Below are 57352 nucleotides of genomic sequence, written 5' to 3'. Positions count from 1 at the left end.
TACGGTGCAAAATTACCTGCAGCGGTAAGACAAATTTTGGTCGACTACAACGACCATATGGACAAGGGCCGCAGTAAGCGTGAAACCGCTAAACTGATAGTACAAGCGCTAATTGGTGTTTGGTTAATCATTGGCCTTGCTACGCATATGGCGTCAGTGGGTCTTATCGGTCTGTCAGTTATTGTACTTGCTACTTCAATGAGCGGTGTTATCGAAGAGCACGCACTTGGTAAAGCATTCGAGGAAGCACTGCCATTTACCGCACTACTTTGCGTATTCTTCGGTGTAGTAGCCGTTATCATTGACCAAGGCCTTTTCCAGCCGGTAATCCATTGGGTACTGTCGTTTGAAGGCGAAACGCAAATGGTTATGTTCTATCTTGCTAACGGTGTGCTTTCGATGGTGAGTGACAACGTGTTTGTGGGCTCTGTTTATATCACTGAAGTCACAGCGGCTCTACAGGCCGGTCAAATCACACGCGACCAGTACGATATGCTTGCTGTAGCAATCAATACGGGAACCAACTTACCCAGTGTGGCAACACCAAACGGTCAAGCTGCTTTCCTATTCTTGCTGACCTCAGCCATCGCGCCACTGCTTCGTTTGTCGTACGGCCGTATGGTTATGATGGCATTGCCATATACCATCGTGCTGACCATCGTTGGTTTGTTAGCAACTTACATTGGACTTGCTGATGCTACTCAGGTGCTTTACGACATGCACCTCATTGAACACCACACCGCTGCTGAAGCGGGTGCTCAAGCGGTAGGTCACTAGTCTATGCGCGGAATCATTCACAGCATTAGCCAATGGGCAGAGCACAAGTCTTCATGGCTTGTGCTTTTCGCCACGTCATTGGCATTAGAAATTGCTGCGCTTTACTTTCAGTATGGCATGGGTTTAAAGCCGTGCATTATGTGCATTTATCAACGAACCGCCATGTACGGTATTGTGTTGTCAGCACTTATTGTCGTTATTAAAAACAATGGCTTTACACGCATGCTTGGTTTCGCTGGTTGGGCTGTATCTGCAGGATGGGGCTTCTTAATTGCCAAAGAACACGTTGGCATTCTCAATGCTGCGAACCCATTTTTTGCCAGCTGCGAAATTGTGCCAAACTTCCCTTCGTGGTTACAACTTCACGAGTGGCTACCCGCTGTATTTGCTGCTGAAGGTGACTGTTTAGAAGATTCGTGGCAGTTTTTGTCTATGGGAATGGCTGAGTGGATGCAGATTATTTTTGCTGCCTACTTTGCTGTATTCGCTATTGTGTTTGCATGTCGATTATTGGATAAGAAACCCTTTTGATCGACTTATCCATTCTACCGTCACGCCTACCTCCAATACATACGGAGCAAGGCCCCATTTCCATTCAGCGCATTGCGGAGAAACACTGCTATGCGCTTTGTGAGGCTGGGCAACAGTCTATCCATCACGTAAAACCTTGGTTTGGTTCAGCGGTTTGCCCTGTTACGCCTGCACTCTCCAAGCAGTGCATCGCCAACATGGAAAAGGCCCGAGATACAGGCTATGGACTTACCTACTTGCTAATGCACGACGAAAAGTGCTTAGGTATGGGCATTATCAATCATATTCACCACACGCACCTTACCGCTAATCTTGGCTACTGGCTCAAACCAGATGCGTGCGGAAAAGGTTTAGCTACCGCGATTTGTGAAGCCTTGAAGAAGCTTGCGTTCTCTCAAATGAATTTGCATAGATTGGAATGCTTTATAGAGCCTAACAACAAGGCAAGTATACGTGTAGCAGAGCGAATTGGTGGTACAAAAGAAGGGCTTTGTCGCAAACGCGTATTCGGGCGCGATGCGTTGCTTTATGCGATTGTTAATGGCAATTAACGCGCGTTCTGCGCGTTAATCTAAGTCTTCTAAAGGCCAAATGGCTATATAGTCTTCAAAGTTATTTAAATCCACATCGGTTTCAAAAACGGTCTTATTGCGTACCGACATTCCCTTTGCGTGCATCACGTGTTTCTTCCCCTTGTTTAACAATGGGTGCCACGATGGTATGCCCCTTCCCTCATAAAGGCGGCGATAGGTGCAGCTATTAGGCATAAAAAAGATATCCTTCAGATTCTCTTTTGTCAGCTTCACGCAATCAGGCACCAGCTCTGTTCGCCTTTCATATTGGGTACATTCACATTTTTTTGTGTTCAAATACGTACACACAATATTGGTATAGTGAATCTTCTCATTATCGTTAATATGATCGGTGACTTCGTATTCTTCTACCGCGTCATCATCGATAAATTTTTGCAGACAACATTTACCACATCCATCACAAAGTGATTCCCATTCCTTTTGGGTCATCTCTTCTAAAGATTTGTTTTCCCAAAACGCGGCTGTCATTCTGCTATTACCTCGGTTTCCACGGTTAAATGATTGTCTAGCGTTGCAACAATCGTATCTTGCGAGCAAAGCTTACCTACCCCTTTGGGCGTGCCTGTAAGAATCACGTCGCCGCTGTCTAACGTAAATATAGATGACATATGAGCGATAAGTGGGATGATTTTGTGCAGCATCAGCTCGGTATGTCCCTGCTGTCTAACCACCCCGTTTATGGTTAAGGTAAAACGCAGGTCTTCCAAGTTTTCTATTTCACTTAACGGCACAAAGCCTGACAGCGGTGCACTGTTGTCGAAAGACTTCGCTCTTTCCCAAGGCTGGCCTTGCTTCTTAAGCTCGGCTTGAACCTCGCGAAGGGTTAAATCGAGACCAAGTCCAATACCCCATATCGCGGCTTTTACGTCATCTACACTCGCATTCTTCAATGATGATTTTAGCAGCACAGCGACTTCAAGCTCGTTGTGACACTCGCCTTTGTCGGTAGGAATGGCAATAGGCTTCTGCATATAACATAAGGCAGCCTTTGGCTTCATAAACAGCAAGGGTGCTTCAGATACGGTAGAATTCATTTCTTGAATGTGGTCGAGGTAATTTCTACCTATACACACTACTTTACTAACGGGTAGTGATATTTCATTGCCTTGAGAATCGATGTGACGATAAGCCATTAGTAACCTCGTTTTATCCGCTCTGATAAATACCCAACCGAAACGCCAAAGTAAGACGAGCGGTTCCACTTCATCAGTGTGTGAAAATTGTTATACACCAAGTAAATTCGGCCTTGCTCACCATCTGGCATAATAAGCGATGCACTGATTTCTGCATTGGGGAGTTCATTTCCGTTGTAGCGCTTGACGCCATTCTGCTGCCAAAAGGCCAACGGCTTCATGTTAGATTTCGCTAACCCTGAAAAAGGTACTGGTTTGGTTAGTATTACTTGGCGTCCCCACGTCCCTTCACTATCCCAACCTTCAGATGATAGATAGTTGGCGATTGACGCAAATACGTCTGCCTTGGTTCCCCAAATATCCTTTCTGCCGTCGCCGTCGTAGTCCACTGCGTAATTTAGAAAGGATATGGGCATAAACTGTGTTTGTCCCATCGCACCGGCCCAAGAGCCTTTAAGCGCATCTACAGAGATATGCCCTTCATCTAGGATCTGAAGTGCCGCAAAAAAATTGTCTTTAAACAGCTTTTCTCGTCGCCCTTCATATGCCAAAGATGCCAGTGCAGACAGCACACCAAAGTTGCCCTGAATTTTACCAAAGTTAGACTCGTTACCCCACAGCGCAACAATAAAGCGTGCCTGAACCCCGTATTTTTGAGCAATTTCGTCAAGCAGTACTTTGTGTTCAGTGTACTGCTCAACCGCCTGCTTTACTTTCCAGTCGGGTACTCGCGTTGCTAGATAGTCATCTAACGTTATTTTTTTCTCTGGCTGGCTTTTGTCAGACTTGACCACCGTGGGCCTGAAAGTAATGTCAGCAAACGCTAAATCTAATTTAGTCTTATCTATGCCCTTTTCGGCCGCTTCTTTTTTCAGTTGAGCAACGTAGCTTTTGAAGCCCGTCTCACTAAGCCCACTGTCATTACTTGGCTGATTTTCGGCATGAGCTGCCAGTGAAAAGCTTAAGGTTATACTCGATAAAACTAGGGCAATATTGCGCGGTTGAGGAAATAAACTACGATTTTTGTGCTTATCTATAAAGGTAATTCGGCTAACTAAGCGGTTTAGAGTCTTTAATAACATGGATATTTAAAACTTCTTATCAGGCGTTTTTGAAAGCCCAAGAGATTCACGGTGTTGCTCTAGCAAATCATCTTCTTTTGGCGGCATTTGAAGGTAAAAGCCTTTTTCATTAAGTTCGTTAATAAGCTTTTGCTTATCAACTAGGCCAAGTTTCTCGCGCTTTTCTAAGGCGATGATAGTCACTAGCTCTGGACGACCAAACTTTGCCATAAGCGGCTCTGGCACGTCTTCAAAATGGTCTTTTTTTGGCACGTACAAATACATGCCGTCTTTTTTTCGCGTTTTATAAACTGCGCATAACATAGACTTTTTACTCTTTCTTAATTCGTTTGTTTAGTTCTTTTGGGGTCACTAAGCAGATTTAATTAGCCCGAGGACATAAACCTCTCATCAATACTGCTCACCCATATTGCTTTTAAGGAACTATTGGGCCGGAGCGTCGCCAAGTAGACGAGTTACGTGAGAGCGAAACAATGGCTCTCTCCACGTCGACAGTACATCGGGCATTAGTCCCTGCACGCGGGTCTCATCAACCGAAAACCAGTACCATTTTAACAGTTGATTCAGCTGTTTTTTAGAGGCAATAACATCACTATTTACAGCATTGTCTTTCGCTATCTGGTCGCTGATAACTTTAAGCTCGGCCAGCGTTTTTTTGTACTTGGCGATATCAATTAACCGCAGCACAACCGGAAGTCTGAGCTTTTCTGGTGTTTGCGCGTACTTTGCTCTCGCCTCTTCAATTAGCGTGATGATGGTGTCGCCGTAGCGGCGTACCGATTGATGATTCACGCCGTTAATACGCGAAAGGCCAGATTTACTATCGACAAGACGCTGCGCCGCTTCAAACAAATGCCCTTCTTTGAACACAAAGTTTAGGGCCAGATCTTTTTTTCGTGCGGTATTCAAACGCCATGCCGCTAGTGCCTGTAATACAGTGAGCTGTTCGCTGTTCAATCGCCAGTTATTCTTAATGCTTAAGTACGCAAAATCTTCAGGCATTTGAGCGCGCTTTTTATCAACTAACAAAGCGATCTCTTGGTAAATCCAGTGCACTTTCCCCGCCTCTTGTACTTTACTGGCTAACTGTTGGTAGCAAGGCAGTAAATACAGCACATCATTCGCTGCGTAGCTAAGCTGCGCTTCACGTAGTGGTCTGGCTAACCAATCGGTTCGCGACTCCCCTTTGTCCAAACTGATATCACACAGCAACTCTACAAGCTTTGCATAGCCAAGTGACGGCCCCATGTCCAAAATACTTCCCGCAAGCTGCGTGTCGAACACAGGCGTTGGTACGGTATCAAAAGCGGTAAGGAACGCCTCAATGTCTTCAGAACACGAGTGCAGTACTTTTACGACTTCGGTATTCTCCATGAGATCGATAAATGGCTGCATATTGTCTATGGCGAGCGGATCAATGAGTACCAGCTGATGGCCATCATAGAGCTGGACAAGGCCTAAATGAGGAGTGAGGGTTTTCGTTCTTACGAATTCGGTGTCTAAGGCTACCGCCTCTTGACGCTGTGCGGCAGTGCACACTTTTTCGAGTTGTTCAGATGTTGTAATTAATTGATATTGCATATTTTTGCACAGTAATAAAAAAGCCGGCTTACGCCGGCTTTCACAAAACTATTTCAACGAAATTAGTCTCGAAGCTCCCGACGCAGTATTTTACCTACATTGGTTTTTGGTAAGTCGTCTTTGAAAACAACTTGCTTAGGCACTTTGTAACCCGTTAAGTGATTACGGCAATGCGCGATAACGTCTTTTTCAGTAAGTGAGTCGCTGTTTCGAACTACGAATAATTTCACAACTTCACCACTGACTTCATGAGGAACCCCAACCGCAGCTGCTTCAACAATGTTTTCATGCATTGCAGCCACTTCTTCAATCTCGTTAGGAAACACGTTAAAGCCTGAAACTAGGATCATATCCTTTTTACGGTCAACAATATAGAAGTAACCTTCATCATCTACCGTTGCGATGTCACCTGTGGCTAACCAACCGTCTTTTAGAATTTCTTCTGTTGCTTCTGGTCGGTTCAAATATCCTTTCATTACCTGAGGGCCTTTCACCCACATTTCACCAGGCTCGCCCTTTTCGACAGGGTTACCGTCGTCGTCAAGGAGCTTGATGTCTGTAGAAGGGACCGGCATACCGATTGCACCTTTATAAGCTTCAATCTGTGGCGGGTTAACCGCTACCACAGGCGAACACTCTGTTAGCCCATAGCCTTCAAGAAGCACAGTACCGGTGACCTTTTCCCACTTTTCTGCAACAGGGCGCTGAACAGCCATACCGCCACCTAAACCAAACTTAAATTTGCTGAAATCAAGTTCACTGAATCCAGGCGTATTTAACAGGCCATTAAACAATGTATTTACGCCAGGTAAAATGGTAAACGGATATTTGCTAAGTTCGTTTACAAAAGCCGGCATGTCACGTGGGTTGGTAATAAGCAAGTTACGGCACCCGTATTTAACGAACATCAAGCAGTTCGCCAGTAGCGCAAAGATATGGTAAAGCGGAAGCGCGGTAACAACAAAGTCTTCGCCTTCTTCAATCACTGTTTCTAAAATTCCCGAGACCTGCTCAAGATTAGCCACCATATTGCGATGAGTAAGCATGGCACCTTTAGAAACACCCGTTGTGCCACCTGTGTATTGAAGAAACGCTAAATCGCCGCTATCGATATCTGGGCGTTTATATTCAAGAGATTGCCCTTTTTTAACCGCAGACATAAACGATGTCGTTTCAGGTAGATTAAACGAAGGCACCATCTTTTTAACGTACTTCACTACTGCGTTCACGATCCAGCGCTTAGGTGCCGGAAGCATATCGCCTAAAGCGGTCAGAAAGACTTCTTGTAGATTTGTATCTGCGATGACTTCTTCTAGAGTACACGCAAAGTTTTCAACAATAACGATGGCTTTTGCATTAGCATCATTTAGTTGGTGCTTTAACTCACGAGCTGTATAGAGAGGATTTACATTAACCACAACCATCCCTGCGCGCAGAATACCAAACATGGCAACAGGGTATTGAAGAAGGTTGGGCATCATAATTGCCACAGCATCACCGCGTTTTAGTCCGCTTGCTTGCAAATAAGCGGCAAACTGAGCTGATAAAGTATCTAACTCTTCAAACGTGATTGAATGCCCCATATTAATGAAGGCTTCTTTGTTTTTAAACTTCTTTACCGACTGCTCGAAAATGTCTACTACAGATGCGTAACGATCGGCATCAATTTCTGCGGAAACGCGAGGGTCGTAATGCTTAAGCCAGGTTTTTTCCACCAAAACCTCCTCTACTTTATTCTTATACTATTTTATAAGCGCATGGGGAGCTGCACTTATATAACTGGTCTGATAACTTGCGAATAGTATAGGATGTGTAAAAAAAAATAAACGGCACAATTTACAATTGCTCAACAAAATGACGAATTAATACCCCTACATCGTCAGTATTTTCCATGTGAATATGGTGGCCGCCTACTAATTGTTCGTATTGCGCATTTAAAAACCACCCCTTGCGATTGGGGAAAACAGTCTCAAGGTTTTTAAAACTGTTAGATGCACCAATAAAAAGAATTGGGCATACAATAGCACGCATTAGCGATTCTGCCTGCTTTTCTGTGAGTCTTAGTGTAGATTTTGTACGAAGCTTCGGGTCGCTCGACCAGAAGCAATGTCCCCCTGCATCTTGGGTCAAATTTCTCGATAAAATAGAACGCGCGTGTTCGGCAGGAATATCTGATACCTTGCACCTGGCTTTAACTGCGTCGTCTAAATCAACGATTCGCAGTTTATTTCGCGACTTCGCGTGACGACTCATTATTGCGTCACGCATTTGTGCTGCGGTTGTTTCTTCAGTTTCGGTAAGCGGCCCACAAGCATCAATACTTATTACAGCAGTGACTTTTTCCGGAAAAAGTGCGGCGAAAAGGCTCGCTAGTATTCCGCCGAGAGAGTGTCCTAATAAAATGACTTCTTCCCACTCTTGAGATTCTATTAGCGCAAAAAGGTCTTGCAGGTAATCAGCTTGATTGTAATGTGCGCCTAGTGCACGGTGACCAGAACGACCATGACCAGCTAGGTCTAGCGCAATAAAGCGGTGAGTTTGTAGGTAGGGTGCTAACAGCCGTAAGCTCTCTGCGTTATCCAAGTAGCCGTGTAAACCAAGTACGACTTTGCCGGCACCTTGATTATCTAACGCAGCTAAATGTAATGCCCCAATGTTAAATTCTGTTTCAATCATCTTTCATCCTTTGCGGCAATAAATCGCCGCGCGCTTTCCATGACCGTCCTAAAAATAAAAAAAAGGCGGCAATATTATGCCGCCTCCATGATAAGATTTTTACTTCGCTTTATCCTGCCTTGCGGGCTGTATCGTTGCCTTTGTCTTGCTTCGTGTAGACTTAGATTTAGAAGGAAGCGTGGCCTTGCTCGGCGCATTTTCGTAACGAATTACGCGCGTTCGATTAAAATGCGGATACATCCAAGGGCCATTGAAGCGATAAAAAGGTGAATACCAACCTGTGTGGTAATTGAAGAAGTAAGTATTTACATCATAAACCTCTTGCTTCCTCCACATGTGGTAGTCATCGGCAATGATCGTCGGATAAATGTAGGGCTGCTCACCCACCATGCCCGCAGTTGGAGCGGTAACTGTACCTAGAAACGTTGCCGCACGCCCTTCTTCAAAAACAATTGGGTCGACGAAGCCATCAATTTGTACTTTGAATCGACCCGACGTCTCTCCATTTGTTGAAGGCTTGCCATAATGATTTAGCGGAAAATGAGCGAGTTCAATGAACGTTTTGTTGGGCTTATTTTCAACACCAACAATCATTCCTCCCCATCTGGCCTTTTGGCCTTGCGCGTTCGCCCCCGACGTGACCGCTTTCGAATAGCTAACTAGCTGCGTTCCTTCAGGCACTTCTATGCTATCTGGGACTATTGTGCAGCCCGCAAATAAAAAGACTGTAAGTAAAACTAAATACCGAGACATCGACGAGCTCCTATAAATCCTAGAAAATGCTGCGTTTGAATAAAAGTCAGTCTACAAGCACTGGGTTGTTTAAAAAATACAGTGAAATTTCGATTACAACCCGCCTCTACTTTCATGTATCTCTTTATGAGAAAAAGAAAAACCGAATACCAACAACCAAACATTAGCATTTATACGAATGGACAACCACTGCCGTTCAAACACTATGTCGCTTAAATGAGATAGATCATCCCAACCAACAATTTGTAGAGTATGTACGGTAGGCTTTTGTTCAAATAAACAGCGGGTTTTAACAATTTGTTAAATTTATCTACGGTGTGAATTATGGTGCTTGGAATTGAACTACGCGTAGATGTCCACGCCGAACATAGATTGAATAGACTCGCGTTGCTGCTGCTTTTCAAAGCTTGTGTATGACGCTATGGCATTTTGAGAATATGTGTTGCCATCTTCACGAATGAATTGTTGGTACGCTTTGGCGTTATCCGTTCCCTGTTCGTCGGGCGCAACAACAATCGCCCTAGCAGACGATTCGCTTTGCCCTTTACTTTGCTGTTCAGGGTCTTTGTTAATTTTAGCGACACGGCCTTGCGAAGGTTCGGAAGACGGTACGGCGAAATTATTATTGATAATCATACAGAGTTAACTGAGGCAAGAATCGTACCATTGGGAAGCGAGCTTTAACCTTAAGACTCGCTCCTCTTTTCCCGTTGCTCGATTTATTTATTGTTAGTAATGGGCGCCCAATATTTGGCAGCGTGTCGTTACTCTCTGCCTGGTAATTTTTTCCACGTAACTTTATCGCGCAGATATACAGGTTCTACATTCACAGCATCAGATACTTCGCCTTTACTATGTGCATCTGTTGCAAGTTTAAGCATGTATTGCGCGTTTGGAAGTGTGATGTCAGACGCTACCTCACCACATACTTCAGACTTCCAGTTATCAAGCTCCTCGTAGGCAGACCAGCCGGTGCCAGCTGCAATTACAGTCGCGCCGTTTTCTTTTCTAAGTAATTTTAGCTGTTCAATAGCCAATTCGGGCGGACAAACTTGCTCTTCAGTGCAAAGTACAAGCCCATTTTGCGACTGAGAGTAAACCGCGAAATACACTTCACCCATACGCGCATCCGATGCAACGGCGACCAATGCATCTTTGTGCTGAGTTTTAGACGCTACTTCAAACGCCATAGCTTCAAGCGTACTCACGCCCGCTACCTTTAAGCCTGTTCCTAACGCTAAACCTTGAATCATTCCCGTTGCTATGCGAACACCGGTAAAGCTGCCTGGGCCTCGACCAAAAGCCAGTAAATCTAGGTCGCCCAGCGAAACCTTTGCTTCTTTTAACACCTCATCGACCATAGGAAGAAGTCGCTGACTATGCTGCTGAGGGCATATCTCGAAACGCGTTATGACGGTGTCTTTGAATTGAAGCGCAACCGAACAAGCTTCGGTTGCGGTGTCTATAGCTAAAATGTTCATGTTTATCTCTTATTTCATATAAGCTGAAAACGGGGCTAATGGCGTAATACACGTTTACCGCTTTTTCAGTGCTTTAACTTAGGCTTCATCAATGCCGGCTAAAAATTTTTCCACTTCGTCCAAGCTTCTTGTTCTTTTCATATCTGGCAAGCTTCCAACGAAGGTTTTGGCGTAAGGCTTCGTCACTAATCGATTGTCACATATAACCAGCACGCCTTTATCTGAAGGATCTCGGATGAGTCTTCCCGCGCCCTGCTTTAACGTAATAACAGCTTGGGGAATTTGAATAACACCAAACGGGTTTGCTCCACGTTTTTTTACATCTTCCATACGGGCTTGAAGCAGCGGGTCATCAGGTGACGCAAAGGGCAGCTTATCAATCATCACGCAAACCAAGTCGTTGCCGCGCACGTCTACTCCTTCCCAAAACGCGCCTGTGCCCATTAATACCGCTTTTTCATCTGCAAGGTACGCATCCAGCAATGCTTGCTTGGTGGTAGTCCCTTGCACCAGTAGCGGATTATCTATCTCATCTTCTAGCTTCTGCGCAATTTCTCGAAGCATAGCGTGACTAGTAAACAACAAGAAACATCTCCCGCGACTTGCTTTGATTAGCCGTTTGGCTGTTTCTAGCAAAGTTTCGCGCATAGCGTAGCTGTTTGGTTCTGGTAAATAGCGGGGCACGCACAGCATGGCCTGTTCAGGGTAATTAAACGGGCTATCTAATCCTAACGTTTCTGCATCTTCTAAGCCCATGCGGCGCTGAAAGTGATCAAAACCTCCGTTTACCATTAAGGTTGCAGAGGTAAAAATCCACCCGCGCGGCGGCGATGATACGAAACGTCTGAATTTAGCGGCAATCGATAAGGGCGTTAAATGCATAATGAGATGACGCTGAGTAGTTTCATACCACAAACTTACATTTTCTTGCTTATTGTCGCTTAACGCATCTAACTGCTCTCTTGCAGCCACAACACGTTCGTACATGTTGTCTAAATCTTTATCGCGGCCAATATGGAGTTTACACACTTCATGCAGTACACCTAGCGCTTCCGCCAGCTTGCCCACCTGCATGCGCACGTCGTCACGGTCTAACGCCTCAGCCCAGTTTCCGCGTTCAGCCGTATCCGGGAACAATAACCGTAAATCAGAGGCAATCATCCTGCATTTGTCAGCCGCTTTATCTAGCTGCCCAGCATCTTTTAGCACTGTTCTGAACAACAGCGTGATATCTTTCGCAATATCGTGAATTTGTCTTGTCGAAAGTGACTCGCCAAAGTAATCGCTGGCAATATCGGGAATTTGATGAGCCTCATCAAAAATAATCGCATCAGCTTCTGGAATAAGTTCGCCAAACCCTGTGTCTTTCAGTGCCATATCAGCAAAGAAAAGGTGGTGGTTTACCACAATAATATCAGCATCCAGCGCCTTTCTGCGCGCTTTTACCAAGTAGCAATCTTCATAATCTGGGCAATCGCGGCCCAAGCAATTATCCACTGTAGAGGTAACCAGCGGTAAAACACGGGCATCTTCGGGAAGGGTCTTAAGCTCCCCCATGTCACCTGTTTTCGTAGTACTAGACCAACGTTTCACTTCTGAAAGCTGACCCAATACCTCTTTTTCAACCAGCGTAGAGTTGCCGCTGTGCTGCGCTACACGGTGTAGACAAAGATAGTTTGAACGGCCTTTTAACAGTGCAGTCTTTCGCTTGCTGCCTAAGGCCTTTTTTACCAGCGGTAAGTCGCGGTGAAATAGCTGCTCTTGTAAGTTTTTAGTCCCTGTAGAAACAATGGCTTTTCCGTCGCTCAACAATGCCGGAGCGAGATAAGCGAAAGTCTTTCCCGTTCCCGTACCGGCCTCTACTATTAAACTACCTGTGGTATCAATAGCGCGCTTAACCGCCTTTGCCATTTCAGTTTGAGCTTCGCGAGGTACAAACCCCTTGATAGCACCTGCAAGGAGGCCATCTGAAGAGAATACGTTATTTATTGTGGGCATGGTTTAAGCGCTGTCATTACTTTTCTACTTTAGGCCGCGCATTATGCCAAAAAGCCTATGGAATGCCCATTAAAGGTTTGCATTTTAGCGTCAGCATTTGCTACCTGACGCCTTTTAGAGTCAAAGCAATTGTTAAATTTTTGATGAAAAGAATTTGTCTTCTAGAACAAAAAAATTAGCTTTTTAATCTTATCACTTAGGCGCAATATCCAGCTCGTAAATGTTTATACTCAACTATTCAACGAGGTAATTATGAAAGGTTTACGCTTTATAGGTTTAGGCTTAGTAGGTTTAAGCGCAATGGCGTTCTCTGTAATTGCAGCTGCATCAGACGAAGCACCTGCAGAGCTGGTAGTGGAATTAACCCAGTTCTGTAAAGAAATCGCAGAAGAAGAAGGCACAAAAGGCAAGTCGGAAGACGTATTTGTATTAGAGTGCGTAAATGATGAGCTAGAAGCTGAAGGTTACCAGAAACTGAAATCTTTAAACTAATCTAATAAGGTGAGTTACTGATTCACTTTAACTGAATGAATGATAAAGCCTCGCCAGAAATGGTGGGGCTTTTTTGTGCCCTGCTTTTGAGATGCCTTTTCGAGTTCCCTAGCATTGTATATAGCAATGCATGCGAAGGTGGCTTTAGTTAAACGCATCAGCGTTCAAAAAATGCATCAACCAAATCGGCGAGCGACTCCTCTAGCTCTTCTTCGAAAGCATCGATATCAATACCAAAGCTATCCATATATTTAGCCGCATTGTCACGGGAAAGTACGGCATTTTTTATCTGAAACTCAAGCTCAGGCAGTGTCTTGTCGTAGCGGGGCTTAATGGTCCATCGCAAACAATGACCATGGTTGTCTTTTAGCTTTTTTTTGGCAAATACACAAAACTCCTCGACGTAGTCAGCACCTTGCGGCCCAAGACATCCCGGTTCTATGCGGTACATTACCAGCAGCTTTTTATATAGCGGAAGTCGCGTTTCCATCACATCTTCAATTAGCTTAAAGAGTTGATTATCGGAAAGTTTGGAGAATTTTGCCAGCCAAGTAAGGGGAGAATGCGAGAAATTTCACACTCCCCCGTGTCATTACTCTGCAAGTTCAGGATCTTTTATGAACAAGATATCCATGATGATTGCAGGATCCCACTCGCGCATTTCTGCTTCGCATTTCAGTCGAATTTCGTCTAACTCACTGATCGTTGCAATCGAGAATGCGTCATCCACGATAATGTGGACTAACAGATAGACATCCCTACCCCGCTTACTAATTCGCACTTCCACATGTTCATATGGGACGTCAGCCAACGTTTTTTTGAATTTTTTCTCGATTACCGCCGAGATAGCTTCAGGCGGCGCTTTGTTAATTACTTCATTAAGGCTTTCACGCAAAATCTTAAAAGGCACAGGCAACATTGCCGAACCAAGAATAATCAATAAAACAGGATCAACGTACGGCGACAGCGTTCTATATTCCGTCAACTCTAACGCGTAGGCCAAAATAAAAGCGAACAAGATGGATGCACTTAGCACGCCGTCTATCATCCAAGTGTGAGAATCCACTTTTACTAAATCGGACAGTAAATGCTTGCCTTTTACTCGCATGTACAGAGAGATACTAAAACAGCCAACCGTTGCCACAACACCGTAGACCATACCAATACCATACTCAGCTGCGTGCCCACCTGCTAATAAACTCTGAACAGAGCTCGCGACGGCATACAGACACGTGGCAATGATAATAAGCGACTTAAACATGTTTAGCGTAGGTTCAATTGCCGTGTAACCAAAGTGAAACCGGTCATCGTCAGGGCGTTGAACCAAATTGGCCACTTTAAGCGTTAGCATTGACATAACAAAAGCGATTAACGAGTACGCGGCATCAAATAAAATAGCGCCTGAGCTCGTTAAAATGGCAAAACCAAGCGCAATAATGACAAATGCGCCGGCAATATAAAAAGAAAGCGTTAATAGACGCTTTTCTTCAAGGTGATGGAAGCCAATGTCCATGAAAATCACTTCGAAATTAAGGTGCGCGGATTCTACTCCGATATTTTAAAAAAAATAGTGCTTTAAATAAAATATTGCTATTTTTTTAAGCAATTCAGTGATACATAGCGCCTATATTATTTCGACTCAACGCACTGCGTTTTTAGCACCCGTTTTAAACTATGAAAATCGTTACCCATCCTTCTATAAAAAGTTACTTTGATGCTGATGAAAGCCGGCAGGAAGTCGAGCAGGCATTCTCTCGAGGGCTTGCTTATGCGGGCCATTCCCTAATGGTGCCAGAGAAGTTTAGCTATCAAGTACTGCCTCACTTTAACGACCGTTATGCGTTGTTCAATCAGGGTGAGAATTATGAACTTATATCCAATGTTTGCTTACATCGACAAGCTCAACTTCTTGAAGGGCAAGGCCGGGCACGCAGCATAGTTTGTAAACTCCACTGCTGGGGCTATGACAATACAGGCCAGCTTAAAGGTGCGCCCCACTTTAAGGATGCCCTTAGCGGTCAGTTGAAAAAGGAATCACTGTCAGTGTGGAACGGTCTTCTATTTCGAGGGCGATCTCCTAATATGGACTTATCTGCCCTTGGGCTTGAGGACTATCTCGACTTTACCGATTACTTTTACGCCGGTTCTGAAACCACGGAATATCAATTTAACTGGAAGACATTCATCGAAATCTATCTAGAGAACTATCACGTGTACTCCATGCACCCTGGGCTTCGCCAGTTTGTTAAACCCGATGATTTAGAATGGTCGTTTGGCGATGATTTTTCAGTTCAAAAAGTTGGGCTAGGCGACCAGCTTACCAAGCGCACAACACCGCGTTACAGAGAGTTCCAAGACGCATTATTGGCACGATTCGGGCAAACACTTCCTCGCTTTGGCGCAATATGGTGCTTTTTGTACCCTAATATTATGATTGAGTGGTACCCAGATATTATTGTCGTCAGCACGATTTACCCCAAGGGTGCCGGCGCATGTGTAAACCACGTTGAATTTTATTATCCCGAAGCACTTTATAAAGATATGCCAGACTACTTTGCAGCGGAAAAAGCGGCCTATATGGAAACAGCGGTAGAAGATGAAGAAGCCTGCCTATTGCTAGAAAAAGGTCGACGGGCACTTTATTTATCAGGCGAAGAAGAACACGGTCCCATAGAACCGTTTTTAGAAGCGGGCGTGGCGCACTTTTACGATTGGCTTGCTAAACAGTAGCAGTCTTAGTGCTCTAAATAGTGGTATTTCACAAAAAAGGAGTTTTGATGAACAATTACAAAGGGTCTTGTTTGTGCGGGTCGGTGACTTTTAAAATTGAGGGTGATTTTGACAGTTTTTATCTGTGCCACTGCAAACACTGTCAAAAGGATACAGGTTCGGCCTTCGCAGCCAACCTGTTTTCAAGTTCGGCTATGTTAACTTGGGCATCGGGTGTTGACGCTGTAGTCAACTTCACGCTCGAGAACACGCGTCATAGCAAAAGTTTCTGTAAAATTTGCGGTTCAGCCCTTCCTTGTACTCAACTCGGTGACATTCTAGCCGTACCCGCTGGGTGTCTGAATACAAAACTACTGATTAAACCTACTGCACATATCTTCGGCGTAAGCAAAGCTGCGTGGGAAGAAAACTTAGAAACCATCACAAAATTTGAACGTTTACCGTAACAAACATTGAATACTCATTCGAAACCTAATGGCTTTATACTAAACAAAATTCGCTGCTTGAATAACGGCAGGTCGATTGTTGCTCGCATTCACAACATTCTCCGCTTAACGTGTTCCGTTTTTGTCAAAAATAGCGAGTAACTTTTTCAGAAAATTCTATAGATCTCACAATTCCGCCTGTCGTCCCCCAACCTTTCAAAAAACATAAACCAATGATCTAAAAACATTTTATTGAAATGGCATATGCTATGAATAACTCCATGTGAATACTCTCCTCCGTTTTTAAGCAGTATGGAGGCCGAAAAACCAAGGAGTTAGATATGAAAAAATTAACAATTGCTACACTAATCAGCGCCGCACTTTCTACTGCCGCGTTTGCCGGCAACGGTATCGAAAAAATAGACACCACATTTGCCGATTTGGATAACGATGACAACGGCTATATTTCACGAGAAGAAGCTGACGACGATGAGATTTATGCGCACTTTTCCAAAATTGATACCAATTCAGACATGCAGCTTTCAATTAAAGAGTTCAATGCTCATGTAACGAAGCACCCTCAACATTTCGATGACGACGTGCTTGCAACGGTAAAATCGATGAAAGAGAGTATGGGTACAGAAGGTACAATGGAAACGGAAGTTAAAGTTGATACTGATGTCGATGAAGTGGTTGCCGCGACGAAAGACAAAAGGCTGACTCACGAACTAAGAGCTAAGACTGAGTTGAAGGCTAACGGAAACTTAGAAAAGACAAACGTTGACAACGTCGCTGAAGATACTGTTGTTCACGATAATACGGTTATTGCAGATGAAGCGGTCATTGCGCGCAGTAAATTTGAGATGATGGACGCTAACAGCGACGGTAAGCTTACTAAAGCTGAAGCCTCGAGAAGTGGTGTAACACGTGATTTTGATAATATTGACGCAAATGACGATGAATTAATTACGCGTACGGAATTTAAGCGTTATCAGAGTAAGTATGAAAGCAACTCAAGTGATAGTTCTGAAGAGTAATGACTAAGTTGTACTAGCTCAGATTAGATCTGAGCTAGATTCTTTAGCATCTAACTTTCGGGTGTTGACTTAATCACTTCCTCGATTTCACTGTTACCACTCAAGCGTGCGAGATCGATAAGATAACCTTTTTCTAGCTTATCCAAAGTGTGTCCTTCAAGTCGCGCTTTTACCTCTTCAACATCACCATTGGCAATAGAAGTTTTAAGCGCTGCATGATTATTTAACGAGCGGTCTTCTGTTTTTTCAGCTGAATCATTCACAGTCATCGTTCATCCTTAATTTTCACTTAGTAAAAAAACATTAGTGCTTTTTACCTTTTGTAGTTAAAGATGACACTAAACGATCACACCGTTATGCCACCCATATCTCGAACTGCCAAGGCGTGAGTTTACACACTGAATCAGCTCCGAAGATTTTCTTTTCGTCGCGCTCCCAGTGCGCATACTCACCTTCAAACAATGGTTCTTCAAACGTTACATCAAGCTGCTCATTTGAAAAATTAATCACAACGAACACTTTTTCATTTTCATTACAACGTACAAAACTAAAAACCTTTTCCATCTTAGAATTTGGCACCTGAATCATTCTGGTCCCGTATTCTCCATTTCCTAGCACGGCTTTGGATTTTTTAAGAGCAATTAGCTTGCGATACAAGTTGCCTATTTCATGTTCTTGCCAGTGTATAGGGTCGCGCTCAAAAAACGCTAAACGCTTGGTTTCCCCAGCTTCTTGCCCGTTGTGAATGAGCGGCATGCCTTCACCCATTACCGATAAAGCAATACAGGCTTCAAGCGCATAACCAAATTGTTCGCGCTGGGTGCCATCCCAGGCATTTTTGTCATGATTACTCACGAAGGTCATTCTGTAAGCCGAGTGAGGCCAGCTGCGTTCATTCCACGAATAATACTTGCGCAACCTATCCAGTGAACATTGTCCGTGTGCGAGTTCGTGTAGCGTCTCGTTCCAACTCCATGCGTATGTCATATTGAACGCATTTTCGTGAAGATCTCGATTCTCCCATTCAGCCAACATGAAGACTGGTCTGATTGCGCTTAGCGTTTGCACTGCTTGCTGCCAAAAATCGTTGGGGACATACCCCGCTACATCACAGCGAAACCCATCAATGTCGAACTTTTCAACCCAATAACACAACGCGTTAATCATGTATTTGCGAAGGCCAACGTGTTCATAATCAAACTCTATGATATCGCTCCAATCCCACCACGGAGATGGACGAAAATCACCTTTGTAGTCTTTGGCGTACCACTCGGGGTGCTGTTCAACCAAAGGATTATCCCACGCACTGTGATTTGGCACCCAGTCTATGATGACTTTTAGCGAAAGCTTGTGCGCTTCATCCACCAGCGCTTTGAAATCCTCTTCGCTACCAAATTCAGGGTTAATGGCCAGATAGTCTTTTACTGCATAGGGACTTCCAAGCTCCCCTTTCCTGTTTTTTTCACCAATAGGGTGTACAGGCATAAGCCAAACAATATCAGCGCCAAGTGATTTAATGTGAGATAACCCCTTTCTCACTCCTTCAAAATTACCTTGCTCTGAAAACTGTCGAGTGTTGACCTGATAAATAACAGCGTGAGATGACCATTCTGGCTGAAGCACGTTATATCGTTTCTTAGGAACAGGATTGATATCCATATTATCTTTCCTTATCGAGATTAGCGTTTAGAAAAAGAATTTGGTTCTGCGTCGCGTTACTTTAGGCTTCAAATTGCAGCGAGCTGGGCTTTTAACTGCCGCAAGCTCGTGGCTTAAAGAATAGGTAAACTTGTAACACCTAAAATTAGTACCCAAATACCGAAAAAAAGTTTTAGACGCTGAACCGAAAATGCTAAAACAACAAACTTTGCAATCGTTCCACCGACTATTGCACCTGCCCCAGCAAACAAAACAACCTGCCATACCACAGACTCGCTTATAAAAGCGTGATATGGCAATGCAGACCACACAGTAAAAGCCGACAAGATAACCGCGCTGGCAATAGACAAAGTTACATTAAACCCTCGAATTATGAGGTAAACAGCGACTAACTCTCCTACTCCTACCGAAAGCCACGCGGTGATAATGCCGCCTAAAAAACCAATGAAAGGTAAAAGCAAAAGATCTTTCGTATGTAAGTCTTTTTTGAAATGGGTACGCTTCATTAGCGGAATAGAAGCAAATATTGCGATTGCTAATAGAATAGAAAAACTACCAAAAGCGATGTGAAGGTTATTGGCCCCACCCCACAAATGCTCTAGAAGCCTTGTACTTTGAGAAGAATACTGAGCGAATCCTATGCCGCATATTGACGAGGGAACCGTTAACATCAGTACACTGGGTAATGCTTTCCAATACTGATCATACTTGTGTTGGTGCTTATAATACGCGGCCCAAGTTAGTGCCCCTGCGGTCATACCACAGCATTGGATGGCGAAACTCGTTGCCACAACGCTTTGCGCAGAAAATGACAGGTAGTTAAAAAACGGAACGAAAACCACGCCACCGCCAGCTCCAGTGGCATTCGCAAATATAGCACCAATAACGCCAAGAACGCTGAAAAGCCCGAACTCTTTAACAAGCTCAATAGGGGCTGGTTGCGCTAGCAAACTGCCGATCCATAAAAATAAAAGTACTATCAACGCTGTTTTACCAGCGTTTTGCTTGATGAGAGAAATCACATACGTCCTTAAGGCAGAAAATACGGCAAGTTACACGGCATGACTTTTCTAAGTACGCAGCCAACTAGCACCTGTACAATTTTCAAACTATTGTTATTCAACTACGTATAAGGTTTTACTTACACAGATATCATATACAGCATTTTAAAAAACATGGTTGAAGTATCTACATTTGAGCATCAGGTGCAACTGCATCTTTCGCCAAACCGCTCAGCAACATGGCAACAGACAAAGCACCTTCTTGCAGCTTTTGCCCTTTTTATCAGCTCGATAGCTATTGCTTGGTCACTGGCCGGTGCGTGGGTCATATTACCTTTTGCAGGATTGGAGGTCGGGTTACTAACGCTGATTATGTATTTAGTTTCTAAAGCGACATACCGCTGGGAGACGCTCTTAATTTCATCAAACAGCATTCAAGTCACTAGCTCAACCGGTATAAGCATAGAATTCTTCCGCCCTGATACGTCCTTGTACTATAAAAAAGACTTGAGCTTAAAATGTGCGCCACAGCTTGTGCTACAAGCCCCTCTGCAGCAATTTGAAGTGGGATCATTTTTAAATTTAGAGGACAAAGAGCGTGTCCATAAATGTATGCAAAAGGCGGGGATCGCAGTATGTTCGAATAAGTGGTGGTAATTCGTGTTGCTTTGAAATGCAACCAATGCGTAAGGCTCCTTATCGTGCATGACACAAAATTAATGATCATTGTGGCTATTTTCGACTAATTAGATATAAGACGCAGCGATAACGAGTTGCGACCTAATGAGGGTTACACTATGAACTTATACATCGAGTCACTAGAAGGCGGCAATTACCTCGCATCAACCGGTATGGGCGCCTCACGCACCTTGGTTCGCGACAACAAGTCACAACCTAAAACGTTTCACTGTTTGAACGAGATTAGGGAGCATTTTGACTCTCAAGCCTTTGAAAAAGTTTGGCTCCGTCAAAGCACACCGTATGAAGAAATGGTTGGTCAAACCGATCATCCCGGTGCGTTAGAGCTTGAAATTGAGTGGTAGCGACTTGCAGGTGTACTAGAAAGTAAGACCAATAGTTTTCAATGTTCCATGCACCACTTAGCACGTTTTTTGCGTACAACTAATGTGACGTAAATTAAAACGGTATTTTATTGAATTAGAAACAGTAAGAATGGTCTTCTTCTGTAGTTAATAAAATACCTACATGCTAAGGAGAATTGCATGAAAATAAGTAAGTTAGCTATTAAATCTGTGTTTGTGGCTGCCGTGTTAGCCTTGACGGCGTGCGCTTCGATGGGCGACGGAACTGTTGCTGAAAAGCGACAAGCTATTTTAGATATGCAAGATAACGCGCTTGCCCGCCTTTATTCTGAAAAGCCCGATACGCGCTCTCAGGTAAAAGACGCCGCCGGCTACGCCGTATTTACCAATGCTAACATCAACGTATTCTTTGTGGCGGCGGGCACAGGCTACGGTGTTGTAAACAATAATGTAACCGGCGCAAAAACATATATGAATATGGCCGAAGGTGGCGTAGGCCTTGGCTTAGGCGCAAAAGATTACCGAATTGTTATGGTTTTCCACACACAAAAAGCGATGAATCACTTTATTGAAAATGGATGGACCGTAGGTGGTAACGCGGATGTAGCAGCGAAAGCCGGTAACAAAGGCGCATCTGCAGAAGGCGAAGGCTACTTGGGTAACGTCACAGTGTATACTATGACTGAAAGCGGCCTTACATTACAGGCAACTGTTAAAGGCACGAAATTTTGGGTAGATAAAGAACTAAACTAATTCTGCCCTAACTATTCCTAACCATATTAGCGATTAGCGCTCCAACACACCGAAGGCCTCTTGAATGCAAGAGGCCTTTTTATTTTTTCTGCACAACTGCCCGCTACCGCTCTAAATCTTTAGGCTGTCTGAATCACAGAAATAACGTTTGAAAATCTCAAGGCAGAAGGAGCAAGTCTACGGTTTCTCTCTTTCTTGCCTTGAGAATCATATCGCTCACATTTTACTGAGCACGGTTTTCCTCAATCTGCATCCACTGTGCTCTTGTACAATTCTCGAGAAGCTCAAATGCTTCAACAACCACATCTTCTCCTTGTATAAATGGATGTGCCTGATTATCTTTCCTATCCGTTAACGCCTTAAGCTTATCTCTTGTTCCGTCTCTTCCAGGGTGATTTGACAAAAATACTTCAATATTTTGTTCTTTCACCAACGCTTTCATTGCATTGGCCGAGTTTGTATAAGACTTTATTCTTGCGACATCCGGACCATAATTGAGCCCTGTGCCGCCCCATAATACAGCGCGATGCCGTTCATCTCCATCTATCACAGGGAGAACGATAGTAAGCGTACCCGGTGTATGTCCAGGCGTTACATAAAACGCTAACTCAGTGCCATTTACGTTGAGTACATCCCCATCTTCAATCAGTAAATCTTTTTCAGGTTTTGCTCCCCAGCGATAGCTTGCAAACGCGTCGTTTTCTAACACGTGCCACTCAATTTCACTCATCACAATACGTGGACTATAAACTGATTTAATCAGCCCAAAACCACCGTAATGATCGCCGTGTCCATGAGATATGATTAGATGGGAAATCGGCTTATCTCCCAACCCGAGTGCCGAAAGTCCGTTAAGGATATAATGTTGAGCTTGTTGGTTATTATTTAGCGCGTCTACTAAAACTATACTTTCGCCCGTATCAATTGCCCAACTTGATACGTTGCCAGCGCCGACATAATAAAGGTTATCGAAGACCTGTTGAGGTGGAATTTGACGACGGACTTTAGCATTTCCTTTTACTTCGCTAACACCATTACTGCGCTTGGATCTCTCGCGCCGATTTTCGCTAATAACGAACATATCCCGCGGCTCTTGACTAATATCGCAAAGACTCGCCAAGCCAGGAAAATGCTTAGCACTTTTCAATCCTTTATCCGCGTAATATTGCGCAGTGTATACATCGGCTGAGTAAGTATTATTGGACATCCAAACCGCCAGAAGCATTATTGCAAGCTGCCATACAGACTTTTTTATACTAACCATAACGCATTCCATTCTAGGTATATAAAACCACATTGTTTTACGATGTTGATTTTTTCACTGTTTGGGACAACTGTATTCAGTTTGCATTAAACCATAAACAATATTTTGCATAAGCACTTTTAATTGGGCATATTTTAAACACAACTGACGAAGGGATTTCTTATGATAATCGTGGTGTTTAATCAAAAAGGCGGCGTAGGCAAATCGACCATTAGCACCAATTTAGCTGCGCAAAGCGCTAAGCTGGGTCATAAGACCTTATTGGTAGACTTAGACGCTCAGGGAAATAGTACTCACTACGTGGGATTTAACGCCAGTGAACAAAGCCTTACCGTGGCCGATATGTTCAAACAAGTAGTTGGCATTTTCAGAACAGCCAAGAAGCCTAACGCGTTCGTGCATGCAACGCCTTATGAAAACCTCTTCGTTATGCCTTCTTCTTCTGCGTTGGCGGAAGTCGAGCGAGAGCTCGAGTCACGATACAAAATTTTTAAACTTAAAGACGCGTTAAAGGAGTTAAAAGACGAATTCGACAACATTTTTATCGACACGCCTCCTAATTTTAATTTTTATTCTAAAGCGGCACTTATTGCTGCTGATGGCTTTTGCGTCCCCTTTGATTGCGACGACTTCTCGGCACAGGCGATTGAGCGTTTACTTGAAAATGCAATGGAACTAAAAGAAGACCACAACCCTGAACTGCGTTTGTTGGGTATTGTTGTTAATCAATTCAATAGCCAAGCAAAGCTTCCAAGAGAGTTAATTGAGACACTTAAGCAGCAAGATTTGCCAGTGTTAGAAAGTTATATAAGTGCCACGGTAAAAGTGAAAGAGTCTCACTCTAAGCGAATGCCGCTGCCTTTCTACTTACCTAAGCACAAAGTGACGAATCAAATTGCGGCTTTATTTGAAGAACTCAATGCGAGCAAAACCTAACGCTAACAAGTTTCGCTAAACATCAATATCAATATGCTTAAGCCCACCCTCGCTGTTACCTCGCTCTTTATCTTTCGAGTTTTCAGCTGATTTTTCGATAATCTCAGTTCGCTTCACGTCTTGAAACTGATCGCGCTCTTCTTCACTGAAATGCTCGGACTTTTTGGTCTTTTGCACTTTCTTCACGCGGTCGTCCGTCTCAATCGGCACTTTTGTGTTGCGAGGCAAAATGGGAAACAGTAGATCGTTGCTCATACGCCCTCCAGAAGTTTGTATTTGTCTCTATAACTTATCGGCAACAAGTTGCCTAAAATTACGGTTCAAAACTAATTCATAACGAATTGTTTTATTATATACACATTAAATTAGAGTTAATGTGCCAAAAGAGTTCACTTTAACCTTGCAAATCCTAATTCAAAACGCTAATGTTTCAGCCGTTCGAAATTAGGAATTAAAATTTTCAAAATGATTAACTGCGCGACGAAACATCACCATCACCACAAAGCATAACCTTTCAGGTTCGTGCTGGAAGGTCTATGTATCCTTCCAGTGGCGCAGATAAAACAAATTCTCGACCCTCGGAAGGAAACTTCCGGGGGTTTTTCGTTTTAGGCGCAATCAAAAGTTAAAACACAACGTGTAAGGAACGTTTCAATGAGTAACAGCAAAAGACTTCGAATTGCCGTACAGAAATCAGGTCGATTGAGCGATGACAGCATTGCCCTACTGAAAGCTATAGGCATTAAACTCAATATTCGTGATCGCCTGCTGATTGCGCATTCTACGAACCAGCCTATTGATTTGCTTCGCGTGCGTGACGACGATATTCCAGGTCTTGTTATGGATGGTGTAGTAGATCTAGGCTTTATTGGCGAAAATGAGCTAGAAGAGAAAATGCTAGAGCGTAAAGCTGCGGGCAAGCCATTCGAGTATGAAGTATTGCGTCGTCTAGACTACGGCGGCTGCCGCCTGTCTATAGCGGTACCTAATGAGATGGATTATCAAGGAATCCAGTCGCTAGAAGGCAAAAAAGTAGCAACAACTTACCCCTACCTACTTGAGCGCTACTTCAAAGAACAGGGCATAAATGCAAAGGCTGTAATGCTACAAGGTTCTGTGGAAGTGGCCCCACGAGCAGGTGTAGCTGACGCTATCTGTGACCTTGTATCTACCGGTGCAACCCTTGAAGCTAACGGTCTTGTTGAAAAAGACGTTATTTTCCGCAGTAAAGCGGTACTTATTAAGCGCGCTGATGGCGAGCTTAGCGACGAGAAAGAAACACTGGTTAACCGACTAATGCCACGTGTTGATGGCGTATTACTAGCAAAAGAAAGCAAGTACATCATGCTACACGCACCAAAAGCGTATTTAGAGCAGGTGAAAAGCCTACTTCCAGGTGCTGAAAATCCTACGGTTCTACCACTTGCTGGAAATGAAGAACAAGTTGCTATCCACGTTGTTTCTACAGAGACCTTGTTCTGGGAAACCATGGAGAAACTTAAAGCCCTTGGTTGTAGCTCTATTCTTGTAATGCCAATCGAAAAAATGATGGGCTAAAAGGCAGGCAATTATGATTACTTGGTCATCTCTTTCGGTAAATGAGAAAAAACAGGCGCTAGCCCGCCCGGCTATGGCCAATAGCCAACAGTTAAAGCAGACCGTGGGCGACATTATCGCCCGCGTTGAAAAAGAAGGCGATGAGGCAGTACTTGATTACACACGTAAATTTGACTGCCCAGACTTAACTAGCCTTGTACTTTCACAAGAAAACATTGATGCTCTTGCTGCGAAGGTAACGCCAGAGGTAGCAAGTGCTATCGATACTGCGTTCAACAACATAAAAATGTTTCACGAAGCGCAAATGCCTAGTGATATCGCGCTAACCACAACGCCTGGTGTTAAATGCGAGCTGCGCTTCACCGCCCTTGATGCAGTGGGTCTTTATATTCCAGGCGGCAGCGCGCCGCTTCCTTCTACCGTATTGATGCTAGGCGTACCTGCATTGGTGGCGGGCTGCGAAAATAAGCTACTTTGTACTCCACCAAACAAAGAACAGCTTATCGCGCCTGAAATTGCGTATGCGGCCAGAAAATGCGGCATCGACAAGATCTTCTTGTGTGGTGGTGCCCAAGCAATCGCCGCTATGGCCTTGGGAACAGACAGCGTTCCTCAAGTAGATAAGATTTTTGGCCCGGGTAACAGCTTTGTGACTGAAGCTAAACAGCAAGTAAGCCAACGTGCTGATGGTGCAGCTATTGATATGCCGGCCGGCCCATCAGAAGTGTTGGTACTTGCTGATGAGTTCGCAAACCCTGAGTTTGTAGCGGCCGACCTGCTTTCCCAAGCCGAGCACGGTCCAGACTCGCAGGCTATTTTGGTGTCTAACAGCGCTACACTTATTGAACAAGCAAAAGCCGCGGTTGAACGTCAGTTAGCAAACCTATCTCGCGCTGAGATTGCACGCCCTGCTATGGAAAATGCGCGTTATATTTTGGCTGATTCCATTGAGCAAGCCATTGAAGCAAGTAACGCCTACGCCGCTGAGCACTTAATTGTACAAATAGAGAATGCCCGTGATTATTTGCCAAAAATTAAATACGCAGGCTCTATATTCCTAGGCCCGTGGTCACCAGAATCTGCAGGTGATTACGCGTCGGGCACTAACCACGTACTGCCAACCTATGGCTATGCTAAGAATTACTCTAGCCTTGGATTATTAGACTTTATGCGTCGCTACACTATTCAAGAGCTAAGCGCAGACGGCATGCGTAATTTAGGCCCTGCGATTATGGCACTGGCCGCTGCCGAGGGCTTAGATGCACACGAACAGGCCGTTGCACTTCGCATGCAGGCACTTAAGCAAGGAGACGCCTAATGTCGGCACTTATCGATAACCTAATTAACGAAAATTTAGTGCCGCTAAAGCCGTATGAATCGGCTCGTCGCTTGTTTTCAGGTGGTCAAGACTGGCTTAATGCCAACGAGTCACCTTATGCCAACGAATACAGCGTAGATAGCAGTAACTTTAACCGCTATCCGTCATGTCAGCCCGAAGCGGTAGTCAGTGGTTACGCAAACTACGCAGGGCTCGACAAATCGCAGCTTATAGTTACCCGCGGCGCAGATGAAGGCATTGAGTTGCTTATTCGCACCTTCTGCACGCCGGGTAAAGACAGCATTCTGATATGCCCGCCTACCTACGGTATGTATGCAATCAGTGCTGAAACCTGTGATGTGGGCATTAAGAAAGTGCCGCTTAACGACGACTTTAGCCTTAACGTGAATGCTGTATGCGCTGAAGATGACGTTAACGTGATTTTCATCTGTGCGCCAAATAACCCAACCGGTACGCCAGTTGCTCATGAAGACATTAAAACCGTGCTCAATCACTTTGCCGATAAAGCACTGGTTGTTGTAGATGAAGCGTATATTGAGTTCGATGCCGACAATACGTGGGCAAATGAAATAAACAACTATCCAAACTTGGTGGTACTTCGTACGTTGTCTAAAGCGTTTGCTCTTGCCGGTCTTCGCTGTGGTTTTACACTTGCTCAGGCACCCGTCATCCAAGCACTACTTAAAGTGATAGCGCCCTATCCCATTCCAGAGCCAGTAGCGCAGATTGCTGCACAAGCATTGTCGGCTGAATCGCTAACGTTACTTGAGCTTCAGGTGGCTACTATTAACCGGGAAAAAGAGGCCCTAGCCGAAGCGCTGGAATCTATCGAAGGCTTTGAATTAGTGGGTGATAGACGAGCAAACTTTATCTTATTCCGCTACGCAAAAGCGCAAGCCCTAATGCAGTACTTGGTAAGCCAAGGCATGCTTATTCGCGATCAATCAAAACAGCTTAACTTACAAAACTGTTTACGCGTAAGCATAGGCACTGAAGAGCAAAACCAGCGTTTAATGCAGCTAATTAACGAATTTAAAAATAATGAGGACGCGGCATGAGTCAGCAAGCCATTTTATTTATTGACCGCGACGGTACACTCGTAGAAGAGCCGCCAGTAGATAAGCAATTAGATAGTTTAGAGAAGCTTGTTTTCGAGCCAAATGTTATTCCTGTGCTACTTAAACTAAAGGCAGCTGGGTTTAAACTCGTGATGGTAAGTAACCAAGACGGCTTGGGTACAGACAGTTTCCCGCAAGAAGACTTCGACAAGCCACACAATGCCATGATGGCCATTTTCGAAAGCCAGGGTGTAGTGTTTGACGACGTGCTTATTTGCCCGCACTTCGATGCTGATAACTGTACATGCCGCAAACCAAAGCTTGGCTTAGTACAAGAATACCTACAGCAAGGCAAAGTGGACTTCACTCGTTCGTTTGTTATTGGTGACAGAATTACCGATGTACAGCTTGCTGAAAACATGGGTATTCGCAGCTTTCAGTACAACCGTGAAAGCTTAAATTGGAACGATATTCAGAAAAGCTTGTTAGCGTCTTCACGTATTGCAGAAGTGGTACGTACCACCTCTGAAACCGACATTCGCGTGCGTGTAGATCTGGATTCGCAGGCTAAGTCGACAATTCAAACCGGCATGGGCTTTTTTGACCACATGCTTGACCAAATTGCGACCCACGGTGGCTTCGAGCTAAACCTGACTACCGATGGCGATTTGCACATTGACGATCACCACAGTGTAGAAGACACCGCGCTTGCCCTTGGTGAAGCGCTTAAAAAGGCACTAGGCGACAAACGCGGTATTGGTCGCTTTGGTTTCGCGTTGCCAATGGATGAATGTCGTGCGGAATGTATTATGGACATTTCTAACCGTCCACACCTTAAGTTTGACGCTGAATTTAGCCGCGATCAGGTAGGTGAAATGGCCACCGAAATGGTACCGCACTTCTTCTATTCACTTGCACAAAGCATGGGGCTATCGCTACACCTTTCCACCAGCGAAGGTAATGCACACCACCAAGTAGAAAGCCTGTTTAAAGTATTTGGCCGTGCGCTACGTCAAGCCATTACGCGCCAAGGCGACGCGCTACCAAGTAGTAAAGGAGCCCTGTAATGTCAGTGGTAAACCCCAGCCAGCGACAAAAAATAGTCATAGTAAATACCGGCTGCGCGAACATTTCATCGGTACGCTTTGCCCTTGAGCGCTTAGGCGTTGAAGTGGACGTATCTGACGATGTAAACGTGATTAAAAGCGCTGATAAAGTGTTTTTACCCGGCGTAGGAACAGCGGCAGCAGCGATGGCAAGCATTAAGCAAAAAGCGTTAGTGGAAACCCTGCAGTCGCTTACCCAACCTGTGCTAGGCGTATGTTTAGGCATGCAACTTATGGTTGAAACCAGCGCTGAAGGTGGTTTTCAAGGTACAGGCAACATCGACTGTTTGAACCTAATGCCAGGTCATGTGGCTCGCATGGAATCAAAAGGCGTGCGCTTACCTCATATGGGTTGGAACACAGTCTCTCATAAAGAAGAAAGTTTATTTAAGGGCATCCCACAAGATACCTACTTTTACTTTGTGCACAGTTTTGCCGTTCCTGAATACGAGCACACGCTTGCAAGCTGCACTTATGGTAATACTTTTTCAGCAGCGATAAATAAAGACAACTTTTACGGGGTGCAATTTCACCCAGAGCGTTCTGGCGAGGCCGGAGCACAATTACTGACTAACTTTGTGAACCTATAATGATTATTCCAGCGATTGATCTTATTGACGGACGCGTAGTACGCCTTTATCAAGGCGACTACGAGCAGAAAACCCAATACGAACTGGACCCAGTAGACGTGGTTCACGACTATGCCGACCAAGGTGCAACCTGGCTGCACATTGTTGACCTAACAGGCGCTAAAGACACCAGTAAACGTCAGCTTTCACTAATTAAGTCTATGGTCGATACCAAGCGCATGCAGTTTCAAGCAGGCGGCGGTATCCGTAGTGAAGAAGAAGTGGCGCAATTACTAGAAACGGGCGTAAGCCGCGTAGTGATTGGTTCTTTGGCGGTAAAACAACCCGAGCTTGTGAAGTCTTGGGTAGATAAATACGGCCCAGAGCACATTGTATTGGCCCTTGATATCAATATTAGCGACAGCGGTGAAAAGCTTATTGCTACCCACGGTTGGCAAGAGAATTCTGGCGTAGCCCTTGAAGGCTTGCTTGAAGACTTCGCTACAGTAGGCGCAAAGCATGTGCTGTGTACCGACATTAGCCGCGACGGCACGCTACAAGGTGCGAACACTGAGCTGTATCAAGAAATGGCAGCCCGTTTCCCACACGTTAGCTGGCAAGCGTCTGGCGGTATTGGCAGCATCGCTGATATCGAAGCGCTAAAACCCACAAACGTTGGCGGCGTTATTCTTGGGCGCGCACTACTTGAAGGTAAGTTTACGGTGAAGGAGGCTATCGCATGCTGGCAAAACGCATAATACCGTGCCTTGACGTACGCGACGGCAAAGTTGTTAAGGGCGTTCAGTTTAGAAACCACGAAATTATTGGTGATATTGTACCTCTTGCTGAGCAATATGCAAAAGCGGGGGCCGACGAGTTGGTATTTTACGATATCACCGCAAGTTCTGATGCCCGCGTGGTAGACAAAAGCTGGGTAAGCCGTATAGCACAGGTTATTGATATCCCGTTTTGCGTAGCGGGCGGCATTAAGAGCATTGAAGACGCCGGTCGCATTTTGGAAATGGGTGCAGATAAGATTTCGATTAACTCCCCTGCCCTTAATAACCCAGATCTAATTAACCAGCTACACGACGTATACGGTCAACAGTGCGTCGTGATTGGTATCGACAGCTTTTATAACGAAGCAACCGACCAATACGAAGTGTACAAATTCACTGGTGATGAAGCGCGAACGCAAAAAAGCCAGTGGCAAACCATCGATTGGATTAAAGAAGTTCAGTCGCGCGGTGCGGGTGAAATTGTTCTGAACTGCATGAACCAAGACGGCGTGCGCAAAGGCTACGATGTGAAGCAGCTGAAAGCCGTGCGCGATGTCTGTGAAGTGCCGCTAATTGCGTCGGGTGGCGCAGGTGAAATTGCCCACTTTACGGATGTGTTTCAACAGGCTGACGTAGATGGCGCGCTTGCAGCATCAGTATTTCACAAGGGCATCATCAATATTGATGAGTTGAAAGCAGAGTTGACCAGCAATGGCGTTGCCATGCGTAAGCGTCACGGATTAACGACGCAAGCAGAAGGAGTAAACCCGTGATCATTACTAACGAAAACAGCAATAAATTAGCTTGGGACAAAATGGACAACCTACTACCCGCCATTGTGCAAGACGCACTGTCTGGTAAGGTATTAATGCAGGGCTACATGGACCAAGACGCATTGGCGAAAACCCTTGAAACGGGCAAAGTGACATTCTTCAGCCGTTCAAAACAGCGTCTGTGGACCAAGGGTGAAACATCTGGTAACACGCTAGATTTAGTGAGCGTTGCTTGTGACTGCGATCAAGATTCACTGTTGGTACTTGCCAACCCTAACGGCCCGACATGCCACACTGGTGTTGAAAGCTGTTGGTTCGACGGCAACACACCAGCCTTTACGTTTCTTGCAGATTTAGAGCGTGTATTGGCTTCCCGTAAAGACGCGGATCCTAAAAGTAGCTATACCGCTAGCCTTTACAACAAAGGCATTAAGCGAATAGCACAGAAGGTGGGCGAAGAAGGTGTAGAAACCGCATTGGCTGCGACTGTACACGACAAAGAAGAGCTAAAGAATGAAGCCGCTGACTTGTTGTACCACTTAACGGTACTGCTTCAGGTGAGCGATATGTCCCTTAACGATGCACTTAACGTGCTGCGTGAGCGTCATAAGTAATCCGTTGTAAAACTCGTTTATTATTCAAAATGCCCTTCTCGTTTCTACGCGAAGGGCATTTTTGTATCGCAGAGCTTTGCACTTTATTGCAATTAACATTGTTTAGCCTGCTTAAAAACTGAGCAAAAAGTAATCCATCAGTTAAGGAAACGCGACTAGCGCGGCGTTCCCAATATCCAATCTATTCCATGGATAGCAACGGTGGGAAATACGGTCGCATGCGACGCGCCGCCGATAACTTGCAATTGTAGTGTTATGTTTTGATCTGCCTTAGCGTTGATTTTACTTGCCAATGCTTTGCTCCCCGCAACCATATCTTGACCCTCGCCAAACTCAGGCGTTTCAAAGCTTCCCACACCAATGTAAACACGCTTGGGCGATTGAGTTTCAGCCATTTCTAAGGTTAGTAAGTAATCGTCATTAAACCACACTGAAGGGCTAACAAGCACATAGTTAGAAAAGGTTTCAGGGGATTGCATGAGCACGTAGCCGCCAAATAGCCCGCCTAATGAATGCCCAATAAAAGTCCGTCGATTGGCGTCTACTCGATATGTAGACTCAATAAATGTTAATACATCTCGTCTAATAAATGACAGATACTCAGCAGCAAGACCGGTTTCCAGTTTCCAACTATCGGCTATGGCAGGAGTGTAGTCCCTTACTCTACTCTCTACGCCTTTTGATTCTAGGGAATAAGACAACCCCACTATGACCGCTTCTTCCATTTGGCCTACGTTTACTGGCATTCGCATAGAGCCTACAATAATAGGAAAACTGTAAGGCGCATCTGTTGTGTATATTACGGGGTAATCCTTGGAAGGAGATGCGTTATAGCTTTTTGGCAACTGTACAAATAACGTATATTTACGTGCAGTTTCCGTATCTTCTATTGTCACCATTTTGCTTCTAATTAACGAAACAGACGCTTCAGAAATGATAGGTTTAATGATTGATTCAGCAAAAGCACATGAAAATGCACTTCCGACAAGAATTATTGCTGTTAGAAAGCGAAGCACCGTAACCCCTTAGTGGCTTAAACGGCATGTTATAACGCAGCTAATTTCAATTAACCACTGTTTGCACACCAAGGGTCACTTTTTGACTTCTCTATTTCTCGATTTCCCTTACCACTTGGCCATAAGCCAGCAGCGCGAACAGTCCCGTTCCGCCCACAATATTTCCTAGTAATGTTGCACCAATTAGTGAGAGTGTTTCAAGAACGCTTATTTTATTTTGCAGTGCTAACAAGAAAAGTTCTGTTGAACCGGCTATCACGTGCGTAAAATTTCCTATAGCAATTAAATAAGTAAAAATAACTATCATCAATATTTGAGAATGCTTAACCGATGGCTTCATCCATACTATAGCGGCAATGATAAACCCTGACGTAATGCCGTATGAGAAAGCGTCTGATGGTGATAGCTTGGCATAATGTTCAGAAATAGCGGTCATCCCTTCAACCAGCTCTGGTGGAACAGATTGCAGCGAAAAGCTGAAAAACGCAGCCAAAAAGGTGCCGAACATATTGGCGGTGAAAACGATGAACCACAGGCGCGCAATGCAAAAGCCCATATTGAACGAAGGTTTACTCAACAAAGGAAGAATGACCGAAAGCGTATTTTCGGTAAACAATTGAAGTCGACCAACAATCACCAGCACGAAACCAACCGTATAGCCCAAGTTTTCGATAACAAACTGATTGGGAGAGTTTGCAAAGAGGTGATGCAGAATTCCTTCAGCAAGAATTGAAATCGAGATGCCAATGCCTGCCGCCACACCAGACCACCACAATGACATTATAGGACGCTGAAGTTCTTCTAACCCTTCCCTGTGGACAATGGCATACAAAGAAACAGAATTTAAGCTCTGATTATCTCGTACATCTTTTTCTTCAGTATGACTAAGGGCAACGTCTTGCTCTTGGCGCCCAGACTCCTTTATTTTTTCCGTCACTCATGTCTCCTGCAACTCTTTGCTTAACTAGGACGTTTGCCTCAATTACATAGTATTTGGTCTACGACACAGTTATTTAACAGGCACTAACAGACCACCCTATTCGGTTACGTTGATTAAGCACGTTTTTGGTCACAATAATTTTGCCTATTTCAGATATAGCACTCATTTTAATAAAAAAGCCCGCGTGAACGCTGTTCACACGGGCTTTGATCTTATTAACGGCCGTTATAATGCTCGCAAAACGTAAAACATGAACTAAGGGTTCAACAAGGTTGGTTGCCCTAACCCAAGCGCTTGTAAACGCTCAAACTGGGTATCTTTGTCCCCTACTATCAAATAAATCATTCTATCAGGATGTACATATTTACCGTATAGGCGCTTTATCTCACCCACGGTTAACGCTTTCACCTCAGCTTCTTGCTGTAAAACGTAATCATTGGGCAAGCCAAAATCGCTGATTTCGCTAACCATACTCAGTTTAGCGCCTAACGTTTCAAACGCCCTAGCGCCAGATTTGAGAGTAAATCCTTTCGTAACGTCTAAATCTTCATCTGAATAGTTTGTGCCAAACGCTGCTAATATATCCATGATAGCTTGCGTTGCTTCTAAGGTAACGTTCGACCTTACGGCGCTTCGTATGGTGAATTCACCCGTATATTGATCGCTAGAAAACGATGAACGAATGCCATAGGTGTAGCCTTTGTTTTCACGTAGTTCCTGCATAAGCTGTGAGGCGAAACCGCCCCCGCCTAAACGATAATTCATCACACTGACTTTATAAGCATCATCATGAGTAACATTCGGGGCGGAATGGCCGAAATAAAGCACTGACTGTTTAGCCCCAGGCACGTCATAGAAAAAGAGTTGGGCGCTTTCTGGCAGTTTGGGCTCTGGTACCTTCGCAAAAGTAACATCTTTTGGTAACCATCGCGCATTAAGTGGCGCTAGGCTTTTTACAACGTTCTGTTGCTTGATGTCTCCCACAACATGGAACTTTGCCAATGATGGTGTGAAGTATTTCTCGTAATACCCCTTTAGGTCATCAAGCGTTATATCATTCACACTTTTCTTATCGCCAAGCACAGTTTTAGCAAATGGATGCGCGTCTCCGTAAAGCAGTGTTTTAAACTCAACCGATGCAATGGCATTGGGGTTAGCTTTTATTTGTTCAATCTGGTTAATAGTGTCGTCTTTAGCTAATTCAAATTCCTGTCCATCAAAACGAGGGGAAAGAATTACTTCAGTCACGAGCTTTATTAAGTCACTGTAGTGTTTAGACAATACCGTTCCGCTAATAGTAATGTCAGTTTCAGAAGCACTGGCCTCCAGAGAAGCGCCTAAAAGCTCAATTTCATGTTCTAGCTGCTCGGGTGTTTTTTCCGCCGTACCTTTAAGCAAGGTTGCGGCAAGTAAATTGGCGGTTCCTGTTTTACCTGCTGAGTCTAGAAGCATGCCACCATCTAGCTTTAACTCAAACGCGACTAAAGGCACTTCGTCATTAGCAATACCCGTTACTTTGATGCCAGACGACAGTGTATTTTGCCAAACCTTAGGTGGTGTAACTTCTATTGATTCACCATAAGCAGGCTCTTTCGTGCGATCAAACGATGACGGAGTACGTTCGTATTCAGCCGCAACTGACGCATCAAAGCTCTCTTCCGCCCCCGCGACAATTTGCTCCTCCACTACATTAGCTTCAGTAGAGCCGCTTAACACCAATTCTTGCTGTCCCTTAGGTACAAAGCTGGTGGCCACAAACGGTTTATCCTTAATATAGGTGCTATAAACACGCATTACATCTTGTTGTGAAACGCCCAGAATTTTCTGAACATCTTGGCTGATAAATTCAGCCCCGCCCGCAAAAATTTCGTATTGCGCCAATTGAAAACCTTTACCTAAGACGCTTGAAAGTCCTTGATAAAATTCTGTTTCTTGACCTGCTTTTATACGCGCCAAATCCTTTGAAGAAATCCCGTCTTTCTCAAAGCGGGCGAACGCTTCGTTAACTCCATCTGCAACAGTGTTTAAGTTCACGCCATTAAAGGCCATAACCTGCAGCTGTAGCTGTCCAGCAATCTCAGCATCATAGCCATAAAGATAAACATCACTGGTGAGCTTCTTCTCGTCAACAAGCACCTTGTTCAGCGGAGCATTTTTGCCTTGGCTTAAGTACTGAGAAAGTACTTGAAGTGGATAATAGTCATCGTGATATTCAGGTACGGTTGGCCACACCATAGTTAAAAGTGGCGCTTGTGCAAAATTATCTATATGGAATCGTTTTATAGTCTCATTGAGCTTCGCAGGTTGGGGCTGTAATTTATTGATTTGCTCTCCCGCAGGAATTTCATCGAAATATTTTTTAACCCACGCTTTAGTTTGATTTACGTTAATATCACCCGCGATGGTAAGCACCACATTATTAGGTACATACCATTTTTTGAAAAACTCTTTCACGTCAGCAAGCGTTGCGTTTTGCAGATCTTCTAACGACCCAATCACTTGCCAACTATACGGGTGCCCTTCAGGATAAAGATTTTTATCAATCACATATTGATTGTGACCATAAGGACGATTATCCACACTCTGGCGCTTTTCGTTTTTCACCACCTGCTTTTCTTTGGCGAGCACAGGGTCTGTTACGGTATTAATGAAAAATCCCAACTTATCGGCTTCAGCCCAGATCATTTTTTCTAAAGCATCAATGGGTACAGTTTGGAAGTAATTGGTACTATCACGACTCGTCGAGCCATTTGCACCTGAGCCGCCAATTTTCGCACTGAGTTTATCAAGACCGCCTTTTCCCAAGTTCTCTGATTCGAGAAAAAGTAAGTGTTCAAACAAGTGCGCAAAGCCTGTTCGCCCTTCTTTTTCTCTGGCTGAACCCACATGCGCAGTGAGGGCGACTGCAGCAACGGGATCAGACCTGTCAACGTGCAGTACAACGGTAAGCCGGTTATCCAGAGTAAAACGCTCGTAGTCCACGTTGAACAGTGACGTATTTAGGGAAGCAGTACTATTATCTGCATTAGCGGTTGTTTCGCTGGTTATATCGGAAGCAGTTCGTACATTTTGTGGATCATTGGTGTTATGCGTACACCCTGTCGAAACTGCACTTAATGTTATTACAGCAATTGCAGTGTACATTCTTGTTCGTTTGAATGTTTCAAGCATTATGTATGTTCTTTGCCAGTCAAAAATGTAACAAGTACCACAAGTGCACCACCAGTGCCATGACATTCCTTTTTTCAGACATTTTAAGCATGCCTAAACGGGCGGCGTTCATCTTTTACAGAGTGAAATATAAACATATGATTTATATGAGTTTTATTGCTTTTTTCAACGCTCAATACCCTGTAGCTAGAGCAACCTTAATTAGCTACCGACATAGTTCGTTACATTTTCCACACCTCAATTTTGAACAAATTAGGTAATTTACAATCTACATCTATTACACAAGCCATGTCGTGATAAAACTTTGATCTAACGAGCAATCTACGAAAAGTGAGAACCGAAGCCGTGTTAAATCTAAAACAGAGCGTTAAGAACAACCTGCCTTTCATTTTATTTATGGTTTTGCTTTTCTCGTTTCGAAGCAGTGTTGCTGATTGGTATTATGTCCCTACAGGCTCTATGGAGCCCACCATTCAAGTAGGCGACCGCGTAGTGGTTGATAAATCAGCCTACACGCTAGAACTGCCGTTCACAGACGTTGTTGTCGCGAAAACTGGTAACATCAATCGCGGTGACATTGTAATCATTGACAGTAATGCAGCTGATACCAGACTCATTAAACGTGTGGTTGCCATTGAAGGTGATAAGGTCAAATTAGAAAACAACGTTCTTTTTATCAATGGTGAAAAAGCAACGTTAAGCGTCAAAGGTCACAATCTTTATTCCGAGCAGATTTTAGGCCAAACACGAACCATAGCGCTTAACCCATTACCTAGCCCTGCGAAAAACTTTAACTTGATCACTGTGCCCAGAGATCACGTGCTGGCAATGGGGGATAATAGGAACAATAGCGTTGATTCTCGTTATTATGGCTTCATTCCAATTGAAGAAATTCAGGGCAAAGCCAACTCTGTTGCATTTTCACTAGATCCGGACGATATGTATTTACCGCGAAAAGACAGGCTTTTCACATCACTTCAGTAGGGCTGAACAATACCCTTACTTGCAAAAAGGCCAAGCTAGACCTTTACTTGCGTTCAATTTTTCTGCAAAAAAAATCTGGTCAGATCTGATAAAGCGGTGATATTTACGTATATAAAGAAAAATGTAGGGGCAATTGCATATACGTAAATTCTTACTAATGAATTACAAATAGCGGTCTTGTTCCTTATCAAATTCCCATTTCCTCAACACCAATTAACTAAGCCGCAACCCTTTATTTTTACGCTGTTTTTAGTTTAACTTCACGGCCGCTTCATCCCGCTTCACATTTAAAAAAGTAATACATGGTTTACACACTTTGTAACCAAGTGTCACATCTTTCGTGTTTTCCCCTATTGCAACTTAAGTATTAGGAGTGCTATTCATAATTTTGCAACATCATCGTGTTGCAAAAACACACAACAAGTAAAATGGAAATAAGGAAATAACAATGAAACAAGGTCGTAAAGTAAGTGCAATTGCAGTGGGATTAGCACTTTCAGGATTAACCTCTCTATCTCCTGCGTATGCACAGCAAGCTGACGAAGAAGCAGCTAACCTTGAACGAATTGCAGTCACCGGTTCTCGTATCAAACGTACAGATATGGAAGGCCCTTCACCTATTCAATCAATAGATGCAACAATGATTGAAGGCATGGGCTATGAAAACCTTCAACAATTACTCGAGCGTATGCCGGCCACAGGTGCAGGTACCTTCTCGACACGTAATAACAGCCAAGATTCAACAGCCAATGGCGCGGCAGCGGTATCCCTCAGAGGTATGGGACCAGATGCAACGCTTGTTCTAATAAACGGACGTCGCGTGGCAATAAGTGCCTTTGCTGAAAGTATCACTAACTCATTCGTTGATATTAACTCTATTCCTGTATCCGCCATCGAACGTATCGATATCTTAAAAGACGGCGCCTCTGCGATTTACGGCTCAGACGCTGTTGCAGGTGTAGTAAACGTAGTACTGAAGAAAGACTACGAAGGTCTAGAGATTAATGCAGGTTATGGTGGTACAACAGGCCCAAGCTATGATGAGACCACCGCCAGTATTCTATGGGGCTCTCAAAGCGAAAAAAGCAGTGCTACAGTTATCATCGACTATTTCAACAACAGCACGCTTGGCGCTGACGAAATGGGTCGATTCGGAACAGCTAACCAATCACCTTATGGTGGTATGGACTTCCGTTCTTCACGAGGTTATCCAGGTTACTTCTATGTGGATGGTGTTAAAACTATCGACCCTGATTGTCCAGAAGATAGCGCAACGGCGTCTGGCAGCTGTCTGTTCGATTATGGCCCATTTGGTTTAACCATACCGGCTTCTGAGCGCGTAGGCTTTATTGGTCAGTTCGACTATAAAATTGGCGACGAAACCACAGCATTTATGGAAGTTGCAATGCAGCACAATACGTCTGAAGCAGGCGGTGCAGCAACACCTCTAGATGAAGATGCTGGTTTAACCGTTCCGGGTACTCATCCTGATAACCCGTTTGGACAAGACATTGAAATTGGTCGCTACCGCCCTGTTGACGCAGGTGCCCGTCGCTGGGATATCGAATCTGACACCCTTCGTTTAGTCGCTGGCCTTCGTGGCACGTTCAATGATTACGATTGGGAAGCATCTGTACAAAAAGGCCGCAGCCGTTCAGAACAAAGTGGTGATCAGTCACAAGGTTGGGTTCGCGTTGACTGGCTTCAGGAACAAATTAACCTTGGTAACTACAACCCGTTTGGTGGCGTTACTAACCCACAAAGTGTAATTGATGATATTACTACTAGCCTTGTGCGCCGTGGTGAATCTCGAATGACCAGCGTTGACGCTCACATTACCGGTGAAGCATTCAGCTTCGGCGACGATGTTGTCATGATGGCAGCAGGTGTTGAATATCGCGAAGAGCAAGTATCTGACGTTCCTGATGTTCAGTTCCAGCGCGGATTAATCTTCGGTACTGAATCGGTTTCTGCCTCTGCTGAACGCGACCAGTATGCTGCATACTTAGAGCTATCTATACCTTTAGCTGAACAGCTTGAGCTTCAACTAGCTGGCCGCTATGACCATTACAGTGACTTTGGTAGTACAACTAATCCTAAAATAGCATTACGTTGGGCGCCAAGTGATGAAGTAACCGTGCGCGGTTCATGGGCTCAGGGCTTTAGAGCACCATCTCTTGCACAAGTTGGCCTTGGCCCATCACAGAAAAGTGTTTTCTTTGTAGACAAATATCGCTGTGATGCAACAGGTCAAGATTGTGAATCGTTAGATTACAATATCGAGTTTGCGGGTAACCCTAACTTGGATGCAGAAGAGTCAGAATCTTGGAACGTAGGCGTTATCTACGCACCTATTCAAGAATTAGGCCTGAGCATTGATGTATGGAGTATTACGCAGGATAACAAAATTGATGAGCAGCAATTCGGTTTAGTTTACGACGCGGAATGTAATAACCAAGACAGCACAATCTGTGTTCGCTTAGATCCGCAGCCAGGCGAGTCATTAGGTGTAATTCAAAAGATTTTCAACACCTACCAAAACGTATCATCTCAAGAAGCGTCTGGTGTTGATTTCAGCGCTAACTACCGCATGGAGTTGCAAGAGTTCGGTAACGTACGCTTTAACCTTGATTGGTCTTACATGAACGAGTTCGAAAAAGACGGTCTTGAGTACACTGGCGAATATGGCTATCCAGAACACCGTTGGTTATTCGGCACAACCTGGTCTAAAGGTGCGTTCGATGCCAACTTGAACATTAGCTTTGTTGGTGAGTTTGAAGACACGCCTGACATTGATTTCGACGGTGTGTTGGACTTTGAAGAAAATACCTCTAGAACGGTTGATTCTCAAATGTTGGTGGACTTGCAGTTTGGTTACAACTACAGCGATAACCTTCGCCTTGTAATTGGTTCAAACAACCTGCTTGACGAAGAGCCTCCGTTTGCTATTGGTGATGGTGATGGCGACTTATACGGCTATGTAGGCGGCGTGCACAACCCGCGTGGCCGCTTCGTATACTCTAAACTAACTTACCGCTTCTAAAAGCCTATAAGACGAAAAGCGCTCAACGGCATTGCTTAACAATGGCATGCCTTGAGCGCTTTTTTTCATTCATGTATTAATGTGTGTTTAGAAAAAAAGATATTCAAAGAGCACCGTAGTAAGCCATGCGAGAATCACAGGCAATACAATCATCACATAAACCATCACCTCCGAGCCTACTGTTTCAGAACGCCAAGCGTCCATCATCTTTACCTTAAATCTACTCTTCAGTAAAAAAGTGTAGAAAATTATTAGTATCAATAAAACTAGAGTTTTTAGCATATAATTTATCAACTAATTTCTATGTTCTGACCTGCTCTAAAACTACAGACTTTTAAAGGCGTATTTAATTTGCAAGGTTTATTCGTCTGTTGTTTCCTCATACTGCGAATCGACGGCATTACCAATTGCCCCCCCACCAACTCCTAACCCTATGGTTCCTGCTAATCTTCCTACACTGCCGATAGGGTTGAAAAAGCCAGTGCCAGCCCCTGCTAAACCAGCTGACCAAAGTGATTTAGAACTAGCGCCGCCGCCTCCAGCTATAGCCGCTCCATAAACCCCTCCAATAGCTCCAGCAAAAGCGCCTACAACGTTAGCGAGCCATGCCCCATTAACTTGCTCTAGCTCTTCTTGTGCAAGTTCATTTGAATGTAAATGTGTTTTGCTTTCCATGGTACTTCCTTATATTTAATAAATTTAAGACTTTTCCGACACTGTATATTTCCAAAGCGGAAACTGTGCCGACAAAGCCACTATATCTGTAAAGATAAGAAAAAAGACCTGTCCCACATGCCTGATTAACAGCTACCTTTAGTAGTTTGATGAAATTTAAATCTTGTTTCGCATTTAACTCTCTAGTCTCGCATATAAAAAATGCCAGCTAAGCTGGCATTTTTTCTATATGTATTTACTTCTTTTGCAACGCTTACAATCCGAAATGAATAAGCACCAAATTACCTATTGCTGCACACAGCATAGCAAGGAAAGTCAGGATCATACCCGCGAAGCGCTGCCAGCTAACGCCTGAGTGACGACCTAAGCCATAGGCATGTAATACACGGCCAAATAACAGTGCGCTCCCCAATGCGTGAACAGCCCACACTTGGCCAGTATTAGCTTCAAAACACGCTATCATAATAAGGGTGATGGGTACGTACTCGCTAAAGTTGCCGTGCGCTCTAGTCAAACGACTTAGATCTTCATGGCCACCATCGCCAATTCCCACTTGATGGCGACGTCTGGCGCCAATGACTAAAAACGACAAATACAGGTAGCAAATACCCAGTAAGCTGGCGTAAAACGCCGTGATTGGCAAAACCATGGTCTACTCCACATGTTCTAGTTATATCGCGTTGTATTAATCAGCGCTTAATTCAACATTCATGGTTGTCATTAAACGTTATCCGCTAATAAGTTACAAGCAACAAAAAAGGCCGCCTAAGCGACCTTTTGTTGACGTTATTGGCATTTAACCTAAACGTTCAGCAAGTTCAGCACTCACTTCTTCAACTGGGCGTGTACCGTCAAGCTTGTGGTACTCACAGTTTCCAGCTTCCGCTTCAGCGCTGTAGTAGTTCACAAGCGGCTTTGTTTGCTCATGGTAAATCGCAAGACGCTTGCGCACTGTTTCTTCTTTATCGTCATCACGAACGATAAGGTCATCGCCTGTTTCATTGTCTTTACCTTCCACCTTTGGTGGGTTGTAAACAACGTGGTAAACGCGACCTGATGCAGGGTGTACACGACGACCACCCATACGTTCTACGATTACATCATCAGGAACGTCAAACTCGATGCAATGATCAACAGTGACACCTGCTTCTTTCATTGCGTCAGCCTGAGGAATAGTGCGAGGGAAACCGTCTAACAAGAAACCGTCTTTACAGTCATCTTGTGCAATACGCTCTTTTACTAGGCCAATGATAATCTCATCAGATACTAGTTTGCCTTCATCCATTACACGCTTTGCCTCAAGGCCTAGCTCTGTACCTGCTTTAATTGCAGCACGAAGCATGTCGCCCGTTGAAATTTGTGGAATGCCATATTTGCCCATTAAAAACTGAGCTTGTGTGCCCTTACCCGCGCCAGGAGCGCCGAGAAGAATGATTCGCATGAGTGCGTTCTCCGCTTATGATTTTTGAACTTTTTACTTCGGGCACTTTACACATTCAACACTGGGGTGACAAGTGTAAGCAGTACCGTAAAGTTAATCTTAAGACTAATGGCGAATATATGTTCAGCTTATAGGCACTTTTGTAAATTTGCGCCTACACCCATTCAGTAACTCATCCTATTTAAGATGAATAAGCTAACTCTTAATATGATTAACTTGAAATTTTAGACCGCCAAAATATAGCACAATAAAATGGCTAAACTTACTTTTGTTAGTCGTAGAAATAAAAAAACGGGCATTACGCCCGTTTTTAAATGTAAACCTAATGGTTTATTGCTTTATTTAGCTAACTTCATTAGAAGTGTGTTCAAGTTCTGTACAAAACTAGATGGGTCTTTCAAGCTCCCCTGTTCTGACAGTGCAGCTTGATCAAACAATACGCCTACCCACTGACTAAACAGCTCTTCATCTTGAGTATCTGCCAGCAGCTTCACCAAGCTATGCTCAGGGTTAAGCTCAAAGTGATACTTCACGTCTGGCACGGTCTGCCCTGCTGCCTGCATAAGCTTCATCATTTGCGTAGTCATGCCATTGTCATCTGCTACGATGACCGCAGGTGAATCTGTTAAGCGATGGGTAAATTTAACGTCTACAACCTTATCGCCAAGTGCAGTTTTAGCTCGCTCAAGAACACCTTCAACTTGCTTTTCTGCTTCTTCTTGCGCCTTCTTAGACTCTTCGTCTTCTAAGTCGCCTAAATCTAAGTTTCCTTTCGCAATTGAGACAAACTGCTTCTCGTTAAACTCAGTAAGGTGAGACATTAACCATTCGTCAATGCGCTCGCCCATCAATAGCACTTCAATTCCTTTCTTGCGGAAAATCTCAAGGTGAGGACTAGACTTGGCAGCTTGCAAGCTATCTGCTGTCACATAGTAAATCTTATCCTGGCCTTCTTTCATTCGCTCAATATAGTCAGCTAATGATACGGTTTGTGCATCAGACTCACCGTGTGTAGAAGAGAAGCGTAGCAAGCCGGCAATTTTCTCACGGTTACTGAAATCTTCAGCCGGCCCTTCTTTTAACACGTTGCCGAATTCATTCCAGAACGACTGATATTTTTCATTGTCGTTCTTCGCCATTTTTTCAAGCATCTGTAATACGCGCTTAGTACAACCTTGGCGTAGCGCTTGCGTTATCTTATTGTCCTGTAGAATTTCACGAGACACGTTAAGCGGAAGATCATTGCTGTCTAGCAAACCTTTAACAAAACGTAGATAAGTAGGCATGAACTGTTCGGCGTCGTCCATAATGAAAACGCGTTGAACGTAAAGCTTAAGACCATGACTTTGGTCGCGATTCCACATATCAAACGGCGCTTTAGAAGGGATATACAATAAACTTGTATATTCTGTTTTACCCTCTACTTTGTTATGCGCCCATGCAAGCGGATCAGCAAAGTCATGAGAGATATGCTTGTAGAATTCGTTATACTCGTCATCAGTAATCTCAGACTTTTCACGAGTCCAAAGCGCGGTGGCTTTGTTTACTACTTCCCATTCACCAGGCTGGCCTTCAATTTTTTCGCCATCAGGGCCTTCACTTTCAGGCACTTCATCTTTCCACATCTGCACAGGAATACTGATGTGATCAGAATACTTACTTACGATAGAGCGTAAACGCCATGCATCAGCAAATTCTTTTTCGTCTTCGCGTAGGTGAAGTGTAATCTCGGTGCCACGTGTAGGCTTATTGATCTCAGCAATAGTGAATTCACCTTCACCGTCTGAAATCCACTCAACACCTTGCGATGCATCTGCACCAGCAGCACGAGTTCGCACCGTAACTTTGTCTGCTACGATGAACGCAGAGTAAAAGCCAACACCAAACTGGCCAATGAGTTGTGAGTCTTTAGCGCTATCGCCAGAAAGTTTGCTAAAGAAGTCTTTAGTGCCTGACTTAGCAATTGTACCCAAGTTCGCAATGACTTCATCGCGAGTCATACCAATACCGTTATCGGTAATGGTGACGGTATTTGCTTCTTTATCGACGCTAAGCTTTACGTTTAACTCGCCATCGTTTTCGTAAAGACTGTCATTTTCTAGCGCACGAAAGCGTAACTTATCCGCAGCATCTGCCGCGTTTGACACTAACTCACGTAGAAAAATTTCTTTGTTTGAATACAAAGAGTGAATCATCAGATGAAGAAGCTGTTTTACTTCTGTTTGAAAACCGTGGGTTTCTTTTTGGGCTGCTTCAGCCATAATCCAATATCTCCTCGTTGAATGGATCACGTTTGATGTTAAACAGGTAAGGTCGCTCAACGCACTTTTCAACGTTTAGAACGAAAATTTATTTTTTATAAGGAGATTTATCTTCAATAAAGTTTGATGTTGAGTATTTTGTGGGCGAGCGATAAGAGAGAACGTGACGTAGGCCAGCCAGATGCGGACCCACGTTGAGTGTTTTAATTACTAAGAATCGGTATACCCCAATTTACAGTACTATAGTTTGCGGCGACCCGAAAATGCGTGGGTGAGAGTATTACCATCAATATACTCGAGCTCTCCCCCAACCGGCACGCCGTGGGCAATTCGAGACGCATCAACGTTATGGCTTGCACAAAGTTGAGCGATATAATGTGCCGTGGCCTCCCCCTCTACAGTCGGGTTTGTGGCGAGGATAACTTCATTTATCCCACCTGCGGCAAGACGAGCCTCAAGCTCAGTAAGACCAATTTCTTCTGGCCCAACGCCGTCAATAGGAGACAAATGACCCATAAGCACAAAATACTGCCCCTTGTAACTTAAGGTTTGTTCGATTGCTAGTACGTCTTGTGGGCTTTCAACAATACATAACAAGCCACTTGCTTCTCTTTCAGGGTGACGACAAATGTCACATAGCTCGTCTTCAGTAAATGTTCTGCAGCGCTTACAATGATGAATATGCTCCATGGCATTGTGTAATACGTTGCTTAAATCAATTGCCCCAGTGCGATTACGCTCTAATAGGTGAAATGCCATACGCTGAGCGCTCTTGTTGCCAACGCCGGGAAGACACGTTAGTGCCTGAATTAATTCTGAGAGTAGCGGACTGAACTTCATAGTATTTACTGCTTTGGTGCTTTTTCTTTTTGATTCGAGCTTTCGCGGTATTTAATCACGTTCCGCTTTGCTTGGTCGAGCTTAACTTCATAAATGTTGCCCCCAAATAACCCCTTGTACTCTTCATCGGTGAAAACCAGCGTGTTGTCGTCATAAAACGTCACTGCCTCTTTTTGTGTGACTACGCCTAAATCAATACGCGACACATCGCCACTGAAGAAGTTATCGCCTTCAAAATTTTCAAATAACCACAGGCTTGTTGAATCTAACAGCACCAGTTTAGTCCTATCAGGGCTTATTGCAGCCGATGTGATCCAGCATAACTTTTCAAGGGTGGTACAGGTTTTAAATTCGCCGATGAGCTGTGCGTCAAAGTTAGCGGCATGGTCCCCCACCTTATACAACTTGGTGATGCCATCGAAGGGTTTTGTTCTATTTTTTGTAAACAGGTAGAGGTTACGCTTGTACTCTACGAACGCTTCCAAATCGTAGTTCTTGTCTTTCGGTTTTACTTTTCCTTTTCCCATTTCCGGGTAAGTAAACTTAATGATTTCTGCTTCTGTGGTATCGGTTTTTATGTCAATGGGGTTTTCAATTTTATAAATCGTTAACCAGCGTCGCTTGTTGTCATTGTTACCGAAGTCTCCCAAAAAGAAATGACCGAAACTGTTTTGTGTCATGTCTTCCCAGTCGACGTTTTTGGCATTTGTAACTGTCACTTCCCTCTCAATAGTTCCATCTTTATTGAGCATATAAAGGATAGGTCCATCGCCACTGTCGTTAATGGCCCAAAGCCTTTTGTATTTATCGTATTCTATACCTGAAATTTCCTTAAGCTTCGGGTCGACCGTTACTGTTTTCATTTTAAACAGGTCGTGAATACTCATAAAAAACAACACGGTTGCGATGGGTAGTAAAATAACCGTGGTGATAACTAAGCCTTTCCTTAGCACTACTAAAACCTCTATTTTAACGAGTTAACTTTCGCGATTAGCGGTTAACTGAACACGTTGAGTTTTCTGAAAGATAAAAAACGCAATGATACAACGATCATTCAACTATTTGGGACACTTTTTCTACGGAACAACGGTTAAATGAGATTTTACTGTTAATGTCGATAAGTTGGGCATGCGCTCAATATTTGTAAGCTGTGTATCAGCCCATAATTATCAACGTATCATGCTGAAAACAAGCCTAACCTTTATCAGTAAGTAGACGTTGACGTCCATCTTTATTGAATACGGTTTCATCGTGCTTTATGAATTTTTCAATGATTGACTGCTCATGGTCAGTAAATGCAGTTTCAAAATTTTGATGACCAACGCTCACTGTAGCTTTTTGCCCATTTGCTAACTTTTCGTTAGCCAGCGCTAACTGACTAATGAAATCATTTAACGATATCCGATTGTATGTAAAGATCCCGGGCTTACTCAATGATGCAGGTGTGAGTAAGTCATCATGTTCAAGCATAAAGGCGTGTTTGAAAATTGCTTGAGACTTTGTGAAGCAGGCAGTAGGGCTGCGCAGAGTAGCAGCTTCTGGAAGCGCTTTAATACGGATGCTCTGACCATTGTCTGCGGTTTGCCAAGTTACACCACACACACTAACACTAAATGCATCCACCTGATTAGCAGTTTCCTTTCGCGCTAGCGTTGAGACGGTATCCAATGCTTGAAGCTCAGCAAGAACTTGAGGTAAAGACGTCATTGAGAGCTTTTCAATTGTTATCTTTCCCGCGTTGGACTGATAAGTAAGCTTCAGCGTGTTCTCTAGATAGTAGACTTGGCCTGTGTCCTTCCAAAGGGATACAGCGGTATTATTGATAGACGGGTTTTCGACGGCACAATCACGTTGGGCCTGAAAGCGTTTTAACATTTTTGCTAACACAGCGTCCTCCCTCATTTCGAACTGCCACATTCTATTATTTGTGTTCCTTTGCTATGCGCAAGCTAAATGACTGAATGTGAAAGTGTTTTAATGTTACGGAAGAAAGGCCTGGTTGAACTATTGCTAAAAATACTTATTTAAAACTGATAGCACGTTAGATTTTACGTGCGTATACCGACACCACAAACGTTAATGATAACTATTATCATATTGTGAGGTGTGCGAGAATGGCAGCATGGCTTGATGACTAAGTAAGTAGGAAAACGAATGCGAAATCTTATAAACGCAACCGTAACCCAAGTTCACCATTGGAATGACACTCTGTTTAGTTTCAAAACAACGAGAGAATCATCTTTTCGTTTTGAAAGTGGTCAATTCGTTATGATTGGTCTTGAAGTAGATGGTAGGCCACTGATGAGGGCCTACAGCATCGCAAGCCCAAATTATGATGAGGAATTGGAATTTTTTAGTATTAAGGTGCCAGATGGTGCGCTTACTTCTCGCCTTCAAAATATAGAACCTGGTGACCAGGTAATGATTAATGTTAGGCCTACAGGTACGCTCGTGCCTGGTTTCTTGTTACCCGGAAAACATCTTTATTTGCTCAGCACTGGTACAGGTCTAGCACCATTTATGAGTATTATCAGAGATCCTTTCATTTATGAAAGCTTTGAAAAAATTATATTAGTTCACGGAACGCGGTGGCGCTCTGAACTTGCCTATCAAGACGAAATTGAGCACCAACTTCCTAACAACCCTTATTTCGGTGACGAAGTGCGTGAGAAACTCATTTACTATCCTACTGTTACGAGAGAAAGTTATGAGAAAAACGGTATCGCTCATGAAGGACGGATAACGAAGCTAATTGAAAGCGGAAAGTTGCTGGATGATATAGGTATGCCTGAATTAGACACTGAAAATGACAGATTCATGCTATGTGGCAACGACAACATGCTACAAGACCTTATGTCTATGCTAGACGGCAAGGGCTTCTCGAAAGCTAACTCGCGTCGTCAGGGGCATTATGTAATTGAACAAGCATTTATAGAAAAGTAATGCGCAACGCAATTGCCTGACCATCGGCAACATTTTAAGTTTTCAATAAAAATCGCCGGCGTGTTGCCGGCGACTTTCTATGATTTCACTCGCAAAATACTTGCAAGCTGTATCGCTTCTAGCTTTACATAATTATTTAAAACGGCATTTTGAAGCCAGGAGGTAATGGCATTCCGCCAGTTACATCACCCATCTTCTCTTTGCTAGTTTCTTGAACTCGACGTACCGCGTCGTTAAATGCTGCAGCAACCAAATCTTCAACCATATCTTTGTCGTCGTCCATCAATGACTCATCAATGTCTACACGACGCACGTTGTGGTTGCACGTCATGGTTACTTTAACCATGCCTGCACCCGCTTCACCTGTTACTTCAATTTTGGCTAGGTCGTCTTGTGCTTTTTGCATGCGCTCTTGCATTTGCTGCGCCTGCTTCATGATATTGCCCATTCCACCTTTAAACATAATTTTTGTCTCGCTTCGTTTTGGTGTTAATAATTCTGCTATCGCGCTTTAACCGAATCGGTTAGCACTGACGCATCGAAAGTCGATAGCAATGCTTGAATTGTATCGTCGGTTTTAATCACCGAGTGTGCATGCGCATGGCGCATGGCATGAATCTCTTGTTGTAACGCAAAAGGTGTAGATGCTGGTTCACCTAACGTGATATTTACTTCAACGTTTTCACCCAACCCATGATGAATTGCATCAACCAATTGCTTTCTCGCACTATCATTTAATAAATGCGTCTGACTGTGGTCAATTTCAAGGGAGACTTGATTACCCGCTCGAGAAAATGATGCGTGCAGCACCAATTGTTTGAGTAGACCAGCAACTGGCATTTGCTCAACTAGATTGCTCCATTCGTCAATTTGGCTAGCGTGAGTTAATTTGCTTCCGTCATTTAAGTACGCTTTTAACTGCCCGTCATAGGTACTGCTCAGCGGCGTATCAAAATTTAGAGCATCCCGCGCAAAAGACCGATCTCCCGCACTTTCCATCTGCTCAGGGGCACTGACGTAATTCGAACTGCTATCAGAGGGAGTTTCAACATAGTCAGCACCTTCAACGTGTTGAGGTGGGTGATTATCGTAATCAGTAGCCCAAGGTGGCATATCCTCAACAGGTGTTTCCGAGTTTGATTGCACCTCAGATTCGTCATTTGAAAAAGGCATATCCTCTTCAAATTCATCAAGCGAGAAATCGCTCGTGTTGTTTGAGCTAGAATGACTCTTTTCTGACTCGCTAGTATGCATAGTGTCAGAAGAATGCGCGTGAGTATTACCTAAAGACGAGCCTGAGTTTGTACTTTCCAGTTGAGGAGTGTCACCGCGCGCAACACTATTATCTTTACGTTCTGAGCCGTTATCTATACGCTCCGGGGTGTTATCTCTAAGCTCTGGGCTATTATTTAGCGGCTTAGGGCTATGGTCTTGCAGCTCACGGCTGTCTTCATGCCCAACGGGGTTTAAATCACCACTCTTGATTTCGTTATCAGCGTTAGCCTGCCCTGCACTATTATCGCTACCCTTGATAACTCCATGTGCAGTTTGTGCAGTACTCAAAGCCTCGGCTTTACTTCTGGTAAAGCGCGCTTGAATATCACTTGCACTTTCGGTCTTAGCATTTGCTGCGCTGGTACTTTTTGACTCTGCGTCTTGTGCTTTTCTTTGCTTTAACTTTTGACGAAGTGCCAACATATCAGCCGTAGAGGTAAGCTGCTCTTCGGCGGTTAATGAGGACGGTTCGTTCTCGTGTGCCAACGACTCGCTGTTTTTATCAGAGCCTTTAGCGTTACGAGAGCCCTCAGCGTCATGAGAGCCTTCAACGTTATGAAAACCTTCAGCGTCATAAGAGCCTTCAGCGCTTTGAAAACCTTCAAAACCTAAGGAACCATCATCTTCTGACGGAGGTGGCATATCGTCCATGTACGCATCTAACGGAGGTCCATCGAGATATTGCGCTGCTTCGTTATGGGGCGCACTGACTTCACTTGGCGTTGGTTCAAGCTCTGCAGCAACGCTTTCTGTTTGTACCGCTTGTACCGCGGTGTTTTCTACGGGTAGTTCTTCAATAGACGAAGTTGGAGCTGGCTTTACGGATTCATCATCATGTGAAGCATCACGCTCAAGTGCTGTAGTTTGAGTTGTCGTTGCACCTGACTCTGCATGAGGTAGCGCCGACAGAGTATCACTTCCACTCAACTCGCTTTCATCAGCGGCTGCATGTTCCTGTTCTTGCTGTGATTCAAATGGAGACGTAGATTGTTCTTGCTGCTCTTTTTCGATTATTGATGTAGCAAGTGAGTCTGGGGTAGATGTCGCACTTTCTAACGACTGTTCAGAGGTAGATTCAACCGATAGATGTGAAAGCCTCTCCTCCTGCACATTGGTTGCAGAAGTTTCGCTTAACGGCGCTTCCTCCTGCTTACCGACGTTTCCCGGGCCACCACTGGAAGAAGCATGATCTACAGGTAAACTATGCTCACTCCTCCCGTTTTCAATTTCACTTGCCGTGTCGTCGATGGGGGTATTTGGAGCAAACGACATCATTCGCATCAATGTCATTTCAAACGCACTTTTTCCATCCGCAGCAAACGGTAAGTCTTTTCTTCCTTGCAGTGCAATCTGATAAAGCAGCTGCACTTGCTCAGCTGGAATAGTTTTCGCTAATTGAAATATCGCTTTAGCCGATGTGGTTTCTAGCTTACATGCTTCAGGCACCCATTGCGTTAATGCTATTTGGTGCAGCAGGCTAGCCAATTCGCTGTGTACGTTGTCATAATCGGGGGCTTGCTCTGCGATGTCATTGACCAACTGCAATACATCAGCAGGACTTTTACTTACCACAGCATGAACCACTTTAAGCAACTGGTTCTTGTCCATCAGCCCCAGCATATCGGTTACCACCGATGCCAGCACTTGATTTCCACCCTGTGCAATCGCTTGGTCAGTTAAACTCAGCGCATCACGCATACTGCCTTGGGCGGCTCTTGCCAAAAGCGCTAGCGCTTGTGGCTCAAAAGGCAGCTGTTCATGCTCTAAAATATGCTGCAGCTGTCCAACAATCTGCTCCCGAGACATGGCTTTCAAGTTAAACTGCAAGCAACGGGATAAGATGGTTATCGGAAGCTTTTGAGGATCGGTGGTCGCCAGTAAGAACTTAACGTGTGGAGGTGGCTCTTCCAGCGTTTTTAACAGCGCATTAAAGCTGTGTTTTGAAAGCATGTGTACCTCATCGATAAGGTACACTTTGTAACGCCCGCGAGTGGGTTTGTATTGCACGTTATCAAGAAGCTCGCGAGTATCCTCAACTTTGGTTCTTGATGCAGCGTCAATCTCTAACAAATCAACGTAGTTCCCCTGCTCTATCTCTTTACAGGTGTTACATTGACCGCAAGGGTTTGCCCCTTGTCCTTCTTCGCAATTAAGGCTTTTCGAAAAAATACGTGCAATGGTAGTTTTACCTACGCCTCGCGTACCTGTAAACAGATAAGCGTGGTGTAGACGATCGTTATCCAAAGCATTTGAAATGGCAGAGACAACATGTTCCTGACCCACAAGTTCACTGAACTTGCCCGGTCGCCACTTCCTTGCTAGTACCTGATAACTCATTATTACGTATTTCGCCTTTTGCTAGTTATGCTTTATAGCGATTATTCGCCTTCAAACTCACAAATAGAGTAGCTTTCTATATCAAGCGTACTCAATTTCTTCTCGCCACCTAGGTCCGGTAAGTTAATAACAAAACCTGCATGGTTTACTTCACCGCCTAGTGAACGAATTAGTTTCGCAGAAGCGGCTATCGTTCCACCAGTTGCAAGTAAATCGTCAATAAGAAGGACTTTATCACCTGGCTCAATGGCATCTTTATGGATTTCCAATGTATCCATGCCATATTCAAGCTCGTAGCTCTCGCTAACTACTTCACGAGGAAGTTTGTTGGGTTTTCTCACTGGAACAAAACCAATGCCCATTTCGATGGCCAATGGCGCACCAAAAAGGAACCCGCGTGCTTCAGTACCTGCTATCTTGGTAAATCCCATACCTTGATACTTTTCTACAAGTAACGAGATACAGCTACTAAATGCTTTGTGATCTTCTAAAACGCTGGTCACATCTCTAAATAAAATACCTGGCTTTGGATAGTCAGGTACGGTTTTCACTACTGATTTAATATATTCTGCAGTCACAATTATGCCTTGAATGTCTGCGTTATAACCAGAAGGTGAACCAGCCGGCGATGATATGCATCAACGGGAACGCGATTAGAGTTACTAGCGATGCTAGAAAGTACCACTTGTTATAGACTTCTTTGAAATCTGAATTGTCAGCCATTTGCACTACCTAAACAATTTTGTGAACAAAAAAATGGTGCTAAATGTTAATCGAAAGCAAGCCCGATTGACAGCGCTAATATGATCGATCGCTCACTTTCAGACCAGATCCTGGCGAAAGTTTAATATAAAGCAGGTAAATAGTAATGGTTACTTAGGATACTGGAAGCAGTATTCCTTTTTGTAACATGTCAGTGAGGGTCTGGTTCATACCATTTATAAGCACGTTTGAAGGAATTTGGGGAAGTTGTTGGCACAACGACTCAGCTAATTGTTCTATTTCCATTCCCAGTTCATTTTGTTCCAGCGTGTTGACTAAAATAGCCGTCACCGGATTAACATGAGTAAATTGAACGTCAAACTCACGGTCTCTGTAAACAACGTAGAACTGCTGTTCTTGGGCAGGTTGCTCTGGGATATAATCCTCACCAATTAAATGGACTTCAAACTGATATGCCGCCAACGAGGCATACGGTGACACTCTAATGGCGGAAACATTGTTTTCTTGCTGATAGAACTCAACATTATCTTCATTTTTTCTGATACTAACGTCAAGCTCAAGCCACTCATAGTGAGCAAGTTCCGCAGCAAAGTCGGGCAGAGTAATATCGAAGGTTGGCTCTGTTGAAAGGTACTCAACGAACTCTTTACTTATTTCAGCAAAATAAGGAGAGCGGCATTCGTGCTCAATAAAAAATTGACGCACAATACTCTCCCATCCTTTTTCACCATACTGTTTTACCACAATAGATTTTAAAACGGGAAAACCGGTACTGACGAAATTATCGATGTTGTTAAAAAACAGGTATTGATAAATTTTCATACGACGAATGTGATCAGCGTCGGTATCACAAAATGTCTGTGGGTCTTTGATCGCATCAACGAACGTTTTTTGAGTGGTTTGAAATGACTGAGTCACGCGACACTTCCTTTCACGTTTGATGCTTGAACAGCTTCGCATTTTGCTTGAATTTGCTTAATTTTCTTCACTTCCGCTAATAATTCGCTTAACGGGGGAATATTAAAATCACGCTCTAGCAAAGTCGGAAATACGCCGTGAGTAAGGTAAGCATGCTCCAACAGCGCCCAAACTGGCTCAATGACATCAGCCCCGTGAGTATCAACTTTCAAATCCTCTGCTTCATCATAATGACCAGCAATATGGCCATACACAATTTTGTCTGAGGGCAAACCGTTAATGAACGCTTTCGCATCGTATTTATGGTTGATACTGTTCACGTAAACATTGTTTACGTCGAGAAGCATTTTGCAACCCGATTCTTTTAGTATGCTCTTGGTAAATTCAAGCTCATCCATCTCTTGGCCTGGCGCAATGTAATAAGAGACATTTTCTAAGACCAGCGGTCGTTCAATGATATCTTGAACTTGAACAATTCGAGATACTACATGCTTAATCGCGTCTTCAGTAAAAGGAATTGGCATCAGATCGTACATATGCCCGTTGCCAGAACAAAAGCTTAAGTGCTCGCTATACAATGCAATATTGTTTGCATCTAAAAATCGCTTAACGGTTTTTACAAACTCGACATCTAGTTTGTCGCTACTTCCGATAGACAAAGATAAACCATGAGTTGTAAAGGGAGCTTGCGAAGACGCTTGCTGAAATTGTTCTTGGTACTTCCCACCAAGTGGGATCCAATTTTCAGGGGCTACTTCCCAAAAATCGACTTCAGATGGCAATGTAGGTAAAAGCGCTTTTAGCATTTCCCGACGAAACCCAAGACCTGCGCCACAGATGTTTTTCATATCTTCCCCTTTACCGCATGGGATTGCACAATAGTAACGTACGTTACTAGACAAAAAAGGCCATCATTCGACAGCCATTTTTTGCTAAGCGTAACTCGTGTAGCCTTCATCAATCTTTTTCAAGCTACACGATGTTTTTTGAATGGCGGTTACATGCTACCGCATTTGCCTTCGCCGCACTTGCCTTCTTTACCAGTTTTCTTGTCGCCGCCACATTTACCTTCGCCGCACTTGCCTTCTTTGTCAGCTTTCTTGTCGCCGCCACATTTGCCTTCGCCGCACTTGCCTTCTTTGTCAGCTTTCTTGTCTCCGCCGCACTTACCTTCGCCACACTTGCCTTCTTTTTCAGCTTTCTTGTCGCCGCCACACTTACCTTCGCCGCACTTGCCTTCTTTCTCTGCTTTGTCGCCGCCACATTTTCCTTCGCCACACTTGCCTTCAGCAGCGAATTGGCTGTAACCAGATTCTAATGCTTGCATACCAAATGGATTTACATCTGCTACTGCAACCGTTGACGCCAAAGAGCCAATTACAACTGCACCCAACGCTGTCGCTACTGATGATTTTTTGATTTGTTTCATTGATGTACCCTCAATAATATTAGTCATGTTTGACGTACAGTAAGCACGTGTACTTTAAAAGACCCTGTGGACTTAAAGGATATTTCACAAAAATTAATTTTTTTACAATTAATTTTTATGACATTGATATTCAAAGGTTTTATATTAACAAAAGTGCATCTGCATACTTTTACAATAAGTTAACAGAAAAAGTTAAGTACAGTACCTACAAAAAGTACAGGGTAAACGCGGTGAACCAACAATTTTATCTAGGTCAATGGCAAGTCGATGCAACCAGCAATACTCTATCTCTCGGCAAGCTTAAGAGGACTATAGAGCCTAAAACCATGGATGTTCTGCTGCTGTTGTGTCAGCAAAAAGGAGAAGTAGTAGCCTCTGACGAGATCGTTGCTCAGTGCTGGCCTAAACATATTTGTTCACTGCCTCGAAATTTAGCTTTATACAAAAGCGTATCAGCCGCTTGCAACAGAGAAGTTATGTTCTCATAACAAAGATTTTCTTTCGTTGCCACTCCCATATTAACGGTGAGCTTTTTATTCGACACGAGTATGAAGTGCCTGACACTGAGTGGGGCACGGAGCCGATCGATTCGTATAGGCAACAGTTGTGCAGCTTGGTAAGGAAAGAGTTATTTATTCGCACTTCGATAGAATTCTAATATTGTAGAGTCACTTATATGTGTAGTAACCAGATTCAAACTATCAACAAGTTCATCTTTGTACCTGCTGTGATTTGAAACTGCAAAATAGGAAGGTACGGTCAATTTGTCTGAAATACTTACCTTAACCAATCGACTACCTAATGCCTCTGTATAAAATTGATAGGGTTGTTTGTAGCTAATTAGATGAGACGTTCTTCCAACATCAAAAAGGTGAATCGCGTCGCTACTTGTCGGCATATCAAAAAATTCTAAACCTTCTTGCTGAAGTGCCTGTCGAATTCCTAAATAGTCATAGCCGCGAATTGCCGAAATTGACTTATCATCCGCAAGTTGTCCGTTATGTAGAAGTACAATAGCTAAGTAAACAAATGGAGCGTCTATAAATGTAGCGTTCTGATCTAACGCTGAAGTACCTCTGACATTAATTGTGAGATCGACTTTCCCGGTCTTCACACGTTCAAACAAACGAGCCGAAGGCATGCATTCAACTAACACGTGATAATTCATTTTAGTCAATATGGCTACAGTTGCATCTATCGCTACACCATGACAACGCGAAGAGTCGGGTTCTTTAATCACTAATGGTGGGAACTCAACGACACCAAGCGTAATAGACTTTTCTGTTTTTAAATTTTCTTCAGAGCTTGCGCAATACGCCCAAGAAATAAGAATTAAGCAGTAACCTAAAAGAACCTTACGTTTCACATTTTTACCGATTTATTCACTGATAAATTATTTATATAGGATTTTGTGAATAAATTATAGGAAGGAGATGTTATTACTAGATCTCTCCCAGTCAAAATATGCTTACAGCACAAGCACACAAGAAATGGGGTCAGAGTCTGAGGTATCCCCACAAATAATATAACGATATCAGCGAGATAAAAAAGATAGGAACATTCATGACGTTTGGTGATCAGATCAATCGCCAAAAATCACTGAGGCCAAACAGCCA

Annotated in this window: 59 protein-coding genes, 1 pseudogene and 1 other annotated feature (1 of these 61 cut by a window edge); of the genes and pseudogenes, 23 read left to right on the top strand and 37 right to left on the bottom strand. The window is 43.9% G+C overall.

Going from position 1 to position 57352, the window contains the following annotated elements; genetic code table 11:
* The 3 genes in view from nhaB to MHM87_RS06905 are tightly spaced (at most 3 nt apart) and all read left to right on the top strand, a layout consistent with a single transcriptional unit that may run on beyond the window.
* Window positions 1–777 carry the 3' portion of a sodium/proton antiporter NhaB gene (gene nhaB, locus MHM87_RS06915; RefSeq protein ID WP_014976922.1) on the top strand. The gene continues 798 nt to the left of window position 1, outside the view, so 777 of the gene's 1575 nt are visible here — the last part of the coding sequence; its start codon lies off the left edge, out of view; its stop codon occupies window positions 775–777.
* 3 nt (window positions 778–780) lie between these two features.
* Window positions 781–1308, top strand: coding sequence for a disulfide bond formation protein DsbB (dsbB, locus tag MHM87_RS06910; RefSeq protein WP_014976923.1), 528 nt, complete (start codon window positions 781–783; stop codon window positions 1306–1308).
* Window positions 1305–1859: a GNAT family N-acetyltransferase gene (locus MHM87_RS06905; protein WP_239258232.1), complete on the top strand. Its 555-nt coding sequence runs from the start codon at window positions 1305–1307 to the stop codon at window positions 1857–1859. The genes dsbB and MHM87_RS06905 overlap by 4 nt, the downstream gene beginning before the upstream one ends.
* 15 nt (window positions 1860–1874) lie before the next feature.
* Here MHM87_RS06905 and MHM87_RS06900 read toward each other — a convergent pair whose 3' ends face one another.
* From MHM87_RS06900 to MHM87_RS06850, 11 genes are all read right to left on the bottom strand, one after another.
* Window positions 1875–2369 (bottom strand): YcgN family cysteine cluster protein, encoded by a 495-nt coding sequence (locus MHM87_RS06900; protein WP_101565140.1) that lies wholly within the window; start codon window positions 2367–2369, stop codon window positions 1875–1877.
* On the bottom strand, window positions 2366–3034 hold the full coding sequence (locus MHM87_RS06895; protein ID WP_014976926.1) for a fumarylacetoacetate hydrolase family protein: 669 nt from the start codon (window positions 3032–3034) through the stop codon (window positions 2366–2368). The genes MHM87_RS06900 and MHM87_RS06895 overlap by 4 nt, the downstream gene beginning before the upstream one ends.
* Complete coding sequence (locus tag MHM87_RS06890) at window positions 3034–4116, bottom strand: lytic murein transglycosylase (protein WP_239258230.1); 1083 nt, start codon at window positions 4114–4116, stop codon at window positions 3034–3036. The genes MHM87_RS06895 and MHM87_RS06890 overlap by 1 nt, the downstream gene beginning before the upstream one ends.
* A 6-nt stretch (window positions 4117–4122) precedes the next feature.
* The gene (locus MHM87_RS06885; protein WP_239258228.1) at window positions 4123–4419 is read right to left on the bottom strand and encodes a YcgL domain-containing protein; all 297 of its coding nucleotides are present in this window, start codon (window positions 4417–4419) and stop codon (window positions 4123–4125) included.
* A 120-nt stretch (window positions 4420–4539) separates the two neighbouring features.
* Entirely contained in the window at window positions 4540–5697 is a 1158-nt protein-coding gene (gene rnd, locus MHM87_RS06880; protein ID WP_239258226.1) for a ribonuclease D, read from the bottom strand.
* Window positions 5698–5759: 62 nt separating this feature from the next.
* A complete protein-coding gene (gene fadD, locus MHM87_RS06875) occupies window positions 5760–7412 on the bottom strand; it encodes a long-chain-fatty-acid--CoA ligase FadD (protein WP_014950005.1) in 1653 nt (550 codons plus the stop codon).
* A 121-nt stretch (window positions 7413–7533) separates the two neighbouring features.
* A complete protein-coding gene (locus tag MHM87_RS06870) occupies window positions 7534–8373 on the bottom strand; it encodes an alpha/beta hydrolase (RefSeq protein WP_239258224.1) in 840 nt (279 codons plus the stop codon).
* A 99-nt stretch (window positions 8374–8472) separates the two neighbouring features.
* The gene (locus tag MHM87_RS06865; protein WP_014950007.1) at window positions 8473–9126 is read right to left on the bottom strand and encodes a Slp family lipoprotein; all 654 of its coding nucleotides are present in this window, start codon (window positions 9124–9126) and stop codon (window positions 8473–8475) included.
* 342 nt (window positions 9127–9468) lie between these two features.
* Window positions 9469–9762, bottom strand: coding sequence for a hypothetical protein (locus MHM87_RS06860; RefSeq protein WP_014950008.1), 294 nt, complete (start codon window positions 9760–9762; stop codon window positions 9469–9471).
* A gap of 128 nt (window positions 9763–9890) precedes the next feature.
* The gene (gene tsaB, locus MHM87_RS06855) at window positions 9891–10607 is read right to left on the bottom strand and encodes a tRNA (adenosine(37)-N6)-threonylcarbamoyltransferase complex dimerization subunit type 1 TsaB (RefSeq protein ID WP_061095417.1); all 717 of its coding nucleotides are present in this window, start codon (window positions 10605–10607) and stop codon (window positions 9891–9893) included.
* Between the two features lie 78 nt (window positions 10608–10685).
* The gene (locus tag MHM87_RS06850) at window positions 10686–12605 is read right to left on the bottom strand and encodes an ATP-dependent DNA helicase (protein ID WP_014950010.1); all 1920 of its coding nucleotides are present in this window, start codon (window positions 12603–12605) and stop codon (window positions 10686–10688) included.
* Window positions 12606–12857: 252 nt separating this feature from the next.
* On the opposite strand from MHM87_RS06850, the gene MHM87_RS06845 reads away from it, so the two are divergent.
* A complete protein-coding gene (locus tag MHM87_RS06845) occupies window positions 12858–13097 on the top strand; it encodes a hypothetical protein (protein ID WP_239258222.1) in 240 nt (79 codons plus the stop codon).
* Window positions 13098–13254: 157 nt separating this feature from the next.
* On the opposite strand, the gene MHM87_RS06840 is transcribed toward MHM87_RS06845, so the two are convergent.
* A complete protein-coding gene (locus tag MHM87_RS06840; RefSeq protein WP_014976933.1) occupies window positions 13255–13587 on the bottom strand; it encodes a hypothetical protein in 333 nt (110 codons plus the stop codon).
* Between the two features lie 102 nt (window positions 13588–13689).
* A complete protein-coding gene (locus tag MHM87_RS06835) occupies window positions 13690–14610 on the bottom strand; it encodes a cation diffusion facilitator family transporter (protein ID WP_239258220.1) in 921 nt (306 codons plus the stop codon).
* A gap of 161 nt (window positions 14611–14771) precedes the next feature.
* Between MHM87_RS06835 and MHM87_RS06830 the strand changes: the two genes are divergently transcribed.
* The 3 genes from MHM87_RS06830 to MHM87_RS06820 all read left to right on the top strand — a co-directional run bounded on the left by MHM87_RS06830 (window position 14772) and on the right by MHM87_RS06820 (window position 17289).
* Window positions 14772–15827, top strand: coding sequence for an SRPBCC family protein (locus MHM87_RS06830; RefSeq protein ID WP_131136649.1), 1056 nt, complete (start codon window positions 14772–14774; stop codon window positions 15825–15827).
* Window positions 15828–15874: 47 nt separating this feature from the next.
* On the top strand, window positions 15875–16273 hold the full coding sequence (locus MHM87_RS06825; protein ID WP_239258218.1) for a GFA family protein: 399 nt from the start codon (window positions 15875–15877) through the stop codon (window positions 16271–16273).
* Between the two features lie 320 nt (window positions 16274–16593).
* Window positions 16594–17289: a calcium-binding protein gene (locus MHM87_RS06820; protein WP_239258216.1), complete on the top strand. Its 696-nt coding sequence runs from the start codon at window positions 16594–16596 to the stop codon at window positions 17287–17289.
* 50 nt (window positions 17290–17339) lie between these two features.
* Here MHM87_RS06820 and MHM87_RS06815 read toward each other — a convergent pair whose 3' ends face one another.
* From MHM87_RS06815 to MHM87_RS06805, 3 genes are all read right to left on the bottom strand, one after another.
* Window positions 17340–17558, bottom strand: a complete 219-nt coding sequence (locus MHM87_RS06815; protein ID WP_110288592.1) for a hypothetical protein — start codon at window positions 17556–17558, stop codon at window positions 17340–17342.
* A gap of 85 nt (window positions 17559–17643) precedes the next feature.
* A complete protein-coding gene (locus tag MHM87_RS06810; RefSeq protein WP_239258214.1) occupies window positions 17644–18948 on the bottom strand; it encodes an alpha-amylase family glycosyl hydrolase in 1305 nt (434 codons plus the stop codon).
* A gap of 113 nt (window positions 18949–19061) precedes the next feature.
* Window positions 19062–19970 carry a sulfite exporter TauE/SafE family protein gene (locus MHM87_RS06805; RefSeq protein ID WP_014976941.1) on the bottom strand — a complete coding sequence of 303 codons (909 nt, stop codon included), beginning with the start codon at window positions 19968–19970 and terminating at the stop codon, window positions 19062–19064.
* Window positions 19971–20123: 153 nt separating this feature from the next.
* Between MHM87_RS06805 and MHM87_RS06800 the strand changes: the two genes are divergently transcribed.
* The 3 genes from MHM87_RS06800 to MHM87_RS06790 all read left to right on the top strand — a co-directional run bounded on the left by MHM87_RS06800 (window position 20124) and on the right by MHM87_RS06790 (window position 21745).
* Window positions 20124–20606: a DUF2244 domain-containing protein gene (locus MHM87_RS06800; protein WP_239258212.1), complete on the top strand. Its 483-nt coding sequence runs from the start codon at window positions 20124–20126 to the stop codon at window positions 20604–20606.
* A gap of 116 nt (window positions 20607–20722) precedes the next feature.
* Window positions 20723–20992 carry a DUF6482 family protein gene (locus MHM87_RS06795; RefSeq protein ID WP_257721543.1) on the top strand — a complete coding sequence of 90 codons (270 nt, stop codon included), beginning with the start codon at window positions 20723–20725 and terminating at the stop codon, window positions 20990–20992.
* 180 nt (window positions 20993–21172) lie between these two features.
* On the top strand, window positions 21173–21745 hold the full coding sequence (locus tag MHM87_RS06790) for a YSC84-related protein (protein WP_014950022.1): 573 nt from the start codon (window positions 21173–21175) through the stop codon (window positions 21743–21745).
* 223 nt (window positions 21746–21968) lie between these two features.
* Here MHM87_RS06790 and MHM87_RS06785 read toward each other — a convergent pair whose 3' ends face one another.
* Window positions 21969–23009, bottom strand: coding sequence for an MBL fold metallo-hydrolase (locus tag MHM87_RS06785; protein ID WP_239258210.1), 1041 nt, complete (start codon window positions 23007–23009; stop codon window positions 21969–21971).
* 162 nt (window positions 23010–23171) lie between these two features.
* Between MHM87_RS06785 and MHM87_RS06780 the strand changes: the two genes are divergently transcribed.
* Window positions 23172–23945 carry a ParA family protein gene (locus MHM87_RS06780; protein ID WP_039225210.1) on the top strand — a complete coding sequence of 258 codons (774 nt, stop codon included), beginning with the start codon at window positions 23172–23174 and terminating at the stop codon, window positions 23943–23945.
* 15 nt (window positions 23946–23960) lie between these two features.
* Here the strand turns inward: MHM87_RS06780 and MHM87_RS06775 are convergent, their stop codons facing one another.
* Window positions 23961–24200: a hypothetical protein gene (locus MHM87_RS06775; protein ID WP_014950026.1), complete on the bottom strand. Its 240-nt coding sequence runs from the start codon at window positions 24198–24200 to the stop codon at window positions 23961–23963.
* Between the two features lie 230 nt (window positions 24201–24430).
* Window positions 24431–24549 (top strand) — a sequence feature (His leader region).
* A 50-nt stretch (window positions 24550–24599) separates the two neighbouring features.
* Between MHM87_RS06775 and hisG the strand changes: the two genes are divergently transcribed.
* From hisG to hisIE, 8 genes are read left to right on the top strand one after another with little or no spacing between them, the layout of a single operon-like run.
* Window positions 24600–25502, top strand: coding sequence for an ATP phosphoribosyltransferase (gene hisG / locus MHM87_RS06770; protein ID WP_014950027.1), 903 nt, complete (start codon window positions 24600–24602; stop codon window positions 25500–25502).
* Window positions 25503–25515: 13 nt separating this feature from the next.
* The gene (gene hisD, locus MHM87_RS06765) at window positions 25516–26820 is read left to right on the top strand and encodes a histidinol dehydrogenase (protein ID WP_239258208.1); all 1305 of its coding nucleotides are present in this window, start codon (window positions 25516–25518) and stop codon (window positions 26818–26820) included.
* Window positions 26820–27899: a histidinol-phosphate transaminase gene (hisC, locus tag MHM87_RS06760; protein WP_039222813.1), complete on the top strand. Its 1080-nt coding sequence runs from the start codon at window positions 26820–26822 to the stop codon at window positions 27897–27899. Before hisD ends, hisC begins: the two co-directional genes overlap by 1 nt.
* Complete coding sequence (hisB, locus tag MHM87_RS06755) at window positions 27896–28966, top strand: bifunctional histidinol-phosphatase/imidazoleglycerol-phosphate dehydratase HisB (protein WP_014950030.1); 1071 nt, start codon at window positions 27896–27898, stop codon at window positions 28964–28966. Before hisC ends, hisB begins: the two co-directional genes overlap by 4 nt.
* The gene (gene hisH / locus MHM87_RS06750; RefSeq protein ID WP_039225202.1) at window positions 28966–29595 is read left to right on the top strand and encodes an imidazole glycerol phosphate synthase subunit HisH; all 630 of its coding nucleotides are present in this window, start codon (window positions 28966–28968) and stop codon (window positions 29593–29595) included. The genes hisB and hisH overlap by 1 nt, the downstream gene beginning before the upstream one ends.
* Window positions 29595–30332 (top strand): 1-(5-phosphoribosyl)-5-[(5-phosphoribosylamino)methylideneamino]imidazole-4-carboxamide isomerase, encoded by a 738-nt coding sequence (hisA, locus tag MHM87_RS06745; RefSeq protein ID WP_239258206.1) that lies wholly within the window; start codon window positions 29595–29597, stop codon window positions 30330–30332. The genes hisH and hisA overlap by 1 nt, the downstream gene beginning before the upstream one ends.
* Window positions 30314–31126 carry an imidazole glycerol phosphate synthase subunit HisF gene (gene hisF, locus MHM87_RS06740; RefSeq protein WP_239258204.1) on the top strand — a complete coding sequence of 271 codons (813 nt, stop codon included), beginning with the start codon at window positions 30314–30316 and terminating at the stop codon, window positions 31124–31126. Before hisA ends, hisF begins: the two co-directional genes overlap by 19 nt.
* On the top strand, window positions 31123–31740 hold the full coding sequence (hisIE, locus tag MHM87_RS06735; protein WP_239258202.1) for a bifunctional phosphoribosyl-AMP cyclohydrolase/phosphoribosyl-ATP diphosphatase HisIE: 618 nt from the start codon (window positions 31123–31125) through the stop codon (window positions 31738–31740). The genes hisF and hisIE overlap by 4 nt, the downstream gene beginning before the upstream one ends.
* Window positions 31741–31895: 155 nt before the next feature.
* Here the strand turns inward: hisIE and MHM87_RS06730 are convergent, their stop codons facing one another.
* From MHM87_RS06730 to MHM87_RS06720, 3 genes are all read right to left on the bottom strand, one after another.
* On the bottom strand, window positions 31896–32756 hold the full coding sequence (locus MHM87_RS06730; protein WP_239258200.1) for an alpha/beta hydrolase-fold protein: 861 nt from the start codon (window positions 32754–32756) through the stop codon (window positions 31896–31898).
* A gap of 91 nt (window positions 32757–32847) precedes the next feature.
* Complete coding sequence (locus MHM87_RS06725; protein ID WP_239258198.1) at window positions 32848–33693, bottom strand: formate/nitrite transporter family protein; 846 nt, start codon at window positions 33691–33693, stop codon at window positions 32848–32850.
* A gap of 258 nt (window positions 33694–33951) precedes the next feature.
* On the bottom strand, window positions 33952–36867 hold the full coding sequence (locus tag MHM87_RS06720) for a pitrilysin family protein (RefSeq protein ID WP_343213316.1): 2916 nt from the start codon (window positions 36865–36867) through the stop codon (window positions 33952–33954).
* Window positions 36868–37197: 330 nt separating this feature from the next.
* Here MHM87_RS06720 and lepB point away from each other — a divergent pair, with 330 nt between their 5' ends.
* A complete protein-coding gene (gene lepB / locus MHM87_RS06715) occupies window positions 37198–37851 on the top strand; it encodes a signal peptidase I (RefSeq protein WP_061486123.1) in 654 nt (217 codons plus the stop codon).
* 448 nt (window positions 37852–38299) lie between these two features.
* Window positions 38300–40894 carry a TonB-dependent receptor gene (locus tag MHM87_RS06710; protein ID WP_156078560.1) on the top strand — a complete coding sequence of 865 codons (2595 nt, stop codon included), beginning with the start codon at window positions 38300–38302 and terminating at the stop codon, window positions 40892–40894.
* A gap of 360 nt (window positions 40895–41254) precedes the next feature.
* On the opposite strand, the gene MHM87_RS06705 is transcribed toward MHM87_RS06710, so the two are convergent.
* The 7 genes from MHM87_RS06705 to MHM87_RS06675 all read right to left on the bottom strand — a co-directional run bounded on the left by MHM87_RS06705 (window position 41255) and on the right by MHM87_RS06675 (window position 48028).
* A complete protein-coding gene (locus MHM87_RS06705; RefSeq protein WP_156086625.1) occupies window positions 41255–41569 on the bottom strand; it encodes a hypothetical protein in 315 nt (104 codons plus the stop codon).
* A gap of 253 nt (window positions 41570–41822) precedes the next feature.
* The gene (locus tag MHM87_RS06700; RefSeq protein ID WP_014976958.1) at window positions 41823–42218 is read right to left on the bottom strand and encodes an MAPEG family protein; all 396 of its coding nucleotides are present in this window, start codon (window positions 42216–42218) and stop codon (window positions 41823–41825) included.
* Window positions 42219–42365: 147 nt separating this feature from the next.
* The gene (gene adk, locus MHM87_RS06695; RefSeq protein ID WP_014950043.1) at window positions 42366–43010 is read right to left on the bottom strand and encodes an adenylate kinase; all 645 of its coding nucleotides are present in this window, start codon (window positions 43008–43010) and stop codon (window positions 42366–42368) included.
* Between the two features lie 338 nt (window positions 43011–43348).
* Window positions 43349–45271: a molecular chaperone HtpG gene (gene htpG, locus MHM87_RS06690; protein WP_239258194.1), complete on the bottom strand. Its 1923-nt coding sequence runs from the start codon at window positions 45269–45271 to the stop codon at window positions 43349–43351.
* 240 nt (window positions 45272–45511) lie between these two features.
* Window positions 45512–46111 (bottom strand): recombination mediator RecR, encoded by a 600-nt coding sequence (gene recR / locus MHM87_RS06685; protein WP_014950045.1) that lies wholly within the window; start codon window positions 46109–46111, stop codon window positions 45512–45514.
* Window positions 46112–46116: 5 nt separating this feature from the next.
* Complete coding sequence (locus tag MHM87_RS06680; protein ID WP_014950046.1) at window positions 46117–47064, bottom strand: hypothetical protein; 948 nt, start codon at window positions 47062–47064, stop codon at window positions 46117–46119.
* A 241-nt stretch (window positions 47065–47305) separates the two neighbouring features.
* Window positions 47306–48028 carry a hypothetical protein gene (locus MHM87_RS06675; RefSeq protein ID WP_014976959.1) on the bottom strand — a complete coding sequence of 241 codons (723 nt, stop codon included), beginning with the start codon at window positions 48026–48028 and terminating at the stop codon, window positions 47306–47308.
* Between the two features lie 237 nt (window positions 48029–48265).
* On the opposite strand from MHM87_RS06675, the gene MHM87_RS06670 reads away from it, so the two are divergent.
* Window positions 48266–49054 (top strand): ferredoxin--NADP reductase, encoded by a 789-nt coding sequence (locus MHM87_RS06670; RefSeq protein WP_061486124.1) that lies wholly within the window; start codon window positions 48266–48268, stop codon window positions 49052–49054.
* A gap of 136 nt (window positions 49055–49190) precedes the next feature.
* Here MHM87_RS06670 and MHM87_RS06665 read toward each other — a convergent pair whose 3' ends face one another.
* The 7 genes from MHM87_RS06665 to MHM87_RS06640 all read right to left on the bottom strand — a co-directional run bounded on the left by MHM87_RS06665 (window position 49191) and on the right by MHM87_RS06640 (window position 55736).
* Window positions 49191–49517: a YbaB/EbfC family nucleoid-associated protein gene (locus MHM87_RS06665; RefSeq protein WP_014950049.1), complete on the bottom strand. Its 327-nt coding sequence runs from the start codon at window positions 49515–49517 to the stop codon at window positions 49191–49193.
* Between the two features lie 38 nt (window positions 49518–49555).
* On the bottom strand, window positions 49556–52666 hold the full coding sequence (gene dnaX / locus MHM87_RS06660) for a DNA polymerase III subunit gamma/tau (RefSeq protein ID WP_239258192.1): 3111 nt from the start codon (window positions 52664–52666) through the stop codon (window positions 49556–49558).
* 41 nt (window positions 52667–52707) lie between these two features.
* Window positions 52708–53244: an adenine phosphoribosyltransferase gene (apt, locus tag MHM87_RS06655; protein WP_014950051.1), complete on the bottom strand. Its 537-nt coding sequence runs from the start codon at window positions 53242–53244 to the stop codon at window positions 52708–52710.
* Window positions 53245–53266: 22 nt separating this feature from the next.
* The gene (locus MHM87_RS19870; RefSeq protein WP_256253717.1) at window positions 53267–53389 is read right to left on the bottom strand and encodes a hypothetical protein; all 123 of its coding nucleotides are present in this window, start codon (window positions 53387–53389) and stop codon (window positions 53267–53269) included.
* Between the two features lie 153 nt (window positions 53390–53542).
* Window positions 53543–54307 carry a putative DNA-binding domain-containing protein gene (locus MHM87_RS06650; RefSeq protein ID WP_239258190.1) on the bottom strand — a complete coding sequence of 255 codons (765 nt, stop codon included), beginning with the start codon at window positions 54305–54307 and terminating at the stop codon, window positions 53543–53545.
* The gene (locus MHM87_RS06645; protein ID WP_075177545.1) at window positions 54304–55155 is read right to left on the bottom strand and encodes a DUF692 domain-containing protein; all 852 of its coding nucleotides are present in this window, start codon (window positions 55153–55155) and stop codon (window positions 54304–54306) included. Before MHM87_RS06645 ends, MHM87_RS06650 begins: the two co-directional genes overlap by 4 nt.
* 149 nt (window positions 55156–55304) lie before the next feature.
* Window positions 55305–55736, bottom strand: coding sequence for a hypothetical protein (locus MHM87_RS06640; RefSeq protein ID WP_239258188.1), 432 nt, complete (start codon window positions 55734–55736; stop codon window positions 55305–55307).
* 47 nt (window positions 55737–55783) lie between these two features.
* Between MHM87_RS06640 and MHM87_RS06635 the strand changes: the two are divergent.
* A pseudogene (locus MHM87_RS06635) lies at window positions 55784–56140 on the top strand (transcriptional regulator); the annotation flags it as partial.
* Here the strand turns inward: MHM87_RS06635 and MHM87_RS06630 are convergent.
* Both MHM87_RS06630 and MHM87_RS06625 read right to left on the bottom strand, forming a co-directional pair.
* A complete protein-coding gene (locus MHM87_RS06630) occupies window positions 56128–56337 on the bottom strand; it encodes a diguanylate cyclase (protein WP_239258186.1) in 210 nt (69 codons plus the stop codon). The pseudogene MHM87_RS06635 and the gene MHM87_RS06630 overlap by 13 nt on opposite strands.
* Before the next feature lie 27 nt (window positions 56338–56364).
* A complete protein-coding gene (locus tag MHM87_RS06625; RefSeq protein ID WP_239258184.1) occupies window positions 56365–57102 on the bottom strand; it encodes a transporter substrate-binding domain-containing protein in 738 nt (245 codons plus the stop codon).
* Window positions 57103–57352 lie beyond the last annotated feature (250 nt).

The sequence above is a fragment of the Alteromonas sp. Cnat3-28 genome (genome assembly GCF_022348265.1).
GTDB classification, from domain to species: domain Bacteria; phylum Pseudomonadota; class Gammaproteobacteria; order Enterobacterales; family Alteromonadaceae; genus Alteromonas; species Alteromonas macleodii.
This window is presented reverse-complemented; position numbering and strand designations above follow the sequence as displayed.

What these genes read in the sequence shown, in the direction of transcription:
- dsbB (WP_014976923.1), top strand. Translation starts at nt 781, where the DNA reads ATGCGCGGAATCATTCACAGCATTAGCCAATGGGCAGAGCACAAGTCT.
- MHM87_RS06900 (WP_101565140.1), bottom strand. Translation starts at nt 2,369, where the DNA reads ATGACAGCCGCGTTTTGGGAAAACAAATCTTTAGAAGAGATGACCCAA.
- MHM87_RS06895 (WP_014976926.1), bottom strand. Translation starts at nt 3,034, where the DNA reads ATGGCTTATCGTCACATCGATTCTCAAGGCAATGAAATATCACTACCC.
- MHM87_RS06890 (WP_239258230.1), bottom strand. Translation starts at nt 4,116, where the DNA reads ATGTTATTAAAGACTCTAAACCGCTTAGTTAGCCGAATTACCTTTATA.
- MHM87_RS06885 (WP_239258228.1), bottom strand. Translation starts at nt 4,419, where the DNA reads ATGTTATGCGCAGTTTATAAAACGCGAAAAAAAGACGGCATGTATTTG.
- rnd (WP_239258226.1), bottom strand. Translation starts at nt 5,697, where the DNA reads ATGCAATATCAATTAATTACAACATCTGAACAACTCGAAAAAGTGTGC.
- MHM87_RS06870 (WP_239258224.1), bottom strand. Translation starts at nt 8,373, where the DNA reads ATGATTGAAACAGAATTTAACATTGGGGCATTACATTTAGCTGCGTTA.
- MHM87_RS06865 (WP_014950007.1), bottom strand. Translation starts at nt 9,126, where the DNA reads ATGTCTCGGTATTTAGTTTTACTTACAGTCTTTTTATTTGCGGGCTGC.
- MHM87_RS06860 (WP_014950008.1), bottom strand. Translation starts at nt 9,762, where the DNA reads ATGATTATCAATAATAATTTCGCCGTACCGTCTTCCGAACCTTCGCAA.
- tsaB (WP_061095417.1), bottom strand. Translation starts at nt 10,607, where the DNA reads ATGAACATTTTAGCTATAGACACCGCAACCGAAGCTTGTTCGGTTGCG.
- MHM87_RS06850 (WP_014950010.1), bottom strand. Translation starts at nt 12,605, where the DNA reads ATGCCCACAATAAATAACGTATTCTCTTCAGATGGCCTCCTTGCAGGT.
- MHM87_RS06845 (WP_239258222.1), top strand. Translation starts at nt 12,858, where the DNA reads ATGAAAGGTTTACGCTTTATAGGTTTAGGCTTAGTAGGTTTAAGCGCA.
- MHM87_RS06840 (WP_014976933.1), bottom strand. Translation starts at nt 13,587, where the DNA reads ATGGAAACGCGACTTCCGCTATATAAAAAGCTGCTGGTAATGTACCGC.
- MHM87_RS06835 (WP_239258220.1), bottom strand. Translation starts at nt 14,610, where the DNA reads ATGGACATTGGCTTCCATCACCTTGAAGAAAAGCGTCTATTAACGCTT.
- MHM87_RS06830 (WP_131136649.1), top strand. Translation starts at nt 14,772, where the DNA reads ATGAAAATCGTTACCCATCCTTCTATAAAAAGTTACTTTGATGCTGAT.
- MHM87_RS06825 (WP_239258218.1), top strand. Translation starts at nt 15,875, where the DNA reads ATGAACAATTACAAAGGGTCTTGTTTGTGCGGGTCGGTGACTTTTAAA.
- MHM87_RS06820 (WP_239258216.1), top strand. Translation starts at nt 16,594, where the DNA reads ATGAAAAAATTAACAATTGCTACACTAATCAGCGCCGCACTTTCTACT.
- MHM87_RS06815 (WP_110288592.1), bottom strand. Translation starts at nt 17,558, where the DNA reads ATGACTGTGAATGATTCAGCTGAAAAAACAGAAGACCGCTCGTTAAAT.
- MHM87_RS06810 (WP_239258214.1), bottom strand. Translation starts at nt 18,948, where the DNA reads ATGGATATCAATCCTGTTCCTAAGAAACGATATAACGTGCTTCAGCCA.
- MHM87_RS06800 (WP_239258212.1), top strand. Translation starts at nt 20,124, where the DNA reads ATGGTTGAAGTATCTACATTTGAGCATCAGGTGCAACTGCATCTTTCG.
- MHM87_RS06790 (WP_014950022.1), top strand. Translation starts at nt 21,173, where the DNA reads ATGAAAATAAGTAAGTTAGCTATTAAATCTGTGTTTGTGGCTGCCGTG.
- MHM87_RS06785 (WP_239258210.1), bottom strand. Translation starts at nt 23,009, where the DNA reads ATGGTTAGTATAAAAAAGTCTGTATGGCAGCTTGCAATAATGCTTCTG.
- MHM87_RS06780 (WP_039225210.1), top strand. Translation starts at nt 23,172, where the DNA reads ATGATAATCGTGGTGTTTAATCAAAAAGGCGGCGTAGGCAAATCGACC.
- MHM87_RS06775 (WP_014950026.1), bottom strand. Translation starts at nt 24,200, where the DNA reads ATGAGCAACGATCTACTGTTTCCCATTTTGCCTCGCAACACAAAAGTG.
- hisG (WP_014950027.1), top strand. Translation starts at nt 24,600, where the DNA reads ATGAGTAACAGCAAAAGACTTCGAATTGCCGTACAGAAATCAGGTCGA.
- hisD (WP_239258208.1), top strand. Translation starts at nt 25,516, where the DNA reads ATGATTACTTGGTCATCTCTTTCGGTAAATGAGAAAAAACAGGCGCTA.
- hisC (WP_039222813.1), top strand. Translation starts at nt 26,820, where the DNA reads ATGTCGGCACTTATCGATAACCTAATTAACGAAAATTTAGTGCCGCTA.
- hisB (WP_014950030.1), top strand. Translation starts at nt 27,896, where the DNA reads ATGAGTCAGCAAGCCATTTTATTTATTGACCGCGACGGTACACTCGTA.
- hisH (WP_039225202.1), top strand. Translation starts at nt 28,966, where the DNA reads ATGTCAGTGGTAAACCCCAGCCAGCGACAAAAAATAGTCATAGTAAAT.
- hisA (WP_239258206.1), top strand. Translation starts at nt 29,595, where the DNA reads ATGATTATTCCAGCGATTGATCTTATTGACGGACGCGTAGTACGCCTT.
- hisF (WP_239258204.1), top strand. Translation starts at nt 30,314, where the DNA reads ATGCTGGCAAAACGCATAATACCGTGCCTTGACGTACGCGACGGCAAA.
- MHM87_RS06720 (WP_343213316.1), bottom strand. Translation starts at nt 36,867, where the DNA reads ATGCTTGAAACATTCAAACGAACAAGAATGTACACTGCAATTGCTGTA.
- MHM87_RS06710 (WP_156078560.1), top strand. Translation starts at nt 38,300, where the DNA reads ATGAAACAAGGTCGTAAAGTAAGTGCAATTGCAGTGGGATTAGCACTT.
- MHM87_RS06705 (WP_156086625.1), bottom strand. Translation starts at nt 41,569, where the DNA reads ATGGAAAGCAAAACACATTTACATTCAAATGAACTTGCACAAGAAGAG.
- MHM87_RS06700 (WP_014976958.1), bottom strand. Translation starts at nt 42,218, where the DNA reads ATGGTTTTGCCAATCACGGCGTTTTACGCCAGCTTACTGGGTATTTGC.
- adk (WP_014950043.1), bottom strand. Translation starts at nt 43,010, where the DNA reads ATGCGAATCATTCTTCTCGGCGCTCCTGGCGCGGGTAAGGGCACACAA.
- htpG (WP_239258194.1), bottom strand. Translation starts at nt 45,271, where the DNA reads ATGGCTGAAGCAGCCCAAAAAGAAACCCACGGTTTTCAAACAGAAGTA.
- recR (WP_014950045.1), bottom strand. Translation starts at nt 46,111, where the DNA reads ATGAAGTTCAGTCCGCTACTCTCAGAATTAATTCAGGCACTAACGTGT.
- MHM87_RS06675 (WP_014976959.1), bottom strand. Translation starts at nt 48,028, where the DNA reads ATGTGGCAGTTCGAAATGAGGGAGGACGCTGTGTTAGCAAAAATGTTA.
- MHM87_RS06670 (WP_061486124.1), top strand. Translation starts at nt 48,266, where the DNA reads ATGCGAAATCTTATAAACGCAACCGTAACCCAAGTTCACCATTGGAAT.
- MHM87_RS06665 (WP_014950049.1), bottom strand. Translation starts at nt 49,517, where the DNA reads ATGTTTAAAGGTGGAATGGGCAATATCATGAAGCAGGCGCAGCAAATG.
- dnaX (WP_239258192.1), bottom strand. Translation starts at nt 52,666, where the DNA reads ATGAGTTATCAGGTACTAGCAAGGAAGTGGCGACCGGGCAAGTTCAGT.
- MHM87_RS19870 (WP_256253717.1), bottom strand. Translation starts at nt 53,389, where the DNA reads ATGGCTGACAATTCAGATTTCAAAGAAGTCTATAACAAGTGGTACTTT.
- MHM87_RS06645 (WP_075177545.1), bottom strand. Translation starts at nt 55,155, where the DNA reads ATGAAAAACATCTGTGGCGCAGGTCTTGGGTTTCGTCGGGAAATGCTA.
- MHM87_RS06640 (WP_239258188.1), bottom strand. Translation starts at nt 55,736, where the DNA reads ATGAAACAAATCAAAAAATCATCAGTAGCGACAGCGTTGGGTGCAGTT.